The following is a 56,226-nucleotide window of genomic DNA, read 5'->3' as shown; positions in this document are numbered from 1 at the left end:
CGAGCTGCGCCAGCTCGCCACCCAGATCGTGATGCTGCGCCGCGGCCAGGTGACCGCGTTCGGCGGTGTCAAGGTGCTGACGGCGGGCGCGTAGCTGGCCGTTTTTCCGAAAGTCGGCATAAGATAGCCAATCTTGTCTGCTAGGCCCGCGTCGGGACGTCCGATCGGGCATGGGGAAGGGTGAATTGTGCGACTGACTGGCTGGGTGTTGCTGCTGATCGGCGGGCTGCTGTGCGCCACGATTTCGTGGGCCGCGCTCGGCTTCCTGCTGATGGGCGTCGGCCTGATCGCGCTGCAGGTCGCCGAGCGGGGCCGGCGTCCGGCCGATGCTGCCGTGCCGGCCGCCGCCTCGGGATTTACCCCGCCTCACCTCAGCGACGGGCTGCAGCCGCCAACCCTCGACCCGGTCGCAGGCCAGAACAGCGGCCCTCAGCGGCCGCCCCGCCGGGTGGCCTGGCCCGACAAGAACAACGACGCGCCCTACGACCGCGAGGCGTGGCGCCGGCTGGTCGAGAGTGATCCTGATCTCGCCCAGATCGCCAATGTGCTCGCCGATTACGGCCCGCAATATGTCGACGAACTGGCGGGCAGCTACCTCGCCGCTCCCGACAAGGGCCGCCTGGCGGCGATCGTCGACGGCATCATCGCGCGCGCCCGGGACGGTCAGCCGGTCCCGCCGCCGCCCGCACCAGTCGAAGCATCGCGGCCACCGCCGTTGCCGCCTCGGCCGGAGCCGAAGCCGGTGATCATCCCTGCCGCCAAGCCGGCGACTTCGCCAAGCAATCGCGCAGACGCTCTCGAAGCGTCGCTGCTCGCCACGGTCGAGGAGGCTTCCGCCAGGATCGCCGCCGAACGCGCGGGTCTGTTCAAGCCTGCCAAGGAACTTAATAAGGAGCCCGGCGAGGCAACCGACAGCCGGCCGCAGGCGGCGGGCCAGCGGGAGCCGCTGTTCGGTCGCGCAGCCCGGGAGGCGAAGCCCGCCGGGGGGCCGCCGCCGGTGCCGGTCACACCGCCGCCAATGCCGGCGGCACCGCCACCGATGCCGGCCGACCTCGAAGCATCGCTGATCGCCGCCGTCAACGAGGCCGCGGTCCGGCGGGCGGACGCCAAGGACACCCCCAAGCCGGCGCTGGAGCCCGCGCCGTCGCCGGCAAAACACGAACCCGAGGTTCGTGGCGTCGCGCCTGCCCCTCCACCGGCACCACCTGCGAAGACACCACCTGCGAAGACGCCTGCCGATCATCTCGACGAGACGCTGCTCGCGGCGCTGGCCGAGATTTCCGGTCAGAAAATCAAGGGCGAGCCCAAGCCGGACGCAGCGTCCAAGGGCCCATCCGGTCCACCGGCCGACGACGGGCTGTCCGACATGATCAAGAAGTTCGCCCCGGATTCGAACTTCCTGCGCAAGACGTAACGGCGCCGGTCTTGTTCTGACGCGTTTTCTTCGCGCGAACCGGTATCCACTTCGCTCGAAAACGCTCTAGACCCCCGCCACCGACGCCCAGATATCGGCGAGCTTGCGCTTGACGATCTGCATCCGCGTTTGCGGCGCGACCTTTTCCTCTTCCTCCGGCAGGCGCAGGCCGACGACGTTGACGCGGCCGCCGCTGATGCTGCGCGCCACCAGCACGATCTCGTCGAGCGCCAGTTCGGCCCCTTCCTTCGGCGCGCGGTCGAGATTGACGTCGAAATAGTCGGCGAGCGTCAGCTTGGCCTGGTGCTCGTCGACCTTGACGCCGTAGATCTCGGCGAGCTCGCCGAGCGTATGCTCCGCCGACACCATGAAGTCGCCGAGCAGATGCGGATCGGGCGCGCTCGACGGCGCCATGTCGACGAAGAAGCGGTCGAGCGCCTCGGCGCGCTCCGGCGGCGCCAGCAGATAGATGTAGTCGCCGGGCGCGACCGGATCGGCTTCGGTCGGCGTCAGGATCCGCTCCTCGCGGATCACCAGCGTCGGCTTCGACCAGGACGGGATCAGCCCGCGGCGGAAGTACAGGCTCTTCGGCCGCACCGGATAGCCGACCAGCTGCTGCTCGAGCTGGCCGGGCAAGTCGAGCTCGACGCGGCGCGGGCCGCGTTCGGCGCGCGGCAGCGCGACATGCAGCCGCCGCGCCGCCGGCGCCAGCGTCCAGCCCTGTAGCAGCAGCGAGATGATGACGACGACGAAGGCGACGTCGAAATAGAGATAGGCTTTCGACAGCCCGACCAGCATCGGGATCGAGGCGAGGAAGATCGCGACCGCGCCGCGCAGCCCGGTCCAGGCGATGAAGACCTTCTCCCGCCAGTTGAACTTGAACGGCGCGAGGCAGATCAGGACCGCCAGCGGCCGCGCCACCAGCATCAGCGCGAACGCCACCAGCACGGCGCCGCCGGCGCTGGAGAGCAGGCGATGCGGCGAGACCAAGAGGCCGAGCAGCACGAACATCACGATCTGCGCCAGCCAGGTCGCGGCGTCGAGGAACGTCACCACCGAATTATGCGCGCGGGTCGGCCGGTTGCCGATGATGATACCGGCGAGATAGACCGCGAGGAATCCCGACGCATGCACGATCTGCGAGCCGCCGAAGATCACCAGTGCCGCTGTGGTGACGAACGGCGCATGCAGGCCCTGCGGCAGCGCCACATAGTTCAGCGCGATCACCACCAGCCGGCCGCCGATCACCCCGATGATGGCGCCGAACACAGCCTCCTGGATGAACTCGAGCGCGATGTGCGAGGCCGAGCTCTGGCCGATCGAGATGAACTCGACCAGCATCAAGGTGAGGAAGATCGCGAACGGATCGTTGGTGCCGGATTCCGCTTCCAGCGTCGCGCCGACGCGAGGGCGCAGGCGGAGGCCCTGGGTGTGCACCAGCAGGAAAACCGCCGCGGCGTCGGTCGAGGCCACGACGGCGCCGACCAGCAATGACTCGGTCCAGTTGAGGTCGAGCACAAAGCGGGCGACCGGCGCAGTGATCAGCGCGGTCAACAGCACGCCGGCGGTCGCCAGCATCATCGAGGGCGCCAGCACGGTGCGGATGCTGGCAAACCGCGTCTTCAATCCGCCGTCGAACAGGATCAGCGCCAGCGCCACCGAGCCGACCAGATAGGTGGTGCGGACGTCGTCGAACTGCAGCCGGCCGGGGCCGGAATCGCCCGCCAGCATGCCGACCAGCAAGAACACCAGCAGCAAGGGGGCGCCGAACCGCAAGGCCAGCAGGCTCGACAGGATGCCGGCCATCACCAGCACCGCGCCGAGCAGGATCGCTATACTGACGGAGTCGAGGGATGCCATGCGCCTTCGGAGGTCTCAAATACTTGCAATTGCATCCTTATCGTCGCCACACTGGGACGCCAACCGATTTCTGACATGAGCGGCAATGTGCCCGGTCCCGATCCCTAGGTCGCCTCCACACTGTGTTGTATCGATGGTCGCGTGCGCGCCTTTGTGGGATTCTCGCCGGGCATTCGAATCACATTTGGCTGACCCGCACTGCAAGTTGAGAATTTGCCGATGGACATGAGCCTGAAGGACGTCCTGGAATCGATCCAAATGGCGGCGCGCTCGGTCGGCGCCGAGGTCGCCTCGCCCTGGTTCTATCTGCAGTTCGGCATCATCCTCGCCGCCGCGGGCCTCGCCTACGCCGCCGATACCGCCATACATGCGCGGGTCGACATGGCGTCGCTGGCGATGCGCTGGCCGCTGCCGCTCCGGCACTTCGCCCGCGTGATGGTGAAGAGCGCCTCCACCGCGGTGTTCGCGGTCCTGATGATCATCTCGCGCATCGTGATGTGGCACGCGACCTGGCCGAGCCGCAGCTATCTGATCGCGGTCTCCGCCAAGCTGGCGCTGGCCTGGCTGGTGATCCGCCTCGTCACCTCGGTGATCGACAACGCCTTCATCGTCAAACTGGTCTCGATCGCGGCCTGGGTGGTCGCCGCCCTCAGCATCATCGGCCAACTCGACTGGGCCGCCGAGACGCTGGATTCGTTCGCCGTCGTGGTGGGCGGTCTGCGGCTGACGCCGCTGCTGCTGATCAAGGCCGGCGCGCTGCTGATCGTGGCGCTGTGGCTGAGCAATATCGCCAGCAATTTCATCGACGGCCAGATCACCCGATCGACCGACCTGACCCCGTCGATCCAGGTGTTGTTGGTCAAGATCATTCGCATCGGCCTGATGGTGGTCGCGGTCGCCATTGCCTTGAGCGCGGTCGGGATCAATCTGTCGGCGCTGGCGGTGCTGTCCGGCGCCGTCGGCGTCGGAATCGGTTTCGGCCTGCAGAAGATCGTCGCCAACTTCATCTCGGGCATCATCCTGCTGGTCGACAAGTCGGTGAAGCCGGGCGACCTCGTCACCATCGGCGACAGCCAGGGCCGCATCAGCGCGATGAAAACCCGCTACATATCGGTCGCCGCCGGCGACGGCCGCGAGTTCCTGATCCCGAACGAGGACCTGGTGACGCAGAAGGTCACCAACTGGACCTATACCGACAAGAATACGCTGGTGAAGATCGCTTTCGCCGTCAACTACGACGCCGATCCAAGGCTGGTCTGCAAGCTCGCGATCGATACCGCCGCGGCCCACGCCCGCGCGCTCAAAGGCAAGCCGCCGAACTGCATCCTCACCGAATTCGCCGAACTCGGCATGAAGTTCTCGCTGACGTTCTGGATCGCCGACCCCGACGGCATGGACAATGTGAAGAGCGACGTCATGCTGGCGCTGTGGGACGGCTTCAAGCAGCAGGGCATCCGGGTGCCCTACCCGGTGCGGGAACTCCGTATCCGCGGCGGCGCGCTGCCGGTCGAGAGCGTGGTCGAGGTCTCCAACTAGCGCTTGAGCGCGATCTTTTTGCAGGACCGGTGGCCGCTGTTCCGAATTGTGCCCGGAAATCAAGCCGTTTGGACATGTCCCCATGCTCAAGCTTGGCTTGCGCCGGGCGCGCCGATCATTAAATTAGGGCCTGAAATCAGCCCCTTGCCCGCAGAAACAGCCCGCCCATGAGCTATATCGACGCCACCGACACCTCCCTTCGCAAGACCGGCCAGATCAAGCTGCACGGACCGAGCGGCTTTGCCGGCATGCGCAAGGCGGGCGCGCTGGTGTCGAAATGCCTCGACGCGCTCACCGACATCGTCAAACCGGGCATCCCGACGTCAGTCATCGACGAGTTCGTCCGCAAGTTCGCCTTCGACCACGGCGCCTATCCGGCGACGCTGATGTATCGCGGCTATCGCTACTCGACCTGCACCTCGATCAATCACGTGGTCTGCCACGGCATGCCGGGCGACCGGCCGTTGAAGGAAGGCGACATCGTCAATGTCGACGTTACCTTCATCGTCGACGGTTGGTATGGCGACTCCAGCCGCATGTATGCGATCGGCGCCATCGCGCGGAAGGCCGAGCGGCTGATCGAGGTGACCTATGAGGCGATGATGCGCGGCATTGCCGCGGTGAAGCCCGGCGCCACCACCGGCGATATCGGCCACGCCATCCAGAGCTATGTCGAACCGCAGGGCATGAGCGTGGTGCGCGACTTCTGCGGCCACGGCCTCGGCCGCCTGTTCCACGACGAGCCGAACATCATCCACATCGGCCGCCCCGGCGAAGGCGCGCCGCTGAAGCCCGGCATGTTCTTCACCATCGAGCCGATGATCAATCTCGGCAAGCCGCATGTGAAGATCCTGTCCGACGGCTGGACCGCAGTGACCCGCGACCGCTCGCTGTCGGCGCAGTTCGAGCACTCGGTCGGCGTCACCGCCGACGGCGTCGAGATCTTCACGCTGTCCGAGCGCCATGGCGAGAAGCCGTGGGTTCAGGTGTAGTCCTTGTTACCTCTCCCGCAAGCGGGAGAAGGGAGCGCAGTCCCGACGCGGACGTTACACCAGCCAACCTCATCGAGCTTTGCCGCGATCAATAATCGCTCCGCGTGCGCTCGATGATCTCCTCGGGCGTATGGTTCTCTCCGATCGACATCGCGCAGATCCGCGACAGATGCAGATAGGACAGTCCGGTCTCCTCCGCCCAGGCGTTGAACTGCGCCTGCACCTTGGCGAGATCGCGCTTCGACTTGACCTCCTCGGCGATATCGAGGCCGGCATCGCGCAGGCAGGCGACGACGTCGCGCGAGGTGACGAAGCCGTCCCAACCGAGGAAGCGCAGCAGCATCTGCCCGGTGTTGCCGCCGAGCCGGCTGCCGCGCTTGGCCAACAGCTCCAGCAGTCCGACCTCATCCGATGACGGCCAGGCGCCAAGGAATTTGCCGAAGCTGCCATGCTCGCGCGCGATCTCCTGCACGAAGCGGCCGTTGTCGCGCACCGACATGATCTTGGCGCCGTTGCGCACGATCCTGGCGTCGCTGACGAGCTTCTCCCAGAATTCGTCGGGCTTGAAGGCGAGCTTGGCGGGCTGAAAGCCGAGAAACGCCTCCTCGAAGCCCGGCCATTTGGCGTCGATCACGCTCCAGGCAAAGCCCGCGCAGAACACCCGCCTGGTCATCTCGGCCAGCACGCGGTCGTCACCGAGCTTTGCCAGCGCCTTGGCGCCCGCCGGCGGCCGCAGCAGCTTCTCCAGCGCCTTCGGCCCGCCCTTGCGCTTCTCGGCGCGCGAGCGGATCACCTTGAATGATGTCACGCCGCCCTCCCCCTCTTTGCTATCGAACCGTTGTCGCCGACGGTAATTCGCCGGTCGCGTCGTGGCAAACCGGAGCGGCATCGCCCCTTCAGCATCGCCCCTTGCAAAATGCGGCCGGCACGGCATGGTTGTGGGCGATGCCCGCCAAACCCGATACCAGCGACGACGAAGCCGGCGAGACGCCGCATTATCACGGCCATCGCGAACGGCTGCGCGAGCGCTTCTATGCGGCCGGGCCCGACGCGCTGACCGACTACGAGCTCTTGGAAATGGCGCTGTTCGCCGCCATCCCGCGCCGCGACACCAAGCCGTTGGCCAAGGCCCTGATCAAGAAGTTCGGCTCCTTCGCCGAGGTGGTGCACGCGCCGGTGGCGCGGCTGCGCGAGGTCGAGGGCGTCAAGGATGCCTCGATCAACCAGATCAAGCTGCTCGCCGCCGCCGCCGGCCGGATCGCCAAGGGCGAGATCAGGCGCAACATCGCGCTGTCGTCCTGGAACGATGTCATCGACTATTGCCGCACCGGCATGGCGTTCGCCGACAAGGAGCAGTTTCGCCTGCTGTTCCTCGACAAGCGCAACCGGCTGATCGCCGACGAGGTGCAGCAGACCGGCACCGTCGATCACACCCCGGTCTATCCGCGCGAGGTGATCAAGCGCGCGCTTGAATTGTCCGCCACCGCGCTGATCCTGGTGCACAACCACCCCACTACCCACCCTATGATCACGTTGGATCACGTTCAATACCGATGAATCATCAACGATATATCCGATTTTTTCTTCATTGCACACAGGGGGCGGCTATGGCAAATTGGGAGCGGTAAGAGGGGTTGAAAGCGGCTTTCCGATCCCAGCAAACGATCCCCGTTTCTCCTCGACCGATCCCAGTTGCGGCACAGGAGGAAACGCCATGCCAAGCCTGACCGACACCGCGATCCGACATGCGTTGAAGCGGGTGGAGCTAAGTCAGAAACAGGAAAATCTCGCCGACGGTGAAGGGCGCGGCACCGGCCGCCTCGTGCTTGTCCTCAAGCCCATGCCGAAGCGCGTCACCGCCGACTGGATGGCGCAGCAATGGCGCGATGGGAAGCGGACCAAGAAGAAGCTCGGGGCTTATCCCTCCATATCGCTCGCCCAGGCACGCGAAATATTCAAACGCGACTTCGCCGACGTCATCCAGAAGGGTCGCAGCATCAAGATCGCTACCGACACGCGCCCCGGCACCGTCGCTGATCTGTTCGAAGGCTATGTCGCCGCGCTCAAGGATGCGAGCAAGCCGTCCTGGAAGGAAACGGAAAAAGGCCTTAACAAGATCGCCGACACGCTCGGACGCAACCGCCTCGCTCGCGAGATCGAGGCCGAGGAAATCATCGAGCTGATCCGCCCGATCTACGAGCGCGGTGCCAAATCAATGGCCGACCATGTGCGCTCCTATCTCCATGCCGCCTTTAGCTGGGGCATGAAGTCTGACAACGACTATCGGCAGCAGTCTTCCAGACGCTTTCGACTCCCTTTCAATCCGGCAACCGGCATTCCTACCGAGCCTAAGATCCAGGGCACGCGCTGGCTTGACGAAGACGAGTTTGTGCAACTCTATCGCTGGCTGGAGAGCCCCGACACGCCGGTCCACCCCTCCTATCCCCGCGCGGTGCAACTCATCATGCTGACAGGGCAGCGCGTCGAGGAGATCGCGCGGTTTCATGTCAATCAATGGGACGCCAGTGAGCGAATCATCGACTGGTCGAAGACCAAGAACCTCCAGCCGCACGCTGTCCCAGTGCCATTGCTTGCCGCCGAGCTGATCGAAAAGATCAAGCCGAACGAGTATGGCTGGTTCTTCCCCTCCGCCAAGGACCCCTCGAAGCCTGTCAGCCACGGCACTCTTTATAGCTTTGTTTGGCGGCAGCGAGATCGCGGCGTGATTCCATATGCGACAAACCGCGATCTCCGGCGCACGTTCAAGACGCTCGCCGGCAAGGCAGGCGTGTCGAAGGAAATCCGCGATCGCCTCCAGAACCACGCGCTACAGGATGTCAGCTCCAAGCACTACGACCGCTGGCACTATATGATCGAGAAACGCGCTGGCATGGCGAAATGGGACAAATTCGTGCGCGCCATGCTGGCGAAGAAGCGACTGAAAGAGGCCGCATGAGCTCGCGGCCGCGAAAGCCCCCTCGCCGCAGCGATGCGCTCGGTTCCGCTGGCGAAGTGGACGCGCAAAGCTACACGGCGTTCGTCGGGGATCTGAAGCAGAAGATCGCGGCGGCACGCCACCGAGCCAGCTTGTCGATCAACCGCGAGCTAGTGACGCTCTACTGGACGATCGGGCGCGACATCCTGGAACGGCAGGAGCGCGAAGGTTGGGGTGCCCGGGTGGTCGACCGTCTGGCTGGCGATCTTCGCCTGGCTTTCCCGGAAATGACCGGTTTATCGCCCCGGAATCTGAAATACATGCGCTCGTTCGCCGAGGCCTGGCCCAACGGCGAATTTGTGCAACAGGTTGTTGCACTATTGCCATGGGGGCATAACGTCCGTTTGCTCGACGCCGTCAAAACGCAGGAAGAGCGCACCTGGTACGCGCGGCAGGCAATTGAACACGGCTGGAGTCGTAACGTTCTTGTCCATCAGATCGAAAGCAAGCTTTTTGCCCGGCAAGGAAGCGCCCTCACCAATTTCTCGCGAACCCTGCCCGCAGAGCAGTCCGAGCTTGCCCAACAAATCCTCAAAGACCCCTACACGTTCGACTTCCTCTCGCTTGGCCCAGACATGCTGGAGCGCGACCTCGAGCGTGGTTTGGTCGAGCATCTGCGTTCACTCATCCTCGAGCTCGGCAAGGGCTTCGCATTCGTCGGCAGCCAATATCACCTCGAAGTCGGCGGGCAGGATTACTACTTGGACCTTCTTTTCTATCATCTGCGTCTTCGCTGCTTCGTGGTGATCGAGCTGAAGATCGAAGACTTCAAACCCGAATTTGCGGGAAAGATGAACTTTTACCTCTCGGCCGTGGACGAGCAATTGCGCCATCCCGACGACAAACCGACCATCGGCATCATCTTGTGCAAAGGGCGCAACGAGGTGATCGTGGAATACGCGTTGCGAGACTCCAGCAAACCGATGGGGGTCGCCCAGTATCAGCTCTCGGCTGCGTTGCCGCCACAACTCGAGGATGCCCTCCCGACGGCCGCGGAGTTCGCGCGAGAATTTCCACTGATGTCCGTGGTCAAGCTACGCATCGAAATCGAGCGCGCGGTACGCGATCTCGCGGACAAGCGAGGCGTCGCTTTCGACCGGCCGACCGGCATCATGAAAATGCTCCGTGATCTGCATCGAAATGGATCGGTGCCAAGTAGCACAGAGCAGATGCTCGACGCCCTCCACACCATGAACGAAGCTACGCATGGCATGGATGTGGACCCGGAGACCGCTGAACGCGCCGTCGAAATCGGCACGATCTTCCTTGGGGAACTCCAGAAACTGAATACAGACGAGTAAGGTGCTTTTCGCGGCAAATCCGACACCGACAAAACCCCAGAAAGCACAGGACAATCTCGTGGAAGACAGCTGGCCGACGTGGCTCAAAATTATGGAGAACGGCGCCGTCGGAGAAGCGCGTACGCGTTCTTTTCTCATCGACCGGTTCTGGGTTCTCGAGCGGAGCGTAGATACCGACGGGGCCGATTTTCTCATACAGCGACGCACCACCACGCAGCGATTTACCGATAGAGTCCCGCCGCGCGTCGGAGTGATACAGGCAAAATATTTTCAGGATCGCCGCACAACGCACTACATTCCCAAAAGCTACGTGGTTGACGACAAAGGAATGCCGCTCGAAGGCTTCTTCGCGCTTCTTCACGTCGGCCGGGAGGACGACGGCGAGATGTACCTGCTGTCGGCCCGGCAAATCGTCAACACGCTATCCATCAGCAGCACCCATTCACCGGAAAGCTACGTCGTCGGCACGACTGCGCTCCAAGGCACTTTTAGATTTAATGCCCGTAAGCTCGCACTCGATCAGATCGAGCATAGCTTGAAGAGCCAGACCTACTACCAGTCGGCCGCCTTCCTGGACAAGCTCAACATTCCCTATCGGCGCTTCAGCGAAGACGACATCGACTTTCCTTGGACACTTCCGCTTCCGAACCCCGTCGGTGAAATCCCGAAGATGTTTGTTGAGCAAAAAGAGGAGCTCAGAAAGATCGTTTTCGACATGGAGGAGGTGTTGGGAGCCATCGACGCGGTCCTTACAGAAAAAGACCCGCGTCGAGCGCTCGAGCTGATGGACGCGCTGCGTTACCATGTCGATGGTTACGGCAAGATCACCTTCGGCGGCCGGGGAGACTTCAACTGGGGCGATTTTCCAGACGCCCTCGACACCCACGACCGCTGGCGCCAAGGCCTCCAGACAGACGGACTGCTAGAGCCTTACATCGCAATGGGCGATAAACTGCAAGTGGCTCTTGTATCCCATACAGCCGCTCATCCGCTAACCGATAAGGGCAGCTTCCTCCAGGCGATCATTGAATATGATCGGGATACGCTCAACGTCATTGAGCTGTCGGTCAAATCGGGCACGGCCGCCGAGAGGGAACCGGAAATCAAGACCCCCGGGCATGTCCGCATGGCAAGCTCGCTCGGCGAGTGGGTCCCACGCAAAATCAAACCGATGGACTACACGATCGAGAACGTCTGGTGGAATGTCATGCGCTACGTCATCGAAGAGCGCTATCCCGACCCACACTTCGACTAGCTTGCGGCAACTCCCTGCACGCGCAACGCCAGGGCCTTCGGCCCTGTTGTTGCTTGATCGCGAGATTGTCGCGTAGCCTCCGTGAGTCGCTTAACGGCGATCTAACCGGCGATAGTATCGCTTCTGTCCGTTACTCGGATCAACGTAGGTAAAGCAGTCCGCGAGACTATCAATGCTCTGCAACACCCCCAGCAAGGCGTAGGCGTTGAAAGGCGTCCCCGCGCCGGTCTCGTAGTGGCTGACGAAATTCCCAACGATCGATGGCACATGATGGTTTTGGAGATCGGCGATCTGCTGAGGCGTCAGCACACACCGATTGGCCGCATGATAAAGCTTCACGGCCTCGCCGATTGCGTCGATGTAGGTCGAAAGCGTCCGCTTGTCACCACGGGTGGCATAGTCCGGTGGAACAGGGATCTCCAACTTGGCGATAATCTGTCCCAGCTTGTATTCGAGATATTGCCGCAGGATCGGCGCACCAATATCGATCTGGCCAGCATTCAGGTGCTGCAACGCCTGCGCCTTGAGACGATCCGCCTCCTGGGCCGATACCATGAGCCGCCCCTTTGGAGGCATGCCTTGGAGCTTCTGGTGATGCCAATCCGCAGTGCCATTGAGCTTGTCGAAGTACTTCTCCAGGCTGGTGTCATGGCTCAGGAAAATGAACTGCAGCCCGTCCGGCACAGCGCCATAGCGTAGCAACGTCCGCACGGCGTCCATCAACGCGAACTGGTGACCAGCGTCAAAGCTCGATGTCACGTCGTCGAGCACCATGAAGCGCGGAACACCGCTGTGCTTGGTCGCGGCCGCGAAGAAAATCGCAGCCGCCACAGCGTTCCGATAGCTTTCCGAGAGTAGAGCCCGGGCACTGAGGTCCTGTAGGCCGAAGAAGTCCGCGAGCTTTAGATCAACGTTTTCGCTGTTCTGCGCGCGGCTCAGGGTCGGCTTCACATCGGGACCGCCTCGCACGAACCGGCCGAACAGATCCTGACAAGCGGTCTGAATCTCGCCAATCCGCTCGTTGGCCAGTTCGGCTTCGGCATCAGCAAAGCTTTGGCCGGCGCGCGTGATGAATGTCTTCCAGCGATTCAGAACCTTGAGCTTGTCCTGTTTCACCTTGAGCACCGGCTCGCCGCTCTCGTATTCCAGCACGGCATCGCGGAACTGCTTTGCGAAGCTGAGGATGCGGGTTACCTGCACCAATGAGGGAGGCAAGCGCGCCTGCAACGCGTCGGCCTCACCTCGCACCCGAGCAAGAGTTTCGCCACGCTGCGTTTCAAGAACCCCGAGGCGCGCCTTGATGATCTCCAGGTCGGAGGTCGCCAAATCCCCCTTCTTGGCGGCCAAATCGAACGCTACGTGCAAGCGATCACCCGTCGCGATCGCCATGGCCGGCGCCTCTTCAAGCTTGCGTAGCTTCGCGATCCCAGGCGCTGTGGCGACATCGTTGATGAGTTCGGCCCCGAGCTGAGCGGCTACATCGTATTTAGCGATCTTGCCTTCCAGCCGCGGCTTTAGAGCATCACTACCTTTCGCCTCGCAAACTGGGCATTGATTCGGGTCGTGCCAATCGGAGCCGGACACCACAGCCAGCGCATCGCGCAAAAGGGCGTGCAATGCTTCCGCGCCGACGCTGCGCACGGCCTCGTCTCTTCTTCCGGCCAACTCGAGCAGCCGATCAACGTCGGCCAATTCCTCTACCGTGACCTCAAGCCCCGCCAGCGACGTGGCGGAGGTCGTTAGCGTGTCCAGCGTCTTTCGCGCTTCGCCGCCTTCCTGTTTCTCGATCGCCAACTCTGCCGCTTCGAAATCGAGATCCATTACCGAGGCCTCGCCGATCAATGGCTTGAGCAAGGCGATGGCGGATAAGGCGGCGGTTACCGCCGCCTTCAGATCGGAGAGTTTATCGACGGCGGCGCTTCCCGCTCCGGCGACCTCGTCATGCGCCGCAATGACACGCCGCTCGATCGCACTCAACGCGCGCGCGCCTGTGGTCACCTCGGCATCAAGCGCGGAGAGGCCCAGATCACTGTTGACGTTCTGCGTTCGCTTGGCGCCGTCCAGAGCCTGACGTAGCCGGGAGTATCGGCTCAGTCCCACGAGCGATGCGAAAGAACGTCCCCGCTCCAAGGCGGAGATATCGATGAGCTTTGCGAACCGATTATAGTCGACGAGGACGAAATCCTCCTGCAGGCTCGCGAGGAACTGCTGCGGGTCGGCATGACCGCTCGGCGAAGTCACTAGGCGCGCACCGTTGGCAGCCCGCACCACCTTGATCGCCACATCTGGCGAGGCGTCATCGCTGGCGAATATCAGATCAACCGTCGCTTGCTGCCCGGGATGGAAGCGATTCACGATATAGCTGTCGCCCTGCTCGGCTTCCTGGAGCGCCTTCAGGCGCGGGACAATGCCGTGGATCGCGAAGCAAACGGCTTCGAATATGGAGCTTTTACCGACGCCGTTCGGCGCATGCACCGAGTTGACGGCGTCAGATTTGAACTTGAGGACGAGCGGGTCACCGTCATTATTGATCCCACGAAAACCCTCGATGGACAGGCTGCCCAGGAAATACCGCGTCATGCCTTGTCCTCGCCCAGAGGGATGGACATGCCATCAAGCGCATCCAGTACCGCCTTATGAAACTCGCCGATTGTTGCCCGGCTTGGCGCGGTGTCACCTCCCGAATCCAGCAGATGCAAATTGTCGAAGAGGATCTTCGCGCATTCGGGATCGATCTGTACAGCCTCGGCCCTAAACAAAGCGAGATTGTCCTCGAAAGTATTTTCCAGCTTAAACTTCATACGCTCCCCCGACTTCCGCCCAATGCACTTCTATTTGATTTCAGTGCGCGCGTGCAATTCTGCGACGATCAAGCGATTGCGTCTCATCATCAGGCTGTCTCTGTTTCGTTGTCGCTCTTGCGAAGCTTCCGCCATGCCGGAAGGATGAACGGCTGCCCATGATCGATCGGCACGCGCATGGTGGTCTCGCCATATTCACCCGGCGGCCCTAGTGCTACGACCTGACGGCTTTGATAGGAGAACGGCTCGTCCGGCGGTGCGACCGTGTAGCGCTCCGGCAATCGCCTCAGAACCGAGGTTCGATAAATCCAGATGTCGTTGCCCTTGAGAAGGACGATGAGCTGTCGCAGGCGCCGGCGAACCGCGATCTCCGTCGCGGGGGGAATGTCGACGAGAATATCTCGCTGCGACCAGGACAAGCCAACGAGGATATCGAAAAGCTCCTGCGCATAGGCTCCAGTTTCCTCATCGAGCGTTGTCTCGATAATGCAGGCCACGTCGTGCGAGCGGGCCGCCTCCGTATAGAGCGCGCCCTCGTCCGCTGTCGCACTGGCGATGTCATAGTCGTTGCGGGGGATGAGCCGGTCCTCATCTTCCATCAGCGCGGAAAGGACTTCCGGCGCACTTACGGTCGGCGTCATTTCCGAAAGCTCGGAGCCAAGGATAATGCGTTCACGATGAACTTGCAGCGCTTTTGCCAACCGTTCAGCCGTTGTCACTGCAATTGGCGCATTCTCATTCTCGATCATACGAAGCATGCGAATGCTGACACCGATTTCACTCGCCATTTCCTTTTGGGTCGACAGCCTTTCAAGCTGCTCCCTCAGGGCTTTCACCGCCTTCCCGTTCGGCACGACCTTCCTCATCTCAACCTCATCCCGTGTATTCGATGACTCAAAATTTACATGAGGGAGCCTGGCAGCGTGAGGCAGCCGACCGGAATCGGAGCGGCACACTGGCGGCAAACCAGCAAACTGGGCAATTCAACGTGCAGTACCCTTGACTAGGCATTTATGACCGGCCATTTATGACCGGTCAAGGAGACCTTTATCATGCTTCGTTACAATCCGGAGAAATTCGCCTCGCTCTCGGAGTCCGACATCGGTCAGCGGATTTGGTCGTTTCTTACGAAGCCCGCCACTATCGCTCGCTTGGAGACGGCCTCGGAGCTCGGAAAGCCTGCCGTCGAGGGCATCGAGGAGCAGCTTCTGGAGGAGTTTCGCGAAGATGTTCTGGTTGACCGCGTCAAGCAGATGGTCGGCCACATGGTCAGGCAGATATTGGAACAGCGCGATTGGGTTCTCGACCAAAGCGACGTGAAGGTTCAGTCGGTGCCCTTCAGCAAGGCGGCACGTTACAGGCGGCCCGATTGGATCACCTTCCATGCCTTCCGCAATACCAAAGACCCGCGCGACGTCGTCATCACCGACCGTCGGCAGAACGCGCCTCTGCCGAAAGACGCTCGCTGGACCTTCTACGCAACCTTTGCCAGCCCCTTGAAGGCGGCGGTTGCGTTCGGCGTCAATGACACCCCCAAACTTCGCCGACAAGTGCAGACCCACGGTTTTCACCGTGTCCACATCCCGCGAATGCTGCGACGCGCCTAATCCAGGAGAAATTGAAGGCATGATGCAGTTCAACGACAGGTGCGACAGAGCGGATACCCATCGCCGAACGCGAGCGGCCATCGCACGCTTTTATTGAGCCATAACGAGACCGCCAGATATGGAAACGTTCAACCTTGATCCCCGTCAACTTGCCCGGATCGAAGCCGTTCATCGCGGGTTCCTCTATCAGCACCTCTATGCCGCCGCGTGTCTGTTTGATGCTGCCCGGGCCGGTGTGACCCATGTCATCGTCGAGAATGATGAAGACGTCGAACTCGTCCAGCCTGACAGACGAATCTACCTACAAGTCAAAACTCGGGCATCTAACCTTATTCTAAGCGACATTGATGGCGCACTCTCAAGGTTCGCGGCTATTAGACAGGAGCACGAGGAAGGTCGACGGAGCGGTTCATGCCAGTTCGTCATAGTATCGAATAGTGCGCCTGGGCCGGAATTTGCCAAGCTTATCACAGGTAAAGAATGGCCGTCCGACACCAGGCTCCATTGGCCGCAATCACCGGCGGTAGACGAAGCCCTTCCCTTGCCGTGGAGGACCATCGCGGATGGTTTCGAGGCGTGCCGAGCGGCTGCCGAAACGCTTCCTTTTTCCGTATTGGCTCCAGAAACCCTCGTCTGGAAAATCGCTGGCCGGATGATGGCAGCAGCGGGTGGGATTGAGCCAAGCTCCAATCACACGTTCACGGTTGAGGAATTACCGGCACTCTTCGAGCAGCTTGTTGTCCAACTCCAAGATTTTCCTGCTCCGCCGCTTCGATATCGTCCGCAGGAACATGAACCAAATCTGGCAAATGGCCAACGCGTGCGGCTCGTCGTCGGCCTCTCCGGTGCAGGAAAGACGTCCTGGGTTTCTCAGACAGCTCTGCATACTTCTGACCGTCTGGCATATTACGATATTGCCGAGATATCCGGCCCTGCGCTGGCCAATGCCGTCGCACGCGAACTTGCAGCTCGCATCTTCGGATCGCGTGGCGGCAAGCTAGGCGAGATCTTGTTACCGGGCGCAAGCGGCACCGAAATCCTGTTTGCGATCGGTCGCCACCTAGCCGAGGACAAACTCACCGCGACTGTGGTGTTGGATAACGCGCATCGCATTGCAGCCGCGGATTTGGTTTCGCTGGTCGGGGCCTCCGATCAGCTGCAGTTTGTGCTTCTCGCCCAGCCCAGCGCAACGATCGCCCGAATCGAGGCAACGCTTGGCGTGAAGGCGGAGTTGCTTCTCGGCTGGTCCAATGAGACGGCCGCGGCCGAGGGAGCGTCGCTCGGATGCCGTGGGGATTTCTCAGACTATGAGCGCTTGTTGAAAATCACTGGTGGGCTGCCGCTCTACGTCCAGAATGCGCTGAAAATTGCGGCTGAAAGCTACGAGGGGGTGGTCACCCGAGTCTGCGCGGCGCTTGAGGACCGCACCCATATTGTCGAGACTGCGCAAGAACTTATTCTGTCAGATGTCTTCGACAGATTTAACGACCCTGAGCGCCGCGCTGTCGCGGCGCTCAGTCTCAGCGACGTCCCACTGACTCAATCCGAAGCCAGTGTCGTATTGAAGCGCGCCTTCGACCTCGAGCCGGAGATCGCGGCCACGGCATTCAGGCGATTGCGAACAAGCGGTACAATCCAGATTTTCGGTGTCGATCGTTTCAAGATTCACGATGCGATGAGACCGCTCGGCCGCACCTACCTGAGTGACGCCGGGGGTGAGCATCTGCAAAATGCACGCGAGGCCATTCGCGACCTCCTTATAAAGGCACTACCCAACGATCACGACCGTCAAAGAGTTTTTCTTCTCCTGAGGATGTTTGTCGCTCTTGGGAACGTGAAGCCTCTCGTTGAGATGGCCACCGACGAGATATTTCACGAACTAGTCATCTGGAACGGAAGTTCGTGACATTAGTTGATCGCTCGGATCTCTAGAGAGGAGAGCGCTCGTGGCGAATGCAGGTGTGAAAGGCCGGCCGATCGCGCCGTTGGTGCTGAGTTCGCAGGAGCGGGCGTACTTGGAGAGGCAAGTTCGTCGTCATCGTGTAGCCCGATCGCTATCTGAGCGATGCCGCGCGATCCTGCGGTGTGCAGATGGTCTGCCAAGCAAGTCTGTGGCTGCCGAACTTGGCATCCATGAACACACCGTCGGCAAGTGGCGCCGCCGATTCTTGAAGGATCGTTGTGATGGCCTGCTTGACGAAGCCCGCCCGGGCCGCCCTCGAACCATCGACGATGATCAGGTTGCCGAGGTAATCGAGCGGACATTGCGTACGACGCCGCCCGACGCAACGCACTGGTCGATCCGCTCGATGGCTGCGGATACTGGCTTTTCTCACACCACGATCCGCCGAATGTGGACGGCGTTCGGCTTGCAGCCGCACCGCAGCCAGACATTTAAACTATCGAGCGATCCGCTATTCGTCGATAAGGTGCGCGATATTGTCGGGCTTTATCTGTCGCCGCCTAACCGAGCCGTTGTCCTCAGTGTCGATGAGAAAAGCCAGATCCAGGCACTCGATCGCGAGCAGCCGGTCTTGCCGATGATGCCTGGGGTGCCGGAACGTCGCACGCATAGCTATGTGCGGCATGGTACGACCACGCTGTTTGCCGCGCTCGATGTCGCTTCCGGCTTCGTCATTGGCAAATGCTACAAGCGCCATCGGGCGCTCGAGTTCTTGAAGTTTCTCAAAGAGATCGACGCTCAAATCCCTGAGGGGCTCGCTGTCCATATCGTCATGGACAACTACGCTACCCACAAGACCCCCAAGATTAAAGCGTGGCTCGCTCGCCGGCCGCACTATCATGTCCACTTCACGCCGACTTCCGCGTCGTGGATCAATCAGATCGAGCGCTGGTTCGCTGAACTCACCAGAAAGCAGATCCGGCGAGGTGTTCACACCTCCGTCAGGCAGCTCGAAGCCGACATCCGTACCTTCATCGAATTGCACAACAACAACCCGAAGCCCTTCAAATGGACCAAGTCCGCAGACCAGATCTTGGCTTCCGTCAAACGCTTTTGCCACAAAGCCCAGCAGACTTTATGTGGCGAACTTTAGATTCATGTGACTAGGGCGCGGACTCATAACGAGCGGCGAGCCATAGCCGGATAGATGCAAGTTGGATGAAGGCAAGGTAGTTTCCAGCAAGCCTGTCGTAGCGCGTCGCCACCCGACGGCATTGTTTGATCCTGTTGAAGAACCGCTCGACGCGGTTGCGGGCGCGGTAGAGATACGGGCTGAAGCAGATCGGATCGGTCCGATTGCTTTTCGGCGGGATATTGGCCCATGCGCCCTTTTTCATGGCAAGCTCCCTGATCCAGTCAGCGTCGTAGCCGCGGTCGGCGAGCAGCATTGATCCGGATCTCAAACGAGAGAGCAGTTTACCGGCAAGTCGAACGTCGTGCACCTCGCCAGGACTCAACGCAAGTTGTACCGGTAGACCATTGCTGTCGACCACCGCGTGGATTTTGCTCGTCAGACCGCCGCGTGACCTTCCCATCGATTGACGCCAGTTTCTTGTGATGCAGGCCCCATGTTGATGTACGCGAACAATGGAAGTGTCGATCATCTGCACGGCAGCATCATGGGCGCCGGCCAGTGCGCTCATGAGCTTGGCCCACACGCCGGCCCGTCGCCAGCGAACGAATCGATTGTAGCAAGTGGTGTACGGACCGAAGTTTTCTGGCAGGTCGCGCCATGGCGCTCCGGATCGCAAGACCCAGAAGATGCCGTTGAGGACACGACGGTCATTCACCCGCGGCACGCCGCGCGACTTATTCGGCAACATCGGCTTAATGACGGACCACTCATAGTCCGTGAGTTCGTAGCGCATGATTCGGCCCCTTCCGTTGTGTGGCTTGAATCATGGCTCGGCTGTCGGGCTCAACTGGTCGCTATGCACTCGAAAGCCGACCGATTATGCTCACCTTGAGTTTTGTCGTTCCTGACCCAATGTATGGTCCGGCCGTGCGTAGCAAGAGGTTCGTCGATCAGGTGGTGAGTGGTCTTGCATCAATGTATCCGGCCTTTGATTGGAGCATTCTCTCCGGGCCATCATGGATATCAGCGCGCGTGCGTTCTCATTAGCGGACAGGCCTCGATTGGGCCATTTGGGTCACCAGTGTTCGCATGCGCCGGGAAGACCGAACCTCCATCTCGTCTCATCCTCTCGCAGACCTTGGCTGGAACCTGTTGATGGGGTTACGTCATCGCTTGCTCCTCCTACCTCGCAGTTCCTGTGTTCGAGCCGGGGGCCGTTCCTTCGTCCCGGCCCGCAGGACGTGCGTCGCGTCGCGCGCACGGGCGGTCAAGGCCGGCCGTTGCGCTTTGCTTGCGGCTGGCTCCGGCGTTGCCAGGCCGCGCCTTGACCGCCCCGAGCACGGCGCGACGATCAAGCGGATTGGACGTCTGCATCGTTGGTCCTTGTCAGCTCGAAGGCGCGTCCTTTAGCCAGCACCGCCCAGGCGATGCGGGCAAGCTTGTTGGCGAGTGCGATCGCTAGCACGTTGTGGTGCAATCGCTTCTTGGCGGCTTCGATCCAGGATCTGAGTCCGTAACGTTCCCAGTTCTTGATCCTGACCAGCACCACCCATGCCGCCTGCACGAACAGAACGCGCAGGTAGCGATTGCCGCGCCTTGAGATTTTGCCGAGGATCGTGCGGTCTCCCGTCGAGATCTGCTTGGGCACCAGTCCGAGCCAGGCGCCGAAGTCACGGCCTTTGGAGAAGACGTCTCCAGTGCCGATCGCGGCTACCATGGCGCTCGAAATGATCGGCCCGATGCCAGGCACCGTCATCAGGCGCGAACATGCCTGATCTTGACGGGCCAGTGCTTCGATCTCGCCGGAGAGGCTATCGATGCGCTGATCCAGCCGGCGCCAGTCGCCTGCCAACTCCTCGATGACACGCAACATGCGTGGCGACAGGGCATCGGTGCGCGTGGCAAGGATGGTGGGCAGTTCTGTGCGCAGGAAGCCGATACCCTGGCGCACCGCGATCCCGCGTTCCAGCATGAAGGCGCGAATCTGGTTGATGATGCCGGTGCGTTGCGACACCAGCCGCTCGCGCACCCGATGCAGCGCCTGCAGATCCAGTTGCTCCGCGGTCTTGGTCGCCACGAACTTCATCGTCGGGCGTTGCACGGCTTCGGCAATCGCTTCGGCATCATTGAAGTCGTTCTTCGGTCCTTTGCTATAAGGGCGGACATATTTGGCCGGCATCAACCTGGCATCGTGACCTAGCGATGCGAGTTTGCGGCTCAAATGATGTGCGCCGACGCAGGCTTCCATGCCGATCAGGCAAGGCTGCATATTGGCGAGCCGCGCCTCCACCTGGCCACGCGACCACTTTTGCCGCAGCACGATGGCGCCGCGCGTATCGTGGCCCACGACGTGGAACGAGTTTTTGCCGATATCGATGCCGATCACGGCGATCGCAGTACTGGGTGTCTGGGACATGGCGTGCTCCTTGTCTTGGCGCCCCTGGCCAGCTTATCGCTGGCGGGGCAGGAGCACGGCCGGACCATCCCATTAGCAGATCTGAGGCGTTGCGCCGAGCCCCGCGAAGTAGCCAACGTGGTGATCTTTCTCGATAGGACGGCGCCAGCGCGATGGCTGGGCCGTCCTGACGGCTGATGCGGGGACCATCAATCGGCTAACCGGCGGTATCGAAGACAGCTGCCGGTCCTTCATGATGAAGGTCCGTCAAACGTGTGCTACGCAGTGGTTTGCACAGAAGAGCGACGCAAGCCGGTGCTCCATAGCCAAACGGCCGAAACCATAAAGTAGAAGGCACCGAACGCGGCGTAGCCGGCAACGTCACTAATCCCGACATTGGTAACAACCCCCGCCCGGTAGACGAAGAAGCACCCCGCCAGCGCCGACTGTGCGCCGCTGAGGATCATCGCCCATTGTGCGCCGGCCGATCCCCAGCGGCCCACGCCGGTCGCAAGCTGAAGAAGCCCCGCGACGACCGCCCATGCCCCGAAGATCAAAAGCACGGCATTCATGCTCCGCGTCAGCGCGATGGTGACCGCTATTGCAGTAATAATGCTAATGATGACATTGACCATCTGGCTCTTGCTCGAAGCAAGCCCACTGCTGCGTTGCGCGTCGAGATAGTTGGCGAGGGCATCCCACAAGGGATAGGCAACCAGCAGGATGGCCGCGAGATGGGAACGGTCTCTGGCGATCGTCAAGGCCGCAACCGCCCATAGAGCCGCGACGGCAGAGCGAATGAAATAGTAGCGCTTGAGCCAGGCATTGGCTTTCGGAGAAGGACGTGTAGTGCTGAGCGTCATGTGGTCTCTTCCTGGATGGCAGTTACCCGTCCGCCTGGTCATTATGTTTTCACGCCACGGCGTAGCAGAGGGGAAGCATCATGATTGTCGTTTCGCCTCCTTTGCGAGGCGGCGTCGGACAGGATGTAACCAACTACGAGGCGATGCCGGGAGCCGTTACTGAGGCCGAACGAAAATTTTGGACGGTCCTCACAGCCTGAGCAACGCAGGCCTGCATATAAATCGACTATTGCAATTAGGAACCGTTTGGTTTATATTGCCCGTATGATGACCATCAATACCAAACTTCCTGTGGGACGCCCCCGTGAATTCGATCTCGACGAGGCGGTGAGGCGAGCGATGCAAATCTTTTGGGATCGTGGGTTTCACGACGCATCGTTGCCTGATCTGCTTGCCGGAATGCAGCTTTCGAAGGGCAGCTTCTACAAGGCTTTCGGTGACAAGAAATCTGTCTTCCTGCGCGCCCTCGAGTTCTACACCGACGATGGCGTACGAAACGTCCAGGAGGTTCTGCGATCAGCCCCCTCGCCGAAGGCGGCAATCCGCAACGCGTTGGTGCGGTATGCGGATTTGTCGTCTGGGAAAAAAGGGGTGCGCGGTTGTTTCGGTGTGTTGACGGCTGCCGAGATGTTGCCGGGAGATCCCGACATCGCAGAGGTGATCAAGCGTCTTTTCTCCAGGCTTCAAGCCCTGTTCGCTGCAACGATCGCGAAAGGACAGGCCGCCGGCGAAATCGCCAATAGGTCCGATCCTGAAGTCATCGCGCACTTTATCGTCTCACATGCACAAGGCATGCGGGTGCTTGGTAAAGTTGGATCACGCCGCGACGAGATGCTGAAAGATGCCGATCTCCTGATGGAGATGCTTTTTTAAAAGCAAAATTAGGAACCAATTGGTTCCTATTGCAGTTGTGCCGATGGCACGCTTGGCTTTCCTGGGAGCTTCAATGTTCGGATATCAGCAACAGAGTCACCGATTGGACTGCGGCGAAGGTTACGGTTCGATATGAGGAACTCAGATGCCAGGCGCTCTATGCGGTTCTCGGTATTCGGTGCAATGGCGATCGTTCTCTCGGGTTGTGCCAGTCGCAGCGGCCTCGTCGAGGCCGATATCATCAGCACGCCGAGTGAGTACGCGCAACTCGTCGACGGAGTTTACACCTTACCAGCCGTCGACATATCCGGCGTCGATCCGGCGATGTTGCGCCAGCGCGTGGACTATACGACGAATGAGCCTGTCGGGACGATTGTCATCGATACGGCTGCTCATCAGCTCTATCTTGTCGAGGGCGACGGAAAGGCCATGCGCTACGGCATTGGCGTTGGCAAGGATGGTCTCGCTTTCGCAGGCACCGCGACCATTAGGCGAAAGGCGGAATGGCCGCATTGGACTCCGACCAAGAACATGATGAATCGGGAGCCTGCGCGCTATGGCCATCTCGCCAGCGGAATGGCCGGCGGGCTTGGCAATCCCCTTGGACCACGCGCGCTGTACCTCTTTCAGGGCGAACGGGACACGATGTTCCGCATTCATGGGACGACCGAGCCGGAGACGATCGGTCGCGCCGTTTCGAGCGGATGCATTCGACTCATCAACCAAGACATCATCGATCTCTATAGCCGGGTCAAGATCGGCAGCCGCGTCGTCGTCATCCAGGGCGGCCGAGCGGTGAGTTCTTGAGCATGGCCTCTGATCGCAGAGAGTCGGTCGGCCTTGGCCGATATCACGGGTCGCAATAGCGGCGAACGATTTGCATCGTCTGATAACAACTCGGAGAAGAAAGCATGAAGACTTGGCTCATCACAGGCTGCTCAAGCGGCTTCGGCCAGCGGCTCGCGCTCGCGGCGGCGGAGCGCGGCGATCAGGTCGTCGCGACGGCCCGCAGTGTCAAGACGATCGAGGATATGGCCGAGCCTTTCGACGGCCGCATGATCACCGTGCCACTGGACGTGACCGATGCGGCGGCAGCCAAGGCCGCGGTCGCAAAAGCGGTCGAGACCTTCGGCGGGTTCGACGTGCTCGTCAACAATGCCGGATACGGACTGCATGGCGCGATTGAGGAGGGGACGTCTGACGAATACCGGCCGATGTTCGAGGTAAACCTCTTCGGTTTGATCGAAGCCACCAGAGCCGCCCTGCCCGTCATGCGGCGCTCGGGCGGAGCGATCGTCAATATGTCGTCCGTCGCCGGCATCTCGGGCGGCGGAGGCGGCGGTTACTACAACGCCGCCAAGTTCGCCGTGGAAGGGATTTCCGAAGCGCTCGCCAGCGAGTTGAAGCCGTTCGGCATCCGAGTGCTGATCGTGGAGCCTGGGCCGTTTCGCACCGATTTCCTCGGCCGTTCGATCACAGTCGCCGCCAACGAGATGCCGGAATATGCCGGGACCTCGCGCAGGCACTATCGCGAAACCAATAACGGCAATCAGGCGGGCGACCCCGACAAGGCGATCGCAGTGATCCTGCGCGCCGTCGACGACGACGACGCCCCGCTTCACCTGCCGCTCGGCCCGGTCGCGCATGCTGCCGCCGAGCGAAAGCTGGCTGCCTTCCGCAGCGATATCGACGCCTGGCACGACATCACGATCGCTACCGATTTCGACCCGCCCGGAACGCGGGTCGCGAGCTCCGATCGAACGTCAACATCGACGGGACAGCGACCATGATCGCGACTCTGAAGGGTTTTGCCCAACAGCTGGTGCCGGTGAACGGCATCAAGATCAACGCCGTCACGGGCGGCTCAGGCCCGTCGATTCTTCTGCTGCATGGCTGGCCGGAAACATGGTGGGAATGGCACCATGTGATGCCGCAACTGGCCGCGCATTTCAGCGTGGTCGCGATCGATCTGCGCGGCGCCGGCTTTTCCGACTGTCCGCTCGGCGGCTACGACAAGGCGACAATGGCGCGCGACGCGCACGAAGTGATGGCTGCCCTTGGCCATCAACGCTACGCAGTGTGCGGCCATGATATCGGCGGAATGGTGGCCTTGCCGCTGGCTGCTGTCTATCGAGAGGCCGTAACCCACCTGGCCGTTCTGGACGTTCCGCTTCCCGGCTGGAGCGGATGGGAGGCGACGATCGCAACGCTCTGGCACTTTGGTTTCCACATGAGCCGGGATCTCCCCGAGCGCCTGATCCATGGCCGTGAATACGACTATGTTTCGAGCTTCATGGCCGAGCGGTTCTACGATCACAGCAGCTTCGATCCGGCGGATGTCGAGATCTACGCCAAAGCAATGGCGCTCCCCGGCCGCACCCGCGGCGGCATGGAATGGTATCGCACCCTCGCCGCCGACCACGCAGCGGCGCTTGAGTACAAGAAGCAACCGCTCGAGATCCCGGTGCTGGCTCTCGGCGGGGATCATCGCTTTGGTCCGCATATGGTGCCGATGGTCGAGGAATTCGCCAGCAACGTAACGGGCGGCTCGATCGCCCGCTGTAGCCACTATGTCGCGGACGAGCGGCCGGATGCAGTCGCAGCCGCTCTGATCGAGTTCATCGGAGCCCATTGAAACTCGGCGCCCGTGTCGTTGTGGGCCGGAGAAATCGCGACACTGCGGCAACAGAGCCCCGCACTCATCACGATCGATCAATTCAATCAGAAAGGACAACCCGTCATGACCACACCTATCATCCGCGGCGTCAACCATATCGGCATCACGGTGCCCGACATAGAAGCCGCGAAATCGTTCCTGGTGCAAGCTTTCGGCGGCCAGGTGATCTATCAGTCCTTCGGGCCGCAGGATCCGCCGCGGCAAGGCCCCGAATTCGAGCGGGCCGTCGGAGCGTTCCCGGGAACGGTCGTGCGTGGACAGGCGATGGTCAAGATCGGCACCGGACCCGACATCGAGCTGTTCGAAATGCACGGCCCCCAACAAGCCCAGCCGATCCGAGCGAGCGACTTCGGCATCACGCATTTCGGTGTCTACACCGACGACATCGACGCCTCGGTCACGCGCTTCGAAAAGGCCGGAGGCACACGCCTCACCGCGCCGCGCGCGATTCCTTACGCAACCGAGAAAGGTCTTGGAAACAAGGTCTGTTACTGCCGAATGCCATGGGGCACCACGATGGAATTCATCACCACGCCAGATCGCATGCCTTACCACGACCAGACGGCCTTGCGGAGGTGGCAAGACGAGGATTGAGATGAGCGGGACGGCGCCGGCTCGCGCCGTCGACATGCAGGTTGCACGGCACCGGCTGGGCGCTCGGTCCTCCGCGCGTCTTTTCGAAACAGAGTCCAAGCCGCCGTCTCATCCTCGATATGTGCCCGAATCGGCGGGGCAGCGCGATGCCGGACGATTCACACGGTTCGCGTAAACCGGGCAAGGGCCGTCCGGCGGCCGACATACATATCGATCGCAATCATAAACAGCGGACGCGCGCTGAATGCGAAGGTTCTGTAGAAAGTCGTCTGATGGCAAATGCAACAATGGTCGTGACCTGCAGCGGCGGCACATACTTCGATCGCGACTATTATGTCGACGTGCATCTACCGTTGGCGCTCGCATGCTGGCAGAAGCATGGCCTCGAAAGCGCCGCCGCCTTCTTCCCTCGAGACGTCAATTCGGTAGATGTTTCCGTCGGGTTTTATCGGTTTCGCGATGAGGCTTCGCTTCACGCTGCGCTTGCATCCGCCGACACCGACGCAATTATGGACGATGTCCCCCGATTTACTGACGCCAACGTTACCCGAATGATCGGAGCCCCGCTCTGACAGGCGGATGTCGCGATGCATCCCGTTAACTCGTCAATTCCGACTGGCAGGATCATACGCCTTACCAGTGGACGAAATTCCTGACATTGACGCCGGTCGCGGCCAAGCGTCGACCCATCTCGGAAGTCCGACAATGTCCGCTTTCGCGCCGTTGTTGGGGGACAAGCGGACATAGGTGCGCCTACTCTCAGCGGCAGAGTTTATGAGTACGCACCCTAGTTTACAAATGATCGTTTTACGTTCTTGCGGCGCCCATGGTTGTCTTTGGGCACGAGAGGGCGATCGGCGGACAGTCGAAGCGGATCTCGTAGTGCGGTGGCCAGAAAGCGACATCGCAAATACATAGGAAGAATCCGGACATGAACAAAACCCAGATACATTCCTTCGTGCTTCCCGATGCAGCAAAAGCATTTTTGCAGAAGGAACTAGCTCCCATCAAATATCCTGCCACCGCCTACGGATCTTATCTTGCGCAGATCTCCGCAGTGCGGTCGAAGATCGCCGTTGCGTTGACCGATATCCTGCCGTTTCTCTCGGAGCAGGTTCCTCCGTCAGCTCGCCCCGCGGCTATCGAGATTACGAATCTGCCGGTCGATGCGAACATCGACCGCCCTCCGTCCAATGGCGCGAAGCTAAAGCATATCCCAAAGGCGTCGTACTTGTCTGAGAATCTACTCGTTCTCTTCGCCGGGCTGTTCGGCACTCCCTTCTCGATGTCGTTCGAAAGCGAGAGCCTAGTGAACAACGTCATTCCCTTGCCGTCCGCCAAGTCGGACTTTAGCGCCCTCAGCTCTTCGTCGGATCTGAGCTTCCACATCGAGAACGCGGCCTTGAGATTTCATGACAATGGCCGCGACTGTGCGCCAATGGCGCTGTTCTTCACTGGAGTTGTAAGGCGCGGCTGCCTTGCCCTTGCCGATGCACTCCACCTCCGGGGCGTGGAAAGAATAATGCTTCCAGCCACGCTGACGCTGCTGTTGCGAGCGGATCTGCGAAGCGCGGCTGAGCGGGAGGACGAAGGCGTTCTCGAGCACAGCTCGACCTTCGATCTTGCGGCCGATATCGCGGATGATCGTACGCCTCCGACGGGGATCTCGTCGTATGCGTACGGATGATCCGGCCCAGCCGGCTGTGCAGGATGCGCAACTGCCGCTGATGCCGCCTGAATTGCTTGGCATGGGCGTAGCGTCCCGCCATCATTGCCGCGGTCTTGGCGACGCGAAGATAGGACTGCCGCAGCTTGACCCCGTGCTTCCTCGCCATGCGGTTGAGCCCCTTGATGGCCGCGTGCAGCAGCTTAGCATCGGTCGGAAAGGTGATCGCCTTCGGCTGCACGGTGGTATCGACCGTGACACGCTTGAGGTCCTGGCTGCGTAACGCGCCGGCTTCGTGCGCCACCCGCAGGCTCTCGGCCAACAGCAGCTCCAGCTTGTCGCCGAGCCGCTTGCGCCAGTGGCTCAGGTCCGAGCGCTCGTGCGGAAATGAATGCTGGAAGAACTCTTCGCCGGTGAAGTACTGGAAATACGGGTCGTGGACCCAGCGCTCGCACACCCCTTCGTCGGACAGGCCGTAAATCTGCTTGAGCAGCAGCAGCCCAATCACGAAGCGGGTCGCGATGCCTGGCCGGCCGTTCTCGCTGTAGAGCGGGGCGATCTCCCCATCGATCCAGTCCCAGTCGACCCTGCCGGCGAGCTGAACCAGCTCGTGCTTCATATTGATGATCTGGTCCAGCCTGGCCCGGAACAGATCGCCCGATCCCGTCGCCTTCTGCTTCTTCGGCCGCATCACCCCCTCCGATGCGACCACGGAATCATGACTGGCGATTCGACGGAATCTTGAAAATGAAATTGGAAGGTTCCGATCCCTGAAGCATCAAAACCCTGCAATCGCAAAAAAGCCGGTCTGTCAGATTACGATTCCACATCAGTCGCTTGGTCGCTCTTAACGGACGACTGCCTACTTCATGTTCACGCCGATGATGCGGTTGCTTTCAGCGATTATCCTGCGGAAGGGCTGAACCGCCATTTTGCAAAGCATTCACGTTATCGTACCCCGTCGTCGTGACGGCCGCTAAGCACATCGCTGTCCTGGGCCTGGTCGCCGATCTCCGCAGAACCGCTTCCAGAATCCGGCGCGTCGCAGTAGGCTTGCGACCGGTCGTCTATCGATAGCGCGCTCCTCCAGAAAGTGATTGCGGATGCGTTCCCGTTGCTCATCCGTCAGCCAAATCATTCTTTTTAGCGTCCTCGTCGTCGAAGGTTTCGGTCGCGCGACTAAGCCGAGATTAGGAATATATCCGTAACGAAGATTAGCCAGTACGCTACTTACAAGCCACGAACTTCTATAAACGCTTGGTCCATTGCTAGCATGACTTTGTCGAAGGCCGAATGTCCCTTGAGGTCACTTCGCATGGAACGACGCCGCCCGACAGCCTCAGCTTGCCGCTTACACTATTTCTTCTTCCTGCGACGTGGACGCGCCGGCTTGCGACCTCCAGGCAGGGTCTTGGGAGTCGTCGCACTTTTAGACGGCCGAATAAACAACTCGGACAAATGAACGTCCAGCGTCTCGGCGATGCGTTCGAGAAGATCAATTGTCGGGTTCTTCGATTGCCGCTCAAGAGCCCCCATATACGAGCGGTCAACCCCCGCTTCGTAAGCCAATTTCTCTTGCGAAATACCTCGCTCTACGCGGATTCGACGCACATTCCAGGCCACAATCGCACGAGTTTTCATGCGTAAAACATGTCATGAAGCCGGGGCTTCAAACCACTGGCTATAGTCCCGCTATTAATTTCTTCGCGAAAGCCGCCTGCAGCGCACACTCGCCTAAGCTTCCTCCGACCACGGCTTCGTATTCGGCAAGAGTGCGTATATAGCGCGACAATCAGGATGAGAGTCTCACCCTGATCGCCGCCGCGCATGCGTAACAACGACGGCGGTGGGGACGCCGCCAGCTCCGCCGCGATCTCAGCCGGGCGGACCGCGCCATTGCGACTAACAACTCCATCGAGATGAGCGGAGTCGACGACCCGCAGCCGGCGCCCATCCGATTGCAGTGTGGACGGCAACCTGGTGCAATCCATGGCGGATCCGCACTTCCCCGGCCACGATCGTCACCGCCATGCGCTCGCCAATAAGGCGCCATGGCACGGAGTAGCTGTTCGCGTCGATCTCGACGGCGCAATCATTGCCGACGACGTGGGTCAGTTCACGCAAGGGTCCGAACGACGGCTGTCCGCCGAGCGGTTTCAACCGATGTATCTCATCACGCGCAAAGCGGATGATCGGGGCGCCTCGCCGGTCGCGCCCTGGATGCGAACGTTCGCAACATCACGCTCCCATCTGTCGAGATGCGCCTCGAATGCTTCCCAACTTGGGAAGGAATGACCGGCGATCGCGTTCTTCTTCACGTAGCCGACGCCATTCTCCGTCTCGCCCTTCGTGCGCGCCCGATACGTCTGCAAACAATCTCGGCGTCGACCGCCCGATGGCGCGCAGGCTCGATCAACCATCTGAGCGTGTCTCGCTCACCGGCCTCGAGGACGGCCAGCCGCTCACCTGCCGCATCAGATTCGTTCTCCACGGCTGAGAGCCCACGGCTGAGGCTCGAGGCATCGAGCTTCAGGAGACCGGCGAGCAACAGGCCGAGCGCACGCCAATCGTCGAGGAACGACATGATAATCGGTGCACCTGCGGATTTCGCAAAGACGACGAGCGGCGCTTTGTCCGCCTCCGACAATCGGACGCACCACTCAAAGCTGCCAAGCCGGAAGTCGGGCGCTGTGGCAGACGCCGTGAAGACCGAAGAACTGTCGAGACGGCCATAGACCAGTCCCTGGTTGTGGACGGCTTCAAGCGCCTTCGCCAGACGCTCGGCGTTGCGCCAGAGAACGATGCGCGAGCGCGGGACATCAAGATTGTTCAGCCAGTGATCGGGGCGCGCATGCTTGACCATGGTATCGAGTGGCGCGAGATCTCGCGGCATGGCCAGAAAGAAGGCATCCGACGCCTCGCCGTACCGCAGCAGTTCGACGATGACCTTGTCGGCGCCTGGATAGGCGAGCACACGCTGTGCCTGGCGCATTTCATGCTGCCAAATTTCACGAAGATCATCGTCGACCGCTGAGCCGGTCTTTTGCCAGTATTTGAGCACGACTGGCTGGTCGTCGCGCTTGTCGTGGGCCGAAATGATCGCCGATTTGAGCGGCTCACCACCGGGGGCCGAGAGGTATTGGTCCCCAAGGTCGAACTGATCCGTCAACGGCCGCAGTTTTTTCAATGTGCTCGGCATCAACTATGAGCTCAAATGGAGCATCTGCTTTGGCGCGGCGGGCGTTTGCACATGCAATGATTTTCAGTATTCGCAGCCAACTAACGATGGTATCGAAATTTGCGTCGGCAACGTCCCGAGCAGCGGGATAGCCTGATTCGGCGAGCTGAATTTAACAAGAATTGTCACCGGCATCCGCCGGTCGCAGCAGTATGTCTGAAATATCCCCTGCGAGCCCTTCCGCGTCCGCACCCGCTCTGGTAGCTACCCGCCTTGCCGGGGCCGCCGCAGGCAGCCACCCGGCACCGGTTCAGATTAAGCCAGAAATACCGCAAATTAACTTTTTATATCAACCACTTATAGCTATACTGCCTGATTCTTCGTCGCCTTGGATGAGCTTCTTTGGGGAACGGAACGTCCGAAAAATGCTGCATAGTTCGGACGGACAAATCTTGCCGACGACCGAAATTTGCATCATATTTCGGACATGCTTGATCAACCGACCACAGACCTCCGCCCGCGGCTCATTGCCCGCATCGACGCAACGCCGACAGAGGTATGGACACCCGGTGATTTCGCTGATCTCGGCAGTCGCGCGGCCGTCGACAAGACGTTGCAGCGTCTCGTTGCGGCTGGCGAGTTGCGCCGCATCGACCGCGGGCTCTACGACCGGCCGCGAAAGAGCAACCTCACAGGCAAGCCGATGGTCCCCGACTATCGCGCGGTCATCAGGGCTGTGGCGCGCCGCGACCAGGCCCGCGTCGTGGTCGACGGGATGACTGCCGCGAATGATCTCGGCCTCACCACGGCCGTGCCGGCGCGCATCGAGGTCCTGGTCGACGCTCGCCTGAAGCCGATCAAACTTGGAAAGCAGGTCATCAATTTCAAGTCGGCGGCACCTAGCCGTCTTTATTGGGCCGGACGTCCGGGCATGCGCGTCGTTCAGGCGCTCTATTGGATGCAGGATATGATGGCGGGGAAGGACGATCGACAAGCGGTAGAGAACGTCCTCAGCAAGCTGTTCGCAAACCCGCAGCATGGAAAGGAGATTCGCGACGATCTCCGTGCAGGTCTTTCAGCTATGCCGATCTGGATGCAGGACTTTCTCAGGCCCTTGCTCGAACCTGACGACGCGGCGGAGGATCACGCGTGAGTAGCGCAGCCTACAAGGAGGTCATCTCCGCCGCACCCGGCGAGAAGCTTGATCTTTTCCTGACGACGGCGAACCGGCTCGGTGCGCCGATCGGAAACGTCGAGAAGGATTTTTGGGTCTGCTGGACCCTCAATGCTCTCTATCACGAACGGCCCGCAGGAGGTCCGCGCCTTCTCTTCAAGGGCGGGACGTCGCTGTCGAAGGCATACGGGCTGATCGAAAGATTTTCCGAAGACATCGATATAACGGTGTTTCGCAACGATCTCGACGAGTCTGCTTCAGTCGAAGAACTCGAGATCGATCTTGTCGAATAAGAAACGCCGCGCTCGATTGGATGCGATCCGGGACGCTTGCCGCAGCTATATTAGCGGTCCGCTATACGCCTTCCTGACCGAACATCTCGCCGAAGCGACGAGTGGACGCGGACGCCTCGAGATCGACGCGTCGGATGCCGACGGGCAGACGCTTCTCGTCTGGTATCCCGAGGTTGAACCGCGCGACGAGGCCTATGTGCGGCCGGCAGTCCGGATCGAGTCCGGAGCGAAGTCGGCGCTTGACCCGAACCACCTGGCGAATATCCGTCCTTACATTGCCGACGACGTGGCAGGCCTCGAATTGACGGTGCCGAACGTCACGACGATCGACGCCGAGCGCACGTTCTGGGACAAAATCGTGATCGCTCACGGGCTGCGCCGCTGGTTCGAGCGCCGCGGTGAGCTGCGCCAGGAAGGCCAGCGCATTTCGCGGCACTTCTACGACCTGTATTGCCTCTTCGCCTCCGACATCGGCCGGTCGGCGGTCAAAGATGCCGAATTGGGGGCCGACTGCGTCCGTCATGCTCTCATGTTCTTCAACCGGCCTGATTACGATCTCGTCTCGGCCGTGACCGGATCGTTTGCGCTTGCGCCGACTGCGGCAATGATCGACGCGCTCGCGCGTGACTATACGAACATGACGCCAATGATCTTCGGCGAGGCTCCTCGGTTCGAGCAAATCCTCGCGTCGATGGAAAAGATCGAACGCGCGGTGAATAGGACGCGCTAGCAAACGAGCAGAATTCGACAACCGCCGATGATAGGATCATGGCATGGCTGACGCTCCAGAGAACATCCCAATGCGATTGCCCGATCCCGCCTCGATCGAGGCGGTTCTCGCACGTCTTCCGACCGGATCTGACGAAGCGGCGCTGGCGGCCGCGCTCACAGAGGCGTTTCCGGGATTTCCGTTTTCGACATCGGGCATTGACGAGCAGTATTGGCGCGACACGCGCTCGGTGGTCGCCGCCGACGGGACACGGATCGCAGAATACCGGCCGTGGATGGAAGCGGAGCTTGCCAAGGACAATGGCGACATTGGCGCGCTCTGGACGCGACTGCGCGAGAGCGACCTTCAGATCTCGGAATGGCACGGCAACAGTGTGTATGCCTTCGCGCCAACTGGACCGGGCGCGGCGGACTATGTGCAAATCCGTCTCGGTCTGGAAGTTGAATGGCGTGCCGGGCCGATCGTCAATCCGACATATCGCCCTTGGGGCAAGGGCGAATTACTCGATCCGTCATGGATCACGCACGAAGATATGTCCGACGACAAGGTAATCGCTGGTCCGCTCTATCGGATGCTTGGGCGCCCAGGCAGCAGCGTCGTCCATGTCCGGAGCTTCCTGACGCGGTGTGCCCGCCTCGAGCGCGAGAAGCGCGAGGCGCAGCGGCCAGAGATGGAACGCCGTGTGGTACGTGAAACGACACGCGAGGGCACGACCGAGACGCCGTTTCTTGAACTGGTGCCGGACTGGTTCGAGTTCGTGCCGCGGGAGACGCGCTTCTTCCAGGATTGGGAAGAATCAAGCGCTTCGGCCGAGCGGGTCTATGTGCACTGGGCGCTCGACATTTACGACTACGACGATAAAGGCACACGCGAGATCGGATTCGTGCCGCGCCCGCGGCATCTGCCGGAAGAGAGGCTGATCGCTGGCGACGCCTCGGTTCATATCCTGATGGATCGCGTCGAAGCCATCGACCGTGAGGTCGGCGTCCCATTTGGTTGGTTCTTCTTGATGACCCATGGTAATCGAGTTGCGCCAGAGGTTGGCCAAGCGATCGCCAAGGGCCTGCGTAGTCAGCGCGTGGTCTTACCCGATCGGGATGCGCGTGTGCTTCTCCGCTGGGCCGAACGGTCCTATGGATTCTAGGAAGACAGGGCCGCGGCGGAAGGCCTCAGTAAACCTAACGCCACACTATCGGAGCTCTGGAAAGAGCGTCGCGACCAATCTGCTTGAGGTAGTCAGGCCTCCTCTCACCTGTTGTCGCCGCTTCCAGAAGCCGGCACGCTGCGGGCTTTCGTTCGCTACGTCGAGCGATCTCAGCTGGGTGCGCCCGCCACCCGGACGATGGCGCTGGACTTCGTCCTGTCGTTCGGTGGCGCCGCCGACAGCCGCGCGGTCCGTCACGGCGTGCTCCGCCGATTCTACGAGTACCTGGTCGTCTACGACCCCCAGACCGAGGTCTTGGAGCGCAGAGCTTTCCCGTGGTCCAGGGCGATTCCGCCGCCGCGCATCCCTAAGTGAGGCTGAGCTGACGTCGCTTATCGACGCATGCAGCTTCATTTCGCCAGGGACCCCTCTCAGGGGCCGCACGATGGCGACGCTAATCGGATTGTTGGCCAGCACGGGGTTACGATCGGGCGAAGTGGTCAGGCTTGATCGCGGCGACGTCGATCTGACCAACGGGGGCATCCTCGTCCGTAAAACCAAGTTCCGTAAAGACCGCCTGATTCCTGTTCACCCAACGACCCAGGCAGCCAAACTTCGTCGATACGCCCGTGAGCGCGACACCGTGTTTCCCAGGCCCAAAGGCGAGGCGTTCTTCCTCAGCTCGCGAGGCTGCCGTCTGTCGGCAACCGGCTTGCAAAGCAACTTCGCTAAGGCCCGCAAGCTCGCGGGCCTTGACAATGGCAAGCCTCTGCGACCGCACGATCTCCGGCACCGGTTCGCGGTGACCAGGCTGAGGCTGTGGCACCACGAGCGCGCGGACGTCCAAGCGCTGCTGCCCTTACTCGCCACCTACCTCGGCCACGCCAACTATAGCGACACAGCCTACTACCTCACCGGCTCGTCGGATCCCCACCAAACGGGCCCACATCGAGGTGACGCATCATCTCACCAACGCCGAGGTGGAGGCTATCATCGCAGCCCCTGATCAGACGACGTCCCGCGGTCGGCGCGACCGGGCCTTTCTGCTCTTCTTGGCGAGAACCGGCGCTCGCGTGTCCGAAGCGACCGGCGTCAACGCGAACGACCTTCAGTTGGAGCGAGGACGCCCGCAGGTGCTGCTTCATGGCAAGGGACGCCGAGATCGCGTCGTTCCCATTCCTCAGGATTTGGTGCGATCGCTGACCAACCTATTGAGCGAACGCGGCCTCGCCCATCATGAACCGCGGCCAATCTTCGTCGGGGTCCACAACGAGCGCCTGACGCGTTTCGGCGCGACACACATCGTGCGGCGTGCCGCCTCCCAGGCCGGGTCCACGAGGCCAAGCTTGGAGGGCAAGCCGATATCGCCGCACATCTTCCGGCATTCCCTCGCCATGAAGCTTCTCCGGTCAGGCGTGGACCTCCTGACGATTCAGGCTTGGCTTGGCCATGCTCAGGTCGCCACGACCCACCGATACGCCGCTGCGGATGTCGAGATGATGCGCCGGGGACTTGAGAAGGCGGGCGTCTCAGGCGACGGAAGCGCTTCTGGCCCAGATCGCCGTCGCCAAATATGCCGATGGCCTGCCGCTCTACCGGCAGGAGGCTATCTACGCCCGCGACAAGGTCGAGCTCGACCGCCAGTTGATGGCGCAATGGATGGGCAAGCTCGGCTTCGAGCTCGAGATCATGGCCGACTACATCTTCAGCGAGGTCAAGAAGGCCGAACGGGTCTTTGCCGACGAAACCACTTTGCAGACGCTCGCTCCGGGCTCCGGATCGACAAAGACGGCCTATTTATGGGCCTATGCCAGGGATGATCGAACGTTTGGCCGCAACGGTCCCCCGATGGTGGCTTATCGCTTCGAAGACAGCCGCTCCGGTGAATGCGCGGTCCGCCATCTCAATGGTTATCGCGGAATCCTGCAGGTGGATGGCTACGCCGCCTATAACAAGCTCGCGCGATCCGATCGCGGCAATGATTGCATCACAGGCTGGCTGCTGGTCACACTGCAGACGCAAGTTCTACGAGCTGCATGTTGCAGGGAGCTCAGAAGTGGCAACGGCGACGGTCGAGCGGATGGCGAAGTTCTGGCAGGTCGAGAAAACGATGCGCGGTCAAAGCCCCGACACTCGCGTTGCCGCGCGCCAGCAAGCCTCCGCGGCGATCGTCGCAGATCTCTTCGATCTCTGGCAGCAGACCTTGCGTCGGATCTTCGGCAAATCAAAACTGGCTGAGGCGATCCGCTATGCCGTCTCGCGCCGTGCCATCTTCGAACGATTTCTGACCGATGGTCGCATCGAGCTCGGTAGAGTCGACGACTGACGCGGTGGCTACAGGTTCCGAGGAGTTGCCGTTGGCCGGCAGCTTTCGCTGAGTGCCGGTGGCTCATTTCGGACCATGGCTCCGTTTCCAGTCGCCGCTCGTCAAACCGGACGTGCGGATTTCCCGCATCCGGCTTTCTCTCAACCCATCAAGCCTTCGCTCTCGGCACGTCGGCACGCGCTCTTGGGAGGCGGTAGAGGCCAAGCGTTTCATGCAGGTATTCCTGCGAGTAACGGTTGAAGCCCCGGCCACGTGCCCCGGTGCGCTGGACCAACCAATGACGCAGACGACGGTCGACGTATTGCCGAATGAGGTTGTAAGTTTCCACCACTGGACCTTGGTCGAAGTAGCCGCACCAGCCGCGTAGGAAGCGGTTGATGACAGCGACTGTGTTCTCCGGTGAGTCCGGATACCACTGACGTGTCGTGCGGTCGTGGACCTGTCTGAGCAATCGTCGAACGGCTTTCTTGGAAGGTCTTGTGCCAAGAAAGGCTTGACCTCCCTTTCCATAGAAGCGTCCGATCGTATACCCGAGGAATGTTACGCTATCCTCTGGGACCCGAGCGAGTCGCGTCTTGGTATCGTTCACCTCCAACCCGAGCCTGTTCATTAGCGTCTGCATCCGCGCCATTGCCGTCTCGGACGAACCGGGGCGACAGCAGATCACGAAGTCATCCGCGTAATTCACGATATGCGCATCGAGTTGATCTTGGTGTCCGTGTTTGCGCCAAGCCAGCAGAAACCGACGAAAGTAGAGATTCGCCAACAACGGGCTCAAAGGTGAGCCTTGTGGAGTTCCTCTTTTCTTCGTCCGAGCCTCCGCCGTCCTTGTGATCCGCCGGCCGTCCTTCTCGATAACCGCGACTGTCAGCCAGCCTTTGATCATCGAAAGAAGCCGACCATCGGCGATCCTGCGTGTGAGGCATTTCATCAGTGGTGCATGCGGAATCGAGGTGAAGTAATCCCTCAGGTCCGCATCGACGATCTCTGATCGCCGATGATCTCTGATGTGCCAGAACACGCGGCGCACTGCCATCTTGGCGTCCACCTTCGGGCGGAAGCCATACTGGTTCTCCAGCAGGTCCGCTTCGAAGATGGCGCCGATCACCAGCATCGCCGCCGTCATGACCGTTCGGTCTTTTACGGTTGGAATGCTGAGCGGTCGGCGTCCGCCATTGCTCTTCGGTATCCATACCCTCAGAAGGGGCTGCGGTCGGTAGTCACCCGCCGTCAGCTCCTGTCTGACATTTTCCAGCCATCGTTCGCGTCCCTCGGTTTCGATCTGAGCAAATGTGATGCCATCCGCCCCCGGCGACCCCCGGTTTGCTCGGCAGCGCCTGTAGGCTTCCTCCAGCACATCCAGTCTGCAGATTTTGTCCCAAAGAGAGTAGAATCGATAATCTGGTTCAGCCTTAGCTTTCGCCTGCAGCGAGGTCTGAAGTTTCTGAACGGATATTCTCGGTGTTACTAGGTTCATCACCAATCGCCGTGTTCTCGACTACCGAAACCGGCAGCTTTACGTCTTGCCTGCCGAAATCGAAGTAGTCATACTCAACTTTGGCTGACCAGCCGGGCAGGAAGGCATACTCGATGCCCGCACCCAATGTGCCGCCAAATATGTTCTTGGTCGCTCGGCCATCGGCAGCACCGTTAGCAGCAAAGCCAGCCCCCAAGTTCGATGTAACGGCAAAGGACTGGTTGATGCCGATGCTGGAATCGGCCCAAGCTGCGCCGCCCTTGATGTAGACTAGGCCGCGGTCGCCCACCGTGACGCCGACCCGTCCGGTGATATCGGCAATCCATTTGGTGTCGTTCGTGCAGTTCAAGACCACAAAGCAGCCAGTGCGCCCCTTGATACCACTCCATAAAAAATCGCTTTCCACGCCGTAGACCATCACACCGGACTGGAAATTGTAACCGGCTTGTACGCCGCCGAGGAAGCCGTTCAGCTGCACCTGCGGCAATGGCACATTCAAATCGGCAGTGCCGCCGATGAGCTGGTTTACGGTCTGGTTGACGGGGGCGCCAATCAATGTATTGCCCACAGCGAGGTCGGTCTGGCTGGTACCCCAACCCGAGCCTACACTGCCGCCGATGTAACCTCCAGTCCAGCTGAAGAGAGGATAAACGGGAGCCGGCGCTTTGACGACAGGTGCCGCAGGCAAATCAGCAGCTAAACTTCCGCTCCCAAAAGCGATCGTCCCGAACGCAATGATGCTCGCGAGCGACAATTGCTTGTTGCACTTCATCCGAGAGTCCTCCTGCTGAGCACGGAAAAATATTGCGTAGCTTGTCCCCAAGTTGTGGTTAGCTCGATAGTTCGAGCTGGCAGGCAGATCACCTCTCCAATCTGGTAGGAGGCAGCATCTTGCTGCAACTGCGACAGCCGCTTCTTGCCGTGTCCATTCCAGAGAGGCGAGCAGGCTCTGCTTTCATGCTTGTACGACGGTGCTCAGCAATCCTTTCGCGAAGATCCGTGACACGGCCGAATAATGGGCTATTTTACAAAGCCACGTCGTGGTGATTCTCGCGGCCCTTGGCCGACGTATTGCGCGGTATATCGTTAATGGCTGGGCCTCGATTTGGCTGCGATTTCCACGTTCGCTCTTGATGCGACCCACCATCGGGAAGGGTAGGCTCGATGTCGACGACTCGTGCGTTTCATGTCGTTGTCGTCCGGGACGCGTAGAAGATGTATGTCCTTGCTCTGGTCACCCAAAAAGGCGGAAGCGGCAAGAGCACGCTGGCGGTCGGAATTGCAGTCGCAGCGTTGGGGAACGGGGAGCGCGTCGCAATTGTCGAGGCGGATCCACAAGGCACGATTTCAAAATGGAAAGAGCGGCGCCGCCATCCCGATCCCCGGGTCGTTCGGGTCGCTGATTCGGCCGAAATAGAACGGGCGCTCGTCAGCCTTGAAGCCGAGGGGATCTGGCTTACGGTTATCGATACCGCCGCCACGAACAATGCACTGGCCATGCGCGCCATCGCGAGGGCCGATCTTTGCCTGATCCCGGTGCGTCCGAGTCCCGCCGACATCGAAGCTGCGATACCGACGCTGATTGCTATTCGTAGGCTCAACCGCCGATTTGCTTTCGTCCTCGCTCAGACGCCACCGCGGGGCTGCCGCGTGAGTGAAGCCGCGACGTCGCTCAATTCGCTCGGGGTGCTCGCGCTTCCCTATGTCGGACAGCGCAATGACCATCAGGACGCGCTTGGGGCAGGATTAGGCGTGACGGAGTTTGCACAAGAGGGAAGAGCCTCGGAGGAAGTTCGTGAGCTGTGGCGCTGGATCTTGAAGAAGCTTGTCGAGGGGTCGTCAGATCATGAACCACACGCAAGAAACGAAAAAGCCGCGTACTAGGCAGACGCGCTGCGCGCGACGCTCGCTCGTGGAGCTTACCGCGGCGGCGAGCCGAGCCGTTGACGATGGCCTGTTTGTGCTGCCCCGCGGGATTGCTGCTTCCAATCTGCGATCGGAGCACTCAGGCCCGAATACGTCTGATCAAACAATTCTTGCAAGGCAAGCGACGGCTCCGAGTCCCGTTGCGGTGCTTGAATCTCGGAATGCGGCGGCGCCGCGCAAGGACGAACTCCTAGATTCCGACACTACCACCGAGATGATGGTGAAGGTTGCCGAAGACTCTCAAGACAGAGCTTCTGAAAACATCAAAGCCAGCCTGAATGCTGCCTTGGACCATGCAAACGGCCTCGTAGAGACGCGGGTGGGAGGCGAAGCGGCGTCGAAAACCGTCGTCGCTTCCGGACTTGAAAGCAATTTTTTGACCGTTCTCAAAGAAGCCGCAACGGGGTTTCGCGCGGATGCGGCCGAATTAATCATGCAGAAGGAACCAGCCGACAGCGCGGGACAGTCGCAACCGCGATATATGCGGCGGCTCACCGACGAGGCGGTCAGATTGCTCGACGATCTTCGGAGCGGCAAGCTGGAGAACCAGGCGAACTTCATCCTGAGCGAGTGCTTCAGGGAAGCCGCCAGCGCGTTCTCTATCATCAATCAGCAGCTCAAGCGCGACGGCTATCCCGCGAGCATTGATCCATCAATCTTCATTTGGCTTGCCAATATCACCGAACCGGAGACGCGTGACACCGGGACCAAGCGACTTGAGATCGTACCCAACCACCGAGGTCGTCCGAGCACGTACACGCGCCAGGTCGCTCAGTTCATCTGGCACCTTGTCGAGGGACAGGGCTGCGGGCGCCAGGCCGCATATCGGGCGGCGCTCACGAAGTTCTCCGTAACCGCGAGTTTCGTCGAGAACGCCTATGCGTTTTGGGAGCCGGTCTTCAAACGGGCGGGACCGCACGTGAGGATGCTGACCCGCATTTCAGATCCAGAAGTGTAAAGTGTCAATCGGCTTGCAAATTTGACCCTTCATCGGCGTCCAATTTTGACCCCTTTCCGCGGCGGGGTTTGCTGGTAGCGCTCGTCTCGTCGGAGCTGGCCGGGATAGCGGAGGCGAGACGAGCGCGGGTGGCGTGATCGTCGTCTCGGCTTTTGAACCGCCAGCTATCGTTGCCGGTCTCGACGATGTCGCAGTGATGGGTCAATCGGTCGAGCAACGCTGTGGTCATTTTGGCGTCGCCGAACACGCTGGGCCATTCGCCGAATGCGAGATTGGTGGTCACGATGACGGAGGCGCGCTCATAGAGCCGGCTGACGAGGTGGAAGAGAAGCTGGCCACCGGACTGGGCGAAGGGCAAATAGCCGAGTTCGTCCAGCACGATGAAGTCCATCCGGGTCAGATGCTCGGCAAGCCGTCCCTGCCGTCCATTGCGGGTCTCGGTCTCGAGGCGGTTGACGAGGTCGACCACGTTGAAGAAGCGGCCGCGGGCACCAGATCGGATGCAGCTTCTTGCGATGGCAATGGCCAGGTGGGTTTTGCCTGTGCCGGTGCCGCCGACCAGCACGACGTTGCGCTGTTGGGCGACGAAGCCGCCGCCAGCAAGATCATTGACGAGCGTCTGATTGATCGGCGTGCCGTCGAACTGGAAGTCGGCAATGTCCTTGGCAAGCGGCAGCTTGGCAATGGTGAGCTGGTATTTGATAGATCTGGCTTGCTTCTCGTTGATCTCGGCGGAGAGTAGATCGCCAACGATGCGCTGGGGTTCATGCTGACGTTTGACGGCAGTTGCCATGATCTCGTCGAAGGCAGCCTTCATGCCATAGAGCTTGAGCTCGCCCATGAGGTCGAAGATTTGAGTTCGTTCCATCAGTTGGTCCTCCGAAGGTTGTCGTAGCGGGCACAATCGGCGATTGGTGCATGACGGAGCGTCAGGGCGGCTGGCGTCATGATGTTGGCCGGCGGGGCTGGCTCACGTTGACGGGCCAGGATGTTGAGCACCACATCGGCGGAATGAACGCTGTGACTGAGCGCTTCGGCACAGGCCGCTTCCACCGCAGGCAGACCGTCAGTCAGCACCGCGTTGAGGATGTCGACCATCTGCCGATTGCCATCGTCGATGCTGGCAAGCTTGCGCCGGATCCGCTCGATCGCGGCCGGCAGCACCCAGTCCTTGAAGGGAGCGCCGTTGCGTAAGGCGCCGGGGTTGCGGGCGAGCACCGGCACATAATGCCAAGGGTCGTAGACGGTATCGCCGCGGCCAAAGGATCGCTGATGCTCGGCAACGATACGTCCATCCTGGCGGATCACGATGCGATCGGCATAGGCTTGAACCTCGACCGGTCGTCCGACTGCACTGGCTGCGACCGAGTACTTGTTGTTGTCGAAGCGCACCAGGCAGGTCTTCGAGACCGACGCCGTCACCGCATGGAAGCCGTCAAATCGCCCTGCATAGGGAACGAGCCTAGGGCGTTCGACTTCGAACACGTCCCAGATCGTCTGATCGACCAGTTCCGGATGGCGATGAGCCTTGGCGTAGGTGATGCATTTGTCGAGCAGCCAGGCGTTTAACTCGTCGAGGTTTTTGAACCGCAGACGCGGCGTGAAGAAGCGTTCCCTGACCAGCCCGACCTGGTTCTCAACCTGCCCCTTCTCCCAGCCAGACGCCGGCGTGCAGGCGACTGGATCGACCAGATAGTGGCTGCACATCTGCAAAAACCGGCGATTGTAAAGACGCCCTTTACCGACGAAGATCGTCTCCACGGCGGTCTTCATGTTGTCGTAGATGCCGCGGGTGCAGGTGCCCTTGAACAGCGCGAACGCTCGGTCGTGGGCGTCGAACACCATCTCCTGCGTCTCTCGCGGATACGCCCGGGCAAATAGCATACGGCTGTGGCAGAGCCGGACGTGAGCAACCTTCACGACCACGGTGGTTCCGCTCAACAGCACCACCTCATGGCTCCAGTCGAACTGGTAGGCTTCGCCTGGCGCAAAACTCAGCGGGACATAGGCCGCCGCGGTCGATTGCCCGCGTTCCTTGCTCCACCGCCTGGCGTAACGTCGCACCGCATCGTAGCCGCCGTCATAGCCGCGACCGCGCAGCTCTTCGAAGATCCGGATCAATGTCAGCTGCTCACGAGCCGATTTAGCCGCGTTCGCCGCAAGCAGCCCGTCAAGTTCGACTGCCCATCGTCCGAGCTTTGGCCGCGGCTGCACTTGCCGCTCATACTCGAAGGAGGTCTCTCCCGACCTCAGCACCTTCCGAACCGTGTTCCGTGACACCTTCAGGTCACGGGCGATCTCCTTGATCGTCTTGCCCTTGATGAAGTGCTCGCGCCGAATCCGCGCAATCGTCTCCACGACCAGCATCCTCCACCACCTGCTTTGTTACGAAGCAGGCAGCGCAACAGACCAACCTGTAGGGGGGCAATTTTGGACGCCGATCCCCCGGCTTAGGGGGTCAATATTGCAAGCCGAATGACACCATCGAAGGCAGCTGTGACTTTCTTGGCGTGAACGGCTGGAAACGAGGATGGCAGAATCGTATCATCGGTCATGGCGGGCGTGGTTTAAGGTGATGGGGTGGCTTCGCAACCGAATCCTACGCCGCATCAGCGCTTTACACCACGCTCGCCAGCCCTCAGGCGCACTCTTACGAATAAGACGGGCTAGCGCTCCATCTCGCCCATAAGAATTTCATCTGAGACGTATCGTGGATTGGAAATGACAGTCCGCATTTCCGCATTCTTGCCCTCGTCCGCAAACCGGAATCCCTTCTTGTAGAAAAATGCTGAAGCTCCTTCATCTTGAGAGAGAAGGGATAGCTTGGAAAGGCCCGCGGACTGCCTAGTATGATCGGCGACTTCAATCATAGCCGTCCCGACCCCTTTGTACCTCGACCGGCCGAGATTTTCTATGCTGAGAATTCGCAAACTGTTGCGCCCCGGCGCCACGGTCATCGCTCCCACCTTATTGCGTTCATTGGCATCAGTAAACAAAGAAACACTTTGGGCGTTGCCAATATTGCTACTTACTCTGTGTAGGCGGACTGACACACCTGTCCTCTTGTCAAAAGCGGAAGACGCTGGTCCAGCAGCTAAAGCGGCCGTAAAAGCAGCACCATCTGCGCCAGAAGTGCCGGCCAGCGCATCGCGCTGCTGGTCCACACTTTGCCCGTCGGAGGGCCAGTTGTTGTAATTGGTTCTCATCACAACGAGCTACTATTTGGACGAGCTGACAGAAAGCTGACAAAGCCGACGCATGAGCCGGTCCTTTACGAATAAGACGGGCTAGACTGCCGCTGGGGGTCACTCCGATGGGTGAAGCCAAGCGCAGACTTGAGGAAATGAAGGTGGCACCTTGTCGTTGTCGATCGGGGCGACAATCGGCTTCCTGCTGTTTTGATGGTGTTCGATGGCACAAGCCGGCTTCAGGGCTTGACCTTCGATCCGGCTCGCCCAGTACGACACTTGAACGCTGTTACATGCAGGAGCTGGGAAATTGCGAAGCGCCAATCTCCGGCGAGCATCTGATCAGCGAGGCTGTGATCGAAATACTTCGCGGGGACGGTAATTTCACGGCCTCTGGACTGCCTTGGCTCGAAGCAGGCGAAACAAAGGCGCTGGCTCCAAAGAATCTCACCGCGAACTGCCTTTGTAGACGACACAACAGCGCGCTGTCGCCGTTGGATGCCGCTGCCAAGATATTCTTTGCCGGCCTCAGGGACTGCTTGGAATCGAGCGAAGCCGTCTTGCCGTACTTGCTGTCCGGTCATGATGTCGAACGCTGGCTGCTGAAGACGCTCAAAGCTAACGAAACGGCCGCAGCCCATATCGGCGGCAAAGCGCCAGAAAAAGGTGCCGAGACCACTGGTCGGGAAGTGAGAATTGCTGTTCGATTGGTGGATCGTGGCGAGCGAGTTCCTCGACCCGGGCCCGCACCCGCTGCAGCGCGGCTTCCGCCGCATGGCGCTCACCAGCAGTTCCGGCCCCCACGAACAACGCCTCGATCTTCCGAAGCTTCTCGCGCAGCTGCGACTCGCTGTTCATTCTGATCCCGTTGCCCGCTCCGAACCGGGATCACCCCATCACCGCGCCCCGGCGGCGTCAATCATCCCGACCGCGCTATCCAGAGCATTCCGCGCAAGTCAAGCCCGGGAACCGGTGATCCTGTCGTGACGCTCACGTACAAGCTGCGTTTGATGTAGGGCAGAAGCGACTGCCTTGGTCGTGAACGCGTCCGACCGGAATTTTCGCAACGATTTCGACAAGAGCTGGTCGATCGACGTTGCAAACAGCGAGCTTGAGTGAGCGCGCGGCCTTTTTGGCCGCCGCCGCCTGGCGCTCCGGAAACCGGCCGGCCTTCGGCTTGCCGGTCGCGTCGATCCCGTAAACGATGATTGCCGAGGCGGAGAGTGTCTTTTGGTTCGTGAGATTGGGCTTGGCCATTTTGCCCTCCTGAAAAGCCGAAGGGGCCCGATTTGGGCCCCTTTCTGAAACGGCGTTGTCGCTGGTCCTGCGGGATGCTCCCGGCAATGGCGGTCTTGTCATTGGACGACTCCTTTGCTGAAGACGAGAAGAGCGTTCAAACAATCTCGTCGTAAGTATAATAAAGCATATCATCCAAAAGCGCAATGATTGCAATAATTTAGCTGCAGAAAAATTGCGCTTAAATAGAAGATAATTACTGTAATTTCCGCGCTTTTTTGGCACAATTACTGTAAACAATACACGACGAAAGATCGCATGACTTGCGATCATCAATATTGTTGCCGTTGCAGACGTTCAAACCGTCAGCAGCGCAGTAACGCCAAAGAGCGTGCTGAACAAAGCGCGGAAAATCCGCCGGAAAATTACGATCAAACTGGCGCGCGTCGATCTGTGCCGAGACGCGCCGCAAGACCTCGGCGCAGCCGCCGTCTGCATAGCAACGGGGACCGTACGGATGAACCATGCCAAGTTGCTCCAAAATCCCGGTTCGGACCAGAAAGTTGTGAACCAGCCGATCCACGACGATCATGGCAATGCCAACTGCATACCAATCAGGACGGGCCTCGCGATCCGCCATCAAAACGGATGAAAGCGTCATCGTCAGAACCTTGTCCGAAACCCCAAAAACATGACGGGTCGGACCGACTAACCTGTCTTATTCGTAAGAGGCGCCCGAGAGGCTGGCGAGCGTGGTGTAAAGCGCTCATACGGCGTAGGATTCGGTTGTGAAGCCAACCCCATCACCTCCAACCGCGAACGCCACGCCCGCCATGACCGACGATACGATTCCGCCCTTCTCGTTTCCAGCCATTCACGCCAAGAAAGTCACAGCTGCCTTCGATGGTGGGCGCCTAACCTCGAACGGGGGCGTGATGCTTCTGGCGATGGCCGAGCGGCGTCTCGGCTTGGCCGACAATCTGGCCCGGGTGTTCCCGGATCGGCGCGATCCGACGCGGGTCGTGCACAGCCTTGTCGATATGAAGGAGGAGCTTGGACTTGATCACTTCGAAGGGCGATCATGGCAAGGTCTTCATCGCCACGCCCTTATGACAATGATTGCCTACGCCTTCCTGCAACATCGTCGCCTCGCATACGCGGGGCGGAAAAAAAAGAATCAACGGGCCTCCGCCTCAACCAACCATGCCCGCCGCACGCCATGCCATCGTCGATCTCATCCTTCGGCCGCCGCCTCAGCAATGCCCATATTGCCGAAAGCAAATCCTTGAAAAGCAGTGGCGCAAACGCATTCTGTTCGCGGTAGGGACACCCATCACTGGGCGCCCCCCGCGCAGATCCCGGCGAGCCCAATTAAGGCACCGGGCTCCTACCTCGGGTGTTTGACGGCGAAGCGCAGCTTCGGCCATGGATGAAGGATGCGAGCCTTGGGGAGCCAGTCATCGGTGATCTGCGTTATGCGATCCCAGGTCAGACAGGTCCGCTGACTGCGCCGCCGAAGCGTCCGCCTCCAGAGATCGGTCAGATAGAACCGAAACGCATTGAGCGCTCGGCCATTCGTCGGGACAGCAAAGTACGCAAAGTGGCCGGTCAAGACCTGCCTCAGCCATTTCCCTTGTGCAGGGATCGGCCAGTGCATTCGGCGCCTTAGCTCCTCCTTGATTTCGCGGAGTTTGGTTCGCAAGCGGTCGCTACGGGTCTTCCGTTGAAGCTGGAAGCGCCCTTGGCGTGATTTGCCGCAGATAAACGTGAACCCCATGAACGCAAAGGTTTCCGGCTTTCCGAGTCCGCGCTGCTTGCGTTGAGCCGCCGCATGGCGACCAAACTCAATCAGGCGGGTCTTGGCCGGATGGAGCGTCAGCTCGAACTCCTCCAGTCTCGCGCGCATCGCGTCAAGGAAACGACGTGCGTCATCCTCGCGCTCAAAGCCGACTACTACATCGTCCGCGTAACGCACGATGATCATGCCGCCGGAGACCTCGCGCTGTCGCCGGCGTTTGGCCCACAGGTCGAGAGCGTAGTGCAGGTAGATGTTGCCGAGAAGCGGTGAAATCACCGAACCTTGACCCGTTCCCCTGTCATCAGCGGCTACGACGCTGTCTTCGAGAACACCCCCGCCTTCAGCCATTTCTGAATGAGGCGGATGATGCGCTTGTCGCCGATCCTATGTTCCAAGAAGCGAACCAGCCAAGGTTGACTGACTGCGCCAAAGAAGTTTTGGATGTCGGCGTCAATGATCCAGTTCACGTTCCGCGTCTCGATCGCTGTGCAGAGCGCGTCCAACGCATCATGTGGTCCTCTGCCGGGCCGAAACCCGTAGGAAAAGCCACAGAAGTCTCCTTCGTAGATGGCGTTGAGCACGATGACGGTTGGCGCCCTGGACGATTTTGTCTTCGAGAGCCGCGATCGCTAACGGGCGCTGCTTGCCGTCTGCCTTTGGTATGTACGTCCGGCGAGACGGTTGCGGGCGATACGCTCCTCGTTGGACCCGTTTGTGCAGATCGGCGAGCCGGGGCTCGAGATCTTCCTCGTAGTCCTCCCACGTCATGCCATCCACTCCGGGAGCAGCCTTACGCCTGAGCGCAAAGAACGCCGCCCGCAGTGTATCGACATTGATGTGGTGAAAGAGCGCGGTGAACCGGTCCTTCTTCCTCAGCCTTGCGGCTGTCCGTACGCGGTCCAGCGACTGGGTCATGCGAGCCCGGCCCTGTGTCCGGTGCATGCGCTGCTGTTCCGCGTTTCCCTTGGTCCCCGGCCTTGGCTCCGCCCACTCCGCCGCCAGTAATCCGGCTTTGTTCGTTGGCTTCTCAGCTACTATGCCAGAGTCAGACTTCTCCGTGTCGTGCATCAGCGGCTACAGCTCCTCGCCTTCCCGCTGCGGACCATCTCCTCCGAGAAGGAAGATGGCCGACCCGGAGATATCCCGGTTCCCGTACAAGGAGCTTCCATACATGCCAGGGTCTACGACCACGCCGGGTTGGACGGGTGCTCGCGTTTGCGCACTCGCCCATATTGCCTTCCGCTCTTTGGACAGCGTCGGCTCCCGAGATAACACTGTTTCGCGGCTCAATGGCTGGCCTGCATGCTCCCCTACCGACGCTTCGCCGACACCCTCGCGGACGCCTGCGCACGGCTCGGGGCCGATGTGGTTCGCTACACCTTCATCGCAATGGACTTCCACCATCTATTCCTTGCCGGTCTCCCGGCGCACCCAAAGTAGTGATAGGGCTTCAATATCGCTGCGCGTGCGATTGTAGACGATGAGATGATGGCTAGCCTTTAGCAGGTTCCGCGCCATTGGCGCACCCATGTGGCCAAGCCCGATGAAGCCGAGGTCCATCGCAGGCATCGTCAACTAATCGATCGCCGAGCTGAAGGAGGCGAGTCTCAGAGGTCGAGAGTCGGCGATAGCGCTTGTCCTGGAGATCTCGCGCCAAGTCGCAAAGGCTCGTTCGCGCGAAGCTCGACGGAAGTCGGCCGTGACGGCTCCGGGATAGGGGATGTGGAAAAGGTTCGCGACCTGATCGTGAACTGACAGAAACCGTTGAGCCTGATGGGGACGATTTTAAACGCTTCATGATCCGCTCGCGTCGCCGCGTCGGCTGATGAGAATTCTCGGCCCGATTGTTGAGAGCTTTGTGCTGGCGATGTTCGACGTGAAAGCCCATCTTCGCCCTCGCAGCGCCGTACGAACGCAGCTTATCCGTGATCATCACGCGCGGCGGCGTGCCGGCGGATTTCAAGAGCTTCTTCATGAGCCGCTGGGCAGCGCGCGAGTCTCTCTTCGGCGCTGGATCAAGACGTCGAGAACGAAGCCATTCTGGTCGACAGCGCGCCAGAGCCAATGTTGTTCGCCCGCGATCGAGATAACGACCTCGTCCAGATGCCATTTGTCACCGCGGGTGGGAGCGCGCTCGACGGATCCGATCGGAGAACAGCTTGCCGAATTTCCGTCCCCCCTGGCGCACGGTTTCATAGGTCATGCCAATGCCACGCGCCGCCAGCATTTCCTTGACCAAGCGCAAGCTTAAGGGAAACCGGAAATACAACCACCGTTCATGATGAAGGATTTCGCACAAAACCCGAATGCGCAAGTGGCAGGACTGGCGATAGCAGGACCACTCCGAACACCGTCATCCATGGGCGGAGGTCAAAATCCATCCCTGCAACGAACCTGCTTGTCTTGTCATGCATTTCCCCTGTCGTGACATGCTTGTTGTCGGCCAAAATGCTACAGAGTTTACCTTCAGTCCACGGATGTGGCCGATCCACCGCGGTAGCGACGTCCGTCAAATTCCCATGTGACTTCGCCTGCTTCTAATCAGACGGGCGCAGCCAGAAACGCGTAGCCTTCACGAAGAAGGCCCATCGAATAGTCGCGGCCATGCTCCGGTTTGCGCTCTTCCCGGCAAATGGCGTATGCAATGTCGTATACGCGCCCGACTCTTTCTTCGCGGCGTCGGCAATAGGTCTTGAGCGCAGTCTCCAGATCGTCGTTGCGATTCAGTTCCTGGGCCAGAACCAGCGCATCCTCGATCGCCATTCCGCCGCCGGATGTCATTTGCGGCATCAACGAATGGGCAGCATCGCCGAGCAGCACGACACGGCCACGGTGCCAGGGGGCTGGCATCATCAAGACATCAAATGGGCGGTAGCTTATGTGCTTGTCTTCGCCGATCACCTTGGCAGCCGCGACCAGTTCGGGCGCCGTAAAGGGGGCGAGCAGGTTACGGAGATAGTCGCACACCCGATCTTGCGGAATACGAAGCTTTTCGTCCGTGCTTTCCAGGAAGAATAGATAGCACAATTCCTTCGATAGCGGCAGCGCGCCAACTACGCGGCCCGTCGGAAGGCGGTACAGGACGAAGCCATTCATCGCCTCGGTGCGAGAAACCGTATAACGCCATACCCCTTGGCCGGCGTAGTGCGGCTTGAACTCGTCGCCGAAGATGCTCTGGCGGATCTTGGAATAGACTCCATCCGCAGCGATCAGCAGATCGGCGCGATCTGTCTCGCCGTTCGATAGCTGAACCGTCACCCCTCGATCGTCCTGATCAATACGGGTGATCGTTGTGTTGAAATCGATTTTCGCGCCGCTCTTCGTCGCAAAGTCTTCCAGAATCTGTCCCAGACGTGGCCGCATGAGTCCCAGTGCGGCTGGACGATCAGCGTCCCAAATTCTTGGTGAGGACTGTTCGCTCAGAATCGTTCCCGCGCCATCGCGTACCGACACGGTATCCCAACCAAGGCCGCCTTCGAGGCAGGCATCCACCAATCCCAATTCGGCAAGTGCCCGCAAGGCATTCCCCAGCAGCGTGATACCGGTGCCGATCCGGTCACGCTTATCTCCCATCTCAATGACTCTGGTAGATACGCCTATCCGCTGAAGCGCATGGGCGACCGTCAAGCCGCCAATCCCGCCACCTACGATGAAAACCTTCTTCACCGCGCCCATTTCTCCTCCTCCACTTGTTGGTATCTTTTTTATTTCTTGGCGATCACCCCCCGGGGGCCGCCGCGTTCTATGAAAAGCATTGTATTCTGTAACCTACCAATCCTGCTCTCGCCGAGCACCACCAAGCGCAACACCGATCCCGCTTACATCCATTTCAATGACGTCGTCGGGCTCGATCCGCTCGTCCAAAGATCGGCACACGACTACCCATCGCGCGCTAGAGCGAGACCGCAATGTACTTTGGTTTCAAGGTATTCCTTGATGCCTTCGGTTCGAGCCTTCACGACCGAGGCCGCTTGCCTTGCTGCCACCGAAGGGCGCCGCCCGATCGGACGCAAGTCCTCTGTTCAGCGCGACCATGCCGCTCTGCATTTGCCCGGAAAGGCGCAAACCACGCTTCAGGTCCTCGGTGTAGACGTAGGAAATCGGCCCAAATTCGGTGTCGTTGGCCAACTTCACGGCGCGCGCCTCATCGTCGAAGGGTGTTCGCCGTCAGGACCTGTGAGACAAATTGAAGGATTTTGCGGAGGGAGGATTTCTGGTTCATCGTAGCCACCAGGAGCGAAGATGAAGCAGAAATCCGTACCGGGCAAAGTGCCGCAGAACAAGTTCTAAAAGACATTCTGCGACAAACCCGCCGGCATTATTCGTCGGAGGAGAAGATCCGCATTGTGCTGGAAGGATTGCGCGGCGAGGAAAATATCTCCGAGCTCTGTCGCCGCGAGGGCATTGCCGCCTCGATGTATTACGGCTGGTCCAAGGAGTTCCTCGAGGCCGGCAAGCGCCGCCTGGCGGGCGACACGGCACGAGCTGCGACCTCCGGCGAGGTGAAGGATCTCCGCCGGGAGACTGTTGCCCTGAAGGAGGCCGTAGCCGATCTGACCCTGGAGAACCGTCTGCTCAAAAATAGCATGAACGGGCTCTATAGGTGAATGCTCCGCATTCACCTGTCGGGTGAGAGAGGGGGAGGACGAGGCATGAGGTATCCCGCCTCTGAGAAGGCCGAGATCATCCAGCAGGTCGAGCAATCGCATCTTCCCGCCAAGCGCACGCTGGACAAGCTCGGTATCCCGCGCGCCACATTCTATCGCTGGTATGATCGCTACCGCGAGGGAGGCGTTGAAGCGCTGGCCGATCACCGGTCTCGACCAGACCGGGTCTGGAATCGCATCCCCGACGATGTGCGGGGTCAGATCATCGACCTGGCGTTGGAGTTGCCTGAGCTGTCGCCACGCGAGCTGGCCGTGCGGTTCACCGACGAACGAAAGTACTTTGTATCCGAGGCCTCGGTCTACCGGCTGCTGAAGGCAGAGCTGGCCCCGCAAATTCGGACAGTAGCTTGAGTGGATTTTCTGCCTGACAGCGGCGAGGATTCTTGCTGCGAATCAGGAGCGAAGATGACGAAGAAGAGCCGCCGGACGCATTCTCCGGCATTCAAGGCGAAGGTTGCTTTGGCTGCGGTCAAAGGCGACAAGACACTGGCGGAGCTGGCGCAACTGTTTGATGTTCATCCGAACCAGATCACGATCTGGAAAAACCAGCTCCTGGAAGGCGCCGCCGGCGTGTTTGGGCATGACAAGACATCGGCCGAGACGCCGGTCGATTTGAAGGCGTTACATGCCAAGATCGGCGAGCTGGCGTTGGAAAACGATTTTTTGTCCGGCGCGCTCACCAAGGCGGGCCTGCTGAGCGCAAAGCGATGATCGACCGCGGTCATGATCTTTCTATCGTGCGCCAGGCGAAGGTCCTGAAGCTGGCTCGCAGCACGGTCTACTATGAACCTCGGCCAGTTTCGGCCGAGGACCTTGCCTTGATGCGTCGGCTCGATGAGCTGCATCTCGATTATCCCTTCGCGGGAGCGCGTATGCTGCGATCGTTGCTGCGGCGGGAGGGCGTATACGCCGGTCGCCGCCACATCGCGACGCTGATGAAGCGCATGCGGATCGAGGCGGTCTATCGTCGCCCGAACACGAGCAAGCCGGCTCCGGGTCACAAGATCTACCCGTACCTGTTGCGCGGATTGAAGATCGAGCGGCCCGACCATGCGTGGGCAATGGACATCACCTACATTCCGATGCGGGTGGCTTCGTCTATCTCGCGGCGGTCGTCGATGTGTTCAGCCGACGGGTCCTGGCCCATCGCGTCTCGATCACAATGGAGGCGGCCTTCTGCGTCGAAGCGGTCCAGGAGGCGCTGGCGAAGCACGGCAGGCCCGAGATTTTCAACACGGATCAGGGCAGCCAGTTCACCAGCCTCGAGTTCACCGATGTGCTGCTGGACGCGAAGATCGCCATCAGCATGGACGGCAAGGGCGCCTGGCGCGACAACGTGTTTGTCGAGCGGCTCTGGCGCACGGTCAAATACGAAGAAGTTTATCTCCGCGCCTACGACAGCGTGTCCGAGGCGCTAGCGTCAATTGCCAAGTATCTGGCCTTCTACAATCAGGGACGCCCTCACTCGAGCCTTGACGGGCGCACGCCCGACGAGGCTTACTTCGGCACGCAAGCTATGGTGATGGCCGCATGACCGTCGCCGACGGTTTTGTCGTCGCTCTGGTCGGGCTACGCCCTCCCGACGCAACGACAAAACCGTAAAGCCTCGCGTTCAGCATAACCCGGCAGGAATCCACTTAAATCCAGCGGGGCGCTGTCCAAACAACCGGGGCCAGCTCTGGCGCATGACCTCATCACCAGCCCGGCCTATGTGGTGATCAAGGCCGCGAACGAGTTCAAGGACAAGACGACGGCCGTCAGTCAGCTCTGGCAGACCGACTTCACCTACCTCAAGATCACCGGATGGGGGTGGTACTATCTCTCGACCGTGCTTGACGACTTCTCGCGCTACATCGTGGCCTGGAGGCTTGGTCCCACCATGTGCGCTTCCGACGTCACAGCCACCCTCGACCAGGCACTCGCTGTATCCGGCCTTGACCACATCGCCGTCGCGCACCGGCCAAGGCTTCTCAGCGACAATGGTTCGAGTTACGTGGCGGACGATCTGGCCAAGTGGCTCGACCAGAAGGGCATGCAGCATGTGCGCGGCGCTCCGTACCATGACCCAGGGAAAGATCGAGCGGAAAGATCGAGCGCTGGCATCAGACGCTGAAGAACCGCATCCTGCTCGACAACTACTACCTGCCCGGTGATCTCGAACGTCAGGTACGGGCCTTCGTCGAACACTACAATCACGTCCGTTATCATGAGAGCATCGACAACCTCACAGCAGCCGATGCCTACTTCGGCAGGGCCGAGGCGATCCTCGCAGAACGAAAACGCATCCGAGGGAAACGATCCATTTTTCCATCATGACCGTGATCCCAAGCTCTTTTTCCGTCTCTATCCTTGCTGCGTTGAGTGCTGCGACCGCTTGCGTTTGGTCGACAAACGAACCCTCCAAGGTGGTGTTCGGAAGAGTAAATAGAGTGTCGTCATGGTCCAGAATCCAGGGAAACCAGCCGTACTCGATCGCATTTGTAAGAAAGTGTTCGTGCGGGTCTGGCCTAGCCTCTTTTAGATCGTACGAGGCAATAAATGTGGGCATCATGGTTGCTCCACTCTGCGGCGCACACGCGGACTTGGAGGCACGCGGACATGACTCGACGCCGTGGAGAGTGAAAACCCGCCGCTGTTCCTGCCGCGCCCACGCTGCCAGTGAAGTTGGCGGCGGTGACTCGGCGCTCACGGCTCCGGAAGCGCTGTCCCCACCACGCGCTGCAAACTTCGGTGGCCAGCCTTCGCCCTTGGATTAGCGAGACCGACCACCTCCCCGAGAGGCTCAATTCCAAGGGCGCTACCAGACAGTATCGCTGAGAACGACTGGAAGCACCTACCAAGATTGGTTGGTGCCGATCTGATGTGGCCTGGGGCAAATGCGCCATGGCGACTGAATTAGATACGATTTTTGATGTGATTGAGCGTCACCGCGAGCTTTCCGCGCAGCACGCCGCCGCGGCATCGGTATCCTCGAAACTTGTCGCAGGTCCCGAGTTTGATGCCGCCGACGCGATCAGCGAGGAAAGAGGGTTGGCTCTCGAGGAGTATGCAGACGTGCTCATCCACTCCAAGCCTACTACGCTTGCGGGCGTAATCGCCCTGAGCCGCTACGTAGTGCCGCGCGGCGAACAGGATGGAAGTGGAGCGTCGACCATGATGAGAGGGCTACGCCGGGCTCGTGACGCAGGGAGGGCGTAGCCCGACCGGAGTTACGAGCCCGGCGTCGGCGCGATCCACAGCGGACCGCGCCGACTGGTGATCGCGGCCGGCTGGTTATGCAAGTGGTTCTTCCGCCAAGAGGAATCACTCGCGTGCCAGGCCGACACATTACCGATCACCAAATGAGGCTCTACATGAAGTACCGTCAGACCGATAGCCCACCCGTGGCCGCCGCCAAGGCTTCGTTCAGCACCTCGACCGCTTACCGGATCGAGAAGGATCGACGCCTTCCGTCGCAGAAGAAGGCTCCCCGCGGCCGTCGCCGGCCAGATCCCTTGGCCCGCGTATTTGAGACAGAGATCGCGCCGATGCTGAAGGCCGCCCCCGGTGTGCGGCCGGTCACGATCTTCGAGGAGTTGCTCCGACGCCATCCCGAGCTCGGCGCCGGCATCCGTCGCACGCTGGAGCGCCGGATCCGGGCCTGGCGGGCGATCCACGGCGAGGAGCAGGAGGTCATCTTCCGCCAGACCCACGAACCCGGTCAGCGCGGCCTGTCCGACTTCACCGACATGGGCGAATTGGGTGTCACGATCGCGGGCGTACCGCTCGACCATCGTCTCTATCACTTCCGGCTGGCCTATTCCGGGTTTGAGCACGCCCATGTCGTGCTCGGCGGTGAGAGCTTCGTCGCTCTGGCCGAAGGCCTGCAGAATGCCTTGTGGTCACTCGGTGGGGCGCCACGGGAGCATCGCACCGACAGCCTGTCGGCCGCCTTTTGCAATCTCGACCGCGACGCCAAAGACGATCTGACGCGGCGATACGAAGACCTCTGTGCCCATTACGGCATGCGGCCTTCCCGCAACAATCGTGGCATCGCCCACGAGAACGGGGCGATCGAGAGTTCGCATGGTCATCTCAAGCGAGCGATCGGCGACGCGCTGTTGCTGCGTGGCACCGCCGACTTCGACGATCTAGCTGCCTATCGTGGCTTCATCGATGAGATCGCCAGCCGCCGCAATGCCCGCAACGCCAAGCGGATCGACAGTGAACGTAGCGCACTTCAGGATCTGCCGGACCGCCGCACGTCGGACTATGAAGAGGTGAT

The 56,226-nt window shown here is 60.5% G+C and carries 47 protein-coding genes and 13 pseudogenes (2 of these 60 cut by a window edge); 33 read left to right on the top strand and 27 right to left on the bottom strand.

The window, feature by feature from the left end; all coding sequences use genetic code 11:
* Both modC and XI02_RS05020 read left to right on the top strand, forming a co-directional pair.
* Nucleotides 1-94, top strand: partial view of a molybdenum ABC transporter ATP-binding protein gene (gene modC / locus XI02_RS05025; RefSeq protein WP_018269544.1) — the final stretch only. Its footprint begins 578 nt before the window's first position; the window shows 94 of its 672 coding nt (coding positions 579-672); the start codon falls outside the window, past its left edge; it ends in the stop codon at nucleotides 92-94.
* A gap of 93 nt (nucleotides 95-187) precedes the next feature.
* On the top strand, nucleotides 188-1,414 hold the full coding sequence (locus XI02_RS05020; protein ID WP_172648932.1) for a hypothetical protein: 1,227 nt from the start codon (nucleotides 188-190) through the stop codon (nucleotides 1,412-1,414).
* A 66-nt stretch (nucleotides 1,415-1,480) separates the two neighbouring features.
* Here XI02_RS05020 and XI02_RS05015 read toward each other — a convergent pair whose 3' ends face one another.
* Complete coding sequence (locus XI02_RS05015) at nucleotides 1,481-3,274, bottom strand: potassium/proton antiporter (protein ID WP_172648933.1); 1,794 nt, start codon at nucleotides 3,272-3,274, stop codon at nucleotides 1,481-1,483.
* 219 nt (nucleotides 3,275-3,493) lie between these two features.
* On the opposite strand from XI02_RS05015, the gene XI02_RS05010 reads away from it, so the two are divergent.
* On the top strand, nucleotides 3,494-4,810 hold the full coding sequence (locus tag XI02_RS05010; RefSeq protein ID WP_172648934.1) for a mechanosensitive ion channel family protein: 1,317 nt from the start codon (nucleotides 3,494-3,496) through the stop codon (nucleotides 4,808-4,810).
* Nucleotides 4,811-4,977: 167 nt separating this feature from the next.
* Nucleotides 4,978-5,802, top strand: a complete 825-nt coding sequence (map, locus tag XI02_RS05005; RefSeq protein WP_016844429.1) for a type I methionyl aminopeptidase — start codon at nucleotides 4,978-4,980, stop codon at nucleotides 5,800-5,802.
* A gap of 88 nt (nucleotides 5,803-5,890) precedes the next feature.
* Here map and XI02_RS05000 read toward each other — a convergent pair whose 3' ends face one another.
* A complete protein-coding gene (locus XI02_RS05000; protein WP_018269541.1) occupies nucleotides 5,891-6,610 on the bottom strand; it encodes a DNA-3-methyladenine glycosylase I in 720 nt (239 codons plus the stop codon).
* Between the two features lie 137 nt (nucleotides 6,611-6,747).
* Between XI02_RS05000 and XI02_RS04995 the strand changes: the two genes are divergently transcribed.
* The 4 genes from XI02_RS04995 (at nucleotide 6,748) to XI02_RS04980 (ending at nucleotide 11,353) form a co-directional block, all read left to right on the top strand.
* On the top strand, nucleotides 6,748-7,359 hold the full coding sequence (locus XI02_RS04995; protein ID WP_026192143.1) for a RadC family protein: 612 nt from the start codon (nucleotides 6,748-6,750) through the stop codon (nucleotides 7,357-7,359).
* A gap of 157 nt (nucleotides 7,360-7,516) precedes the next feature.
* On the top strand, nucleotides 7,517-8,758 hold the full coding sequence (locus XI02_RS04990; protein WP_011090895.1) for a site-specific integrase: 1,242 nt from the start codon (nucleotides 7,517-7,519) through the stop codon (nucleotides 8,756-8,758).
* The gene (locus tag XI02_RS04985) at nucleotides 8,755-10,098 is read left to right on the top strand and encodes a YhcG family protein (protein ID WP_014498593.1); all 1,344 of its coding nucleotides are present in this window, start codon (nucleotides 8,755-8,757) and stop codon (nucleotides 10,096-10,098) included. Before XI02_RS04990 ends, XI02_RS04985 begins: the two co-directional genes overlap by 4 nt.
* A 58-nt stretch (nucleotides 10,099-10,156) precedes the next feature.
* Nucleotides 10,157-11,353 (top strand): hypothetical protein, encoded by a 1,197-nt coding sequence (locus tag XI02_RS04980; RefSeq protein ID WP_244620932.1) that lies wholly within the window; start codon nucleotides 10,157-10,159, stop codon nucleotides 11,351-11,353.
* A 90-nt stretch (nucleotides 11,354-11,443) separates the two neighbouring features.
* Here XI02_RS04980 and XI02_RS04975 read toward each other — a convergent pair whose 3' ends face one another.
* The 3 genes from XI02_RS04975 to XI02_RS04965 all read right to left on the bottom strand — a co-directional run bounded on the left by XI02_RS04975 (nucleotide 11,444) and on the right by XI02_RS04965 (nucleotide 15,020).
* Nucleotides 11,444-13,933: an AAA family ATPase gene (locus XI02_RS04975; protein ID WP_011090898.1), complete on the bottom strand. Its 2,490-nt coding sequence runs from the start codon at nucleotides 13,931-13,933 to the stop codon at nucleotides 11,444-11,446.
* Complete coding sequence (locus XI02_RS04970) at nucleotides 13,930-14,154, bottom strand: hypothetical protein (RefSeq protein ID WP_014498594.1); 225 nt, start codon at nucleotides 14,152-14,154, stop codon at nucleotides 13,930-13,932. The genes XI02_RS04975 and XI02_RS04970 overlap by 4 nt, the downstream gene beginning before the upstream one ends.
* An 89-nt stretch (nucleotides 14,155-14,243) precedes the next feature.
* A complete protein-coding gene (locus XI02_RS04965; RefSeq protein ID WP_014498595.1) occupies nucleotides 14,244-15,020 on the bottom strand; it encodes a helix-turn-helix transcriptional regulator in 777 nt (258 codons plus the stop codon).
* Between the two features lie 186 nt (nucleotides 15,021-15,206).
* Between XI02_RS04965 and XI02_RS04960 the strand changes: the two genes are divergently transcribed.
* The 3 genes from XI02_RS04960 to XI02_RS04950 all read left to right on the top strand — a co-directional run bounded on the left by XI02_RS04960 (nucleotide 15,207) and on the right by XI02_RS04950 (nucleotide 18,817).
* Nucleotides 15,207-15,761 carry a hypothetical protein gene (locus tag XI02_RS04960; RefSeq protein ID WP_014498596.1) on the top strand — a complete coding sequence of 185 codons (555 nt, stop codon included), beginning with the start codon at nucleotides 15,207-15,209 and terminating at the stop codon, nucleotides 15,759-15,761.
* Nucleotides 15,762-15,879: 118 nt separating this feature from the next.
* Nucleotides 15,880-17,667 (top strand): ATP-binding protein, encoded by a 1,788-nt coding sequence (locus tag XI02_RS04955; protein ID WP_014498597.1) that lies wholly within the window; start codon nucleotides 15,880-15,882, stop codon nucleotides 17,665-17,667.
* 40 nt (nucleotides 17,668-17,707) lie between these two features.
* Entirely contained in the window at nucleotides 17,708-18,817 is a 1,110-nt protein-coding gene (locus XI02_RS04950; protein WP_011085265.1) for an IS630-like element ISBj5 family transposase, read from the top strand.
* Nucleotides 18,818-18,827: 10 nt separating this feature from the next.
* On the opposite strand, the gene XI02_RS04945 is transcribed toward XI02_RS04950, so the two are convergent.
* From XI02_RS04945 to XI02_RS04935, 3 genes are all read right to left on the bottom strand, one after another.
* A complete protein-coding gene (locus XI02_RS04945) occupies nucleotides 18,828-19,592 on the bottom strand; it encodes an IS5 family transposase (RefSeq protein WP_011090902.1) in 765 nt (254 codons plus the stop codon).
* A gap of 558 nt (nucleotides 19,593-20,150) precedes the next feature.
* Complete coding sequence (locus tag XI02_RS04940) at nucleotides 20,151-21,215, bottom strand: IS110 family transposase (RefSeq protein WP_011088795.1); 1,065 nt, start codon at nucleotides 21,213-21,215, stop codon at nucleotides 20,151-20,153.
* A 257-nt stretch (nucleotides 21,216-21,472) separates the two neighbouring features.
* Entirely contained in the window at nucleotides 21,473-22,057 is a 585-nt protein-coding gene (locus tag XI02_RS04935) for a DUF308 domain-containing protein (RefSeq protein ID WP_009734588.1), read from the bottom strand.
* 264 nt (nucleotides 22,058-22,321) lie between these two features.
* Here XI02_RS04935 and XI02_RS04930 point away from each other — a divergent pair, with 264 nt between their 5' ends.
* The 6 genes from XI02_RS04930 to XI02_RS04905 all read left to right on the top strand — a co-directional run bounded on the left by XI02_RS04930 (nucleotide 22,322) and on the right by XI02_RS04905 (nucleotide 26,773).
* On the top strand, nucleotides 22,322-22,930 hold the full coding sequence (locus XI02_RS04930) for a TetR/AcrR family transcriptional regulator (protein ID WP_011090904.1): 609 nt from the start codon (nucleotides 22,322-22,324) through the stop codon (nucleotides 22,928-22,930).
* Between the two features lie 159 nt (nucleotides 22,931-23,089).
* Nucleotides 23,090-23,737, top strand: a complete 648-nt coding sequence (locus tag XI02_RS04925) for a L,D-transpeptidase (protein ID WP_014498601.1) — start codon at nucleotides 23,090-23,092, stop codon at nucleotides 23,735-23,737.
* A gap of 104 nt (nucleotides 23,738-23,841) precedes the next feature.
* Nucleotides 23,842-24,720: an oxidoreductase gene (locus tag XI02_RS04920; RefSeq protein ID WP_011090906.1), complete on the top strand. Its 879-nt coding sequence runs from the start codon at nucleotides 23,842-23,844 to the stop codon at nucleotides 24,718-24,720.
* Nucleotides 24,717-25,565 (top strand): alpha/beta fold hydrolase, encoded by an 849-nt coding sequence (locus XI02_RS04915; protein WP_011090907.1) that lies wholly within the window; start codon nucleotides 24,717-24,719, stop codon nucleotides 25,563-25,565. Before XI02_RS04920 ends, XI02_RS04915 begins: the two co-directional genes overlap by 4 nt.
* A gap of 105 nt (nucleotides 25,566-25,670) precedes the next feature.
* Nucleotides 25,671-26,201 (top strand): VOC family protein, encoded by a 531-nt coding sequence (locus XI02_RS04910; protein ID WP_026192141.1) that lies wholly within the window; start codon nucleotides 25,671-25,673, stop codon nucleotides 26,199-26,201.
* Nucleotides 26,202-26,347: 146 nt separating this feature from the next.
* Nucleotides 26,348-26,773 carry a hypothetical protein gene (locus XI02_RS04905; protein WP_223153792.1) on the top strand — a complete coding sequence of 142 codons (426 nt, stop codon included), beginning with the start codon at nucleotides 26,348-26,350 and terminating at the stop codon, nucleotides 26,771-26,773.
* Nucleotides 26,774-27,236: 463 nt separating this feature from the next.
* Here the strand turns inward: XI02_RS04905 and XI02_RS04900 are convergent, their stop codons facing one another.
* From XI02_RS04900 to XI02_RS46240, 4 genes and pseudogenes are all read right to left on the bottom strand, one after another.
* Nucleotides 27,237-27,590 (bottom strand): hypothetical protein, encoded by a 354-nt coding sequence (locus tag XI02_RS04900; RefSeq protein ID WP_014498603.1) that lies wholly within the window; start codon nucleotides 27,588-27,590, stop codon nucleotides 27,237-27,239.
* Between the two features lie 73 nt (nucleotides 27,591-27,663).
* A pseudogene (locus tag XI02_RS04895) lies at nucleotides 27,664-28,558 on the bottom strand (IS5 family transposase); the annotation flags it as partial.
* Nucleotides 28,559-29,223: 665 nt separating this feature from the next.
* Nucleotides 29,224-29,508 carry a helix-turn-helix domain-containing protein gene (locus XI02_RS04890; protein WP_014498605.1) on the bottom strand — a complete coding sequence of 95 codons (285 nt, stop codon included), beginning with the start codon at nucleotides 29,506-29,508 and terminating at the stop codon, nucleotides 29,224-29,226.
* 261 nt (nucleotides 29,509-29,769) lie between these two features.
* Nucleotides 29,770-29,934: pseudogene (locus XI02_RS46240) on the bottom strand (hypothetical protein); the annotation flags it as partial.
* On the opposite strand from XI02_RS46240, the gene XI02_RS46235 reads away from it, so the two are divergent.
* Nucleotides 29,857-30,162 (top strand): transposase, encoded by a 306-nt coding sequence (locus XI02_RS46235; protein ID WP_202557294.1) that lies wholly within the window; start codon nucleotides 29,857-29,859, stop codon nucleotides 30,160-30,162. The pseudogene XI02_RS46240 and the gene XI02_RS46235 overlap by 78 nt on opposite strands.
* A gap of 19 nt (nucleotides 30,163-30,181) precedes the next feature.
* On the opposite strand, the gene XI02_RS04880 is transcribed toward XI02_RS46235, so the two are convergent.
* Nucleotides 30,182-31,066 (bottom strand): hypothetical protein, encoded by an 885-nt coding sequence (locus XI02_RS04880; protein WP_014498607.1) that lies wholly within the window; start codon nucleotides 31,064-31,066, stop codon nucleotides 30,182-30,184.
* Between the two features lie 466 nt (nucleotides 31,067-31,532).
* Here XI02_RS04880 and XI02_RS04875 point away from each other — a divergent pair, with 466 nt between their 5' ends.
* The 6 genes and pseudogenes from XI02_RS04875 to XI02_RS04850 all read left to right on the top strand — a co-directional run.
* Nucleotides 31,533-32,198 (top strand): DUF6088 family protein, encoded by a 666-nt coding sequence (locus tag XI02_RS04875; protein ID WP_014498608.1) that lies wholly within the window; start codon nucleotides 31,533-31,535, stop codon nucleotides 32,196-32,198.
* Nucleotides 32,195-33,242: pseudogene (locus XI02_RS04870) on the top strand (nucleotidyl transferase AbiEii/AbiGii toxin family protein). The gene XI02_RS04875 and the pseudogene XI02_RS04870 overlap by 4 nt, the downstream one beginning before the upstream one ends.
* Before the next feature lie 43 nt (nucleotides 33,243-33,285).
* On the top strand, nucleotides 33,286-34,386 hold the full coding sequence (locus XI02_RS04865) for a hypothetical protein (RefSeq protein WP_018647441.1): 1,101 nt from the start codon (nucleotides 33,286-33,288) through the stop codon (nucleotides 34,384-34,386).
* Entirely contained in the window at nucleotides 34,340-35,392 is a 1,053-nt protein-coding gene (locus XI02_RS04860; RefSeq protein ID WP_309248222.1) for a tyrosine-type recombinase/integrase, read from the top strand. The genes XI02_RS04865 and XI02_RS04860 overlap by 47 nt, the downstream gene beginning before the upstream one ends.
* A pseudogene (locus XI02_RS04855) lies at nucleotides 35,340-35,819 on the top strand (tyrosine-type recombinase/integrase); the annotation flags it as partial. The gene XI02_RS04860 and the pseudogene XI02_RS04855, both read left to right, overlap by 53 nt.
* 103 nt (nucleotides 35,820-35,922) lie before the next feature.
* Nucleotides 35,923-36,694: pseudogene (locus XI02_RS04850) on the top strand (IS66 family transposase); the annotation flags it as partial.
* Nucleotides 36,695-36,860: 166 nt separating this feature from the next.
* On the opposite strand, the gene ltrA (XI02_RS04845) reads toward XI02_RS04850, so the two are convergent.
* On the bottom strand, nucleotides 36,861-38,189 hold the full coding sequence (gene ltrA / locus XI02_RS04845) for a group II intron reverse transcriptase/maturase (RefSeq protein ID WP_014498615.1): 1,329 nt from the start codon (nucleotides 38,187-38,189) through the stop codon (nucleotides 36,861-36,863).
* Nucleotides 38,125-38,961, bottom strand: coding sequence for an outer membrane protein (locus tag XI02_RS04840; RefSeq protein ID WP_026192140.1), 837 nt, complete (start codon nucleotides 38,959-38,961; stop codon nucleotides 38,125-38,127). The genes ltrA (XI02_RS04845) and XI02_RS04840 overlap by 65 nt, the downstream gene beginning before the upstream one ends.
* Before the next feature lie 443 nt (nucleotides 38,962-39,404).
* Here XI02_RS04840 and XI02_RS04835 point away from each other — a divergent pair, with 443 nt between their 5' ends.
* On the top strand, nucleotides 39,405-40,073 hold the full coding sequence (locus XI02_RS04835) for an AAA family ATPase (protein WP_011090916.1): 669 nt from the start codon (nucleotides 39,405-39,407) through the stop codon (nucleotides 40,071-40,073).
* Nucleotides 40,036-41,073, top strand: coding sequence for a hypothetical protein (locus XI02_RS04830; protein ID WP_011090917.1), 1,038 nt, complete (start codon nucleotides 40,036-40,038; stop codon nucleotides 41,071-41,073). Before XI02_RS04835 ends, XI02_RS04830 begins: the two co-directional genes overlap by 38 nt.
* Nucleotides 41,074-41,077: 4 nt before the next feature.
* Here the strand turns inward: XI02_RS04830 and istB are convergent, their stop codons facing one another.
* The 6 genes and pseudogenes from istB to XI02_RS04800 all read right to left on the bottom strand — a co-directional run bounded on the left by istB (nucleotide 41,078) and on the right by XI02_RS04800 (nucleotide 46,158).
* A complete protein-coding gene (gene istB / locus XI02_RS04825) occupies nucleotides 41,078-41,941 on the bottom strand; it encodes an IS21-like element helper ATPase IstB (protein ID WP_011090918.1) in 864 nt (287 codons plus the stop codon).
* Nucleotides 41,838-43,440: pseudogene (gene istA / locus XI02_RS04820) on the bottom strand (IS21 family transposase). The gene istB and the pseudogene istA (XI02_RS04820) overlap by 104 nt, the downstream one beginning before the upstream one ends.
* Before the next feature lie 299 nt (nucleotides 43,441-43,739).
* Complete coding sequence (locus XI02_RS04815) at nucleotides 43,740-44,279, bottom strand: GNAT family N-acetyltransferase (protein WP_014498653.1); 540 nt, start codon at nucleotides 44,277-44,279, stop codon at nucleotides 43,740-43,742.
* A gap of 600 nt (nucleotides 44,280-44,879) precedes the next feature.
* Nucleotides 44,880-45,119: a hypothetical protein gene (locus tag XI02_RS04810; protein WP_018269532.1), complete on the bottom strand. Its 240-nt coding sequence runs from the start codon at nucleotides 45,117-45,119 to the stop codon at nucleotides 44,880-44,882.
* A 132-nt stretch (nucleotides 45,120-45,251) separates the two neighbouring features.
* Nucleotides 45,252-45,518, bottom strand: coding sequence for a hypothetical protein (locus XI02_RS04805; protein WP_014498652.1), 267 nt, complete (start codon nucleotides 45,516-45,518; stop codon nucleotides 45,252-45,254).
* Nucleotides 45,519-45,753: 235 nt separating this feature from the next.
* Nucleotides 45,754-46,158: a hypothetical protein gene (locus XI02_RS04800; RefSeq protein WP_011090921.1), complete on the bottom strand. Its 405-nt coding sequence runs from the start codon at nucleotides 46,156-46,158 to the stop codon at nucleotides 45,754-45,756.
* A 172-nt stretch (nucleotides 46,159-46,330) separates the two neighbouring features.
* Between XI02_RS04800 and XI02_RS04795 the strand changes: the two are divergent.
* Both XI02_RS04795 and XI02_RS04790 read left to right on the top strand, forming a co-directional pair.
* Nucleotides 46,331-46,540: pseudogene (locus tag XI02_RS04795) on the top strand (transposase); the annotation flags it as partial.
* Nucleotides 46,538-46,786: pseudogene (locus XI02_RS04790) on the top strand (IS701 family transposase); the annotation flags it as partial. The pseudogenes XI02_RS04795 and XI02_RS04790, both read left to right, overlap by 3 nt.
* 98 nt (nucleotides 46,787-46,884) lie before the next feature.
* Here XI02_RS04790 and ltrA (XI02_RS04785) read toward each other — a convergent pair.
* From ltrA (XI02_RS04785) to XI02_RS04765, 5 genes and pseudogenes are all read right to left on the bottom strand, one after another.
* Nucleotides 46,885-48,363 (bottom strand): annotated as a pseudogene (gene ltrA, locus XI02_RS04785) (group II intron reverse transcriptase/maturase).
* Between the two features lie 336 nt (nucleotides 48,364-48,699).
* Nucleotides 48,700-48,855 (bottom strand): NAD(P)-binding domain-containing protein, encoded by a 156-nt coding sequence (locus tag XI02_RS46230; protein ID WP_018269530.1) that lies wholly within the window; start codon nucleotides 48,853-48,855, stop codon nucleotides 48,700-48,702.
* Between the two features lie 15 nt (nucleotides 48,856-48,870).
* A pseudogene (locus XI02_RS04775) lies at nucleotides 48,871-49,609 on the bottom strand (IS6 family transposase).
* 227 nt (nucleotides 49,610-49,836) lie between these two features.
* Complete coding sequence (locus tag XI02_RS04770; protein ID WP_011090930.1) at nucleotides 49,837-50,970, bottom strand: FAD-dependent oxidoreductase; 1,134 nt, start codon at nucleotides 50,968-50,970, stop codon at nucleotides 49,837-49,839.
* 246 nt (nucleotides 50,971-51,216) lie between these two features.
* Entirely contained in the window at nucleotides 51,217-51,429 is a 213-nt protein-coding gene (locus XI02_RS04765) for an aldehyde dehydrogenase family protein (RefSeq protein WP_014498644.1), read from the bottom strand.
* A 108-nt stretch (nucleotides 51,430-51,537) separates the two neighbouring features.
* On the opposite strand from XI02_RS04765, the pseudogene XI02_RS04760 reads away from it, so the two are divergent.
* The 3 pseudogenes from XI02_RS04760 to XI02_RS04750 all read left to right on the top strand — a co-directional run.
* Nucleotides 51,538-52,283 (top strand): annotated as a pseudogene (locus XI02_RS04760) (helix-turn-helix domain-containing protein); the annotation flags it as partial.
* A gap of 84 nt (nucleotides 52,284-52,367) precedes the next feature.
* A pseudogene (locus XI02_RS04755) lies at nucleotides 52,368-53,496 on the top strand (IS3-like element ISRj2 family transposase).
* Nucleotides 53,497-53,643: 147 nt separating this feature from the next.
* Nucleotides 53,644-54,278: pseudogene (locus tag XI02_RS04750) on the top strand (transposase); the annotation flags it as partial.
* On the opposite strand, the gene XI02_RS04745 reads toward XI02_RS04750, so the two are convergent.
* A complete protein-coding gene (locus tag XI02_RS04745) occupies nucleotides 54,187-54,510 on the bottom strand; it encodes a hypothetical protein (RefSeq protein WP_014498641.1) in 324 nt (107 codons plus the stop codon). The pseudogene XI02_RS04750 and the gene XI02_RS04745 sit on opposite strands and share 92 nt — an antisense overlap.
* Before the next feature lie 335 nt (nucleotides 54,511-54,845).
* On the opposite strand from XI02_RS04745, the gene XI02_RS04740 reads away from it, so the two are divergent.
* Nucleotides 54,846-55,160 (top strand): hypothetical protein, encoded by a 315-nt coding sequence (locus XI02_RS04740; RefSeq protein WP_246783611.1) that lies wholly within the window; start codon nucleotides 54,846-54,848, stop codon nucleotides 55,158-55,160.
* 77 nt (nucleotides 55,161-55,237) lie between these two features.
* Nucleotides 55,238-56,226, top strand: partial view of an IS21-like element ISBj11 family transposase gene (gene istA / locus XI02_RS04735; RefSeq protein ID WP_011084518.1) — the 5' portion only. The gene runs 562 nt beyond the window's last position; 989 of the gene's 1,551 nt are visible here — the first part of the coding sequence; its start codon is at nucleotides 55,238-55,240; the stop codon falls past the right edge of the window.

Origin of the sequence: Bradyrhizobium sp. CCBAU 21365, from assembly GCF_015291305.1 — a bacterium.
Classification (GTDB): domain Bacteria; phylum Pseudomonadota; class Alphaproteobacteria; order Rhizobiales; family Xanthobacteraceae; genus Bradyrhizobium; species Bradyrhizobium elkanii.
The sequence above is the reverse complement of the archived record's forward strand: the minus strand, read 5'-3'. Positions and strand labels throughout refer to the sequence as shown.

What these genes read in the sequence shown, in the direction of transcription:
- XI02_RS04925 (WP_014498601.1), top strand. Translation starts at nt 23,090, where the DNA reads ATGCGGTTCTCGGTATTCGGTGCAATGGCGATCGTTCTCTCGGGTTGT.
- XI02_RS04740 (WP_246783611.1), top strand. Translation starts at nt 54,846, where the DNA reads ATGGCGACTGAATTAGATACGATTTTTGATGTGATTGAGCGTCACCGC.
- XI02_RS46230 (WP_018269530.1), bottom strand. Translation starts at nt 48,855, where the DNA reads ATGGACCTCGGCTTCATCGGGCTTGGCCACATGGGTGCGCCAATGGCG.
- XI02_RS04985 (WP_014498593.1), top strand. Translation starts at nt 8,755, where the DNA reads ATGAGCTCGCGGCCGCGAAAGCCCCCTCGCCGCAGCGATGCGCTCGGT.
- XI02_RS04960 (WP_014498596.1), top strand. Translation starts at nt 15,207, where the DNA reads ATGCTTCGTTACAATCCGGAGAAATTCGCCTCGCTCTCGGAGTCCGAC.
- XI02_RS04880 (WP_014498607.1), bottom strand. Translation starts at nt 31,066, where the DNA reads ATGCCGAGCACATTGAAAAAACTGCGGCCGTTGACGGATCAGTTCGAC.
- ltrA (WP_014498615.1), bottom strand. Translation starts at nt 38,189, where the DNA reads ATGAACCTAGTAACACCGAGAATATCCGTTCAGAAACTTCAGACCTCG.
- XI02_RS04805 (WP_014498652.1), bottom strand. Translation starts at nt 45,518, where the DNA reads ATGGCCAAGCCCAATCTCACGAACCAAAAGACACTCTCCGCCTCGGCA.
- XI02_RS05010 (WP_172648934.1), top strand. Translation starts at nt 3,494, where the DNA reads ATGGACATGAGCCTGAAGGACGTCCTGGAATCGATCCAAATGGCGGCG.
- XI02_RS04990 (WP_011090895.1), top strand. Translation starts at nt 7,517, where the DNA reads ATGCCAAGCCTGACCGACACCGCGATCCGACATGCGTTGAAGCGGGTG.
- XI02_RS04770 (WP_011090930.1), bottom strand. Translation starts at nt 50,970, where the DNA reads ATGGGCGCGGTGAAGAAGGTTTTCATCGTAGGTGGCGGGATTGGCGGC.
- XI02_RS04970 (WP_014498594.1), bottom strand. Translation starts at nt 14,154, where the DNA reads ATGAAGTTTAAGCTGGAAAATACTTTCGAGGACAATCTCGCTTTGTTT.
- map (WP_016844429.1), top strand. Translation starts at nt 4,978, where the DNA reads ATGAGCTATATCGACGCCACCGACACCTCCCTTCGCAAGACCGGCCAG.
- XI02_RS04995 (WP_026192143.1), top strand. Translation starts at nt 6,748, where the DNA reads ATGCCCGCCAAACCCGATACCAGCGACGACGAAGCCGGCGAGACGCCG.
- XI02_RS04835 (WP_011090916.1), top strand. Translation starts at nt 39,405, where the DNA reads ATGTATGTCCTTGCTCTGGTCACCCAAAAAGGCGGAAGCGGCAAGAGC.
- XI02_RS04915 (WP_011090907.1), top strand. Translation starts at nt 24,717, where the DNA reads ATGATCGCGACTCTGAAGGGTTTTGCCCAACAGCTGGTGCCGGTGAAC.
- XI02_RS04860 (WP_309248222.1), top strand. Translation starts at nt 34,340, where the DNA reads ATGCGCGTGTGCTTCTCCGCTGGGCCGAACGGTCCTATGGATTCTAGG.
- XI02_RS04840 (WP_026192140.1), bottom strand. Translation starts at nt 38,961, where the DNA reads ATGAAGTGCAACAAGCAATTGTCGCTCGCGAGCATCATTGCGTTCGGG.
- XI02_RS04945 (WP_011090902.1), bottom strand. Translation starts at nt 19,592, where the DNA reads ATGCGCTACGAACTCACGGACTATGAGTGGTCCGTCATTAAGCCGATG.
- XI02_RS04955 (WP_014498597.1), top strand. Translation starts at nt 15,880, where the DNA reads ATGGAAACGTTCAACCTTGATCCCCGTCAACTTGCCCGGATCGAAGCC.
- istB (WP_011090918.1), bottom strand. Translation starts at nt 41,941, where the DNA reads ATGGAACGAACTCAAATCTTCGACCTCATGGGCGAGCTCAAGCTCTAT.
- XI02_RS04890 (WP_014498605.1), bottom strand. Translation starts at nt 29,508, where the DNA reads ATGAAAACTCGTGCGATTGTGGCCTGGAATGTGCGTCGAATCCGCGTA.
- XI02_RS04900 (WP_014498603.1), bottom strand. Translation starts at nt 27,590, where the DNA reads ATGTGGAAGCTCAGATCCGACGAAGAGCTGAGGGCGCTAAAGTCCGAC.
- XI02_RS04965 (WP_014498595.1), bottom strand. Translation starts at nt 15,020, where the DNA reads ATGAGGAAGGTCGTGCCGAACGGGAAGGCGGTGAAAGCCCTGAGGGAG.
- XI02_RS04810 (WP_018269532.1), bottom strand. Translation starts at nt 45,119, where the DNA reads ATGAACAGCGAGTCGCAGCTGCGCGAGAAGCTTCGGAAGATCGAGGCG.
- XI02_RS05015 (WP_172648933.1), bottom strand. Translation starts at nt 3,274, where the DNA reads ATGGCATCCCTCGACTCCGTCAGTATAGCGATCCTGCTCGGCGCGGTG.
- XI02_RS04905 (WP_223153792.1), top strand. Translation starts at nt 26,348, where the DNA reads ATGCCGGACGATTCACACGGTTCGCGTAAACCGGGCAAGGGCCGTCCG.
- XI02_RS04830 (WP_011090917.1), top strand. Translation starts at nt 40,036, where the DNA reads ATGAACCACACGCAAGAAACGAAAAAGCCGCGTACTAGGCAGACGCGC.
- XI02_RS04910 (WP_026192141.1), top strand. Translation starts at nt 25,671, where the DNA reads ATGACCACACCTATCATCCGCGGCGTCAACCATATCGGCATCACGGTG.
- XI02_RS04745 (WP_014498641.1), bottom strand. Translation starts at nt 54,510, where the DNA reads ATGCCCACATTTATTGCCTCGTACGATCTAAAAGAGGCTAGGCCAGAC.
- XI02_RS04800 (WP_011090921.1), bottom strand. Translation starts at nt 46,158, where the DNA reads ATGACGCTTTCATCCGTTTTGATGGCGGATCGCGAGGCCCGTCCTGAT.
- XI02_RS46235 (WP_202557294.1), top strand. Translation starts at nt 29,857, where the DNA reads ATGGCGGATCCGCACTTCCCCGGCCACGATCGTCACCGCCATGCGCTC.
- XI02_RS04935 (WP_009734588.1), bottom strand. Translation starts at nt 22,057, where the DNA reads ATGACGCTCAGCACTACACGTCCTTCTCCGAAAGCCAATGCCTGGCTC.
- XI02_RS04975 (WP_011090898.1), bottom strand. Translation starts at nt 13,933, where the DNA reads ATGACGCGGTATTTCCTGGGCAGCCTGTCCATCGAGGGTTTTCGTGGG.
- XI02_RS04875 (WP_014498608.1), top strand. Translation starts at nt 31,533, where the DNA reads ATGCTTGATCAACCGACCACAGACCTCCGCCCGCGGCTCATTGCCCGC.
- XI02_RS04815 (WP_014498653.1), bottom strand. Translation starts at nt 44,279, where the DNA reads ATGAGAACCAATTACAACAACTGGCCCTCCGACGGGCAAAGTGTGGAC.
- XI02_RS04920 (WP_011090906.1), top strand. Translation starts at nt 23,842, where the DNA reads ATGAAGACTTGGCTCATCACAGGCTGCTCAAGCGGCTTCGGCCAGCGG.
- XI02_RS04865 (WP_018647441.1), top strand. Translation starts at nt 33,286, where the DNA reads ATGGCTGACGCTCCAGAGAACATCCCAATGCGATTGCCCGATCCCGCC.
- XI02_RS04930 (WP_011090904.1), top strand. Translation starts at nt 22,322, where the DNA reads ATGATGACCATCAATACCAAACTTCCTGTGGGACGCCCCCGTGAATTC.
- XI02_RS04940 (WP_011088795.1), bottom strand. Translation starts at nt 21,215, where the DNA reads ATGTCCCAGACACCCAGTACTGCGATCGCCGTGATCGGCATCGATATC.